This window comes from Streptomyces sp. NPDC058579 (genome assembly GCF_042718575.1).
Taxonomy (GTDB): Bacteria; Actinomycetota; Actinomycetes; order Streptomycetales; family Streptomycetaceae; genus Streptomyces.
Window position 1 is genome coordinate 57672 of sequence record NZ_JBHXPI010000007.1, and the last position, 56992, is coordinate 114663.

Below are 56992 nucleotides of genomic sequence, written 5' to 3' on the forward strand. Positions count from 1 at the left end.
CGGGGGAAGCCGGTGGCCGCTCTCCCAGCTGACGGCGGCCGAGAGCTTGCTGACGGCGGACACCCCGCCGGCGTACCGGGCGTGGAAGGCGCGCCAGGACGGCAGGCTGTACTGGACGGACTCGGCGAGGAACGCGTCGTAGGCCGGGTCGGAGCGGTCGCACTGCCAGAGCGTCAGGTCGACCAGCCAGAGCGGGACCTGGGCGGCGGCCGGGCCGAGGTAGGCGCGCCCGTCGATCTCGACCTCCTCGAAGTACGGCCGCAGGGTCAGCGCGAAGTACTCCGGGCTGACGTGGGCGACGGTGAAGTCGATGGCGTCGACGATCGACTGGACGTGGTGGGCGGTGCGGTCGAGCGCGACCGCGAAGCCGGGGTCGTACGGTTCGAGCGTCGCGAGCCGCGCGCTGCTGTCGAGGGCGGCGACGAGGCCCGGGAACGCCATGCGGACGGCGTCCTGGAGCCGGGCCTCCATGGCGTCGCCGGTGTACATGCGCTGGCGCGGGCCGAGCGGGTTCCACGTCGTGTAGTGGTGGACGGTGTCGCGCGGCACCATGTCCGTGCGCCGGCCCAGGAGTTCGAGGATGGGGAGAACCTCGGGCACGGCGGCCACGGGCTGTACGCCGTGGCGTTTCAGCGAGCCGAGCAGGAGGCCGAGGTCGCGCATGGCCGCGAGCGCGTCGATCACGCTCCACTCCGCGGCCAGTTCGCGGTCCGGGACGAGGGCCCGCAGGGCTACGGTCAGCGCGGCCGCGTCGCCGCGCTCGTTCATCCCCGGCACCGCCGCCAGCAGTGCGTCGGCGCCGAGCGGGTCGGCGGCGCGTATGTCGGCTATGCGGTAACGCGGGTCGCCGCGTTCCTCCAGCCGTGGCGCGACAAGGTCGTACAGGGCCAACGGAATGCCCCCTCCGGTTCGGGGCTCGTTCGCCTCCGGGCGCCTCGCGCGGACGTCGTCGGTCGCTCGCGCGCGGGCCCCTCGTTCCTCGGGACCTGCGCGCGGTCTTCCGGTGCGACACCCACGACGCCCTTCGGCTCACTCGCCGGGTCTACGTGGTCACCGTGCTCACCGTGGTTCGGTCACGCGTCCCGGGCGTGGCGGCGCCGGGGTCGGCGTGGGCAGGCGCAAGCGTAGGGAGATCACCGCGGCGACGGCGGCGAAGGCCCCGCCGACGAGCAGAGCGGCCCGGAAGCCGTCGGTCTGGGCGGCCGCGGTGGCCGATTCGGTACGGGTGGTGGCGACGGCCACCAGGACGGCGAGGCCCAGCACGGAACCGAACTGCTGGGCGGTGTTGACGAGTCCGGAGGCGAGTCCGGTCTCTTCGGGGGCCGCGTCGGCGGTGGCCGCCACGTTGGTGGTGACCATGACCAGCGGCAGGGCCGCGCCGAGGAGCAGGCTGGGCGCGAGGACGGTGGTGAGGAACGTGCCGTCGGAGCGGAGCGCCAGGGCGAGCCACACCGTCCCGGCACTGAGCAGCACGAATCCGAGGGTCATGGTCCGGGTCAGCCCGAGCCGGAAGATGATCCGGCCGGCCTGCGGGGCGACCGCGACGACGACCAGGGAGAGCGGCAGCAGACCGAGGCCGCCGCCGAGGGGCGCGTACCCGAGGACGCTCTGCAGATAGAGGCTCACCAGGAAGAACATCGGGAACAGCGTCATCTGGGCGAGGGCGCTGAGGACGTTGGCGAGCCGGAGCGCGGGGCGGGCGAGGACGGCGGGCGGCACGAGGGGCCGGCGGGTCCGGGTCTCGACGACGGCGAACACGGCGAGGAGCAGCAGCCCTGCGCCGCCCGAGCCGAGGGTCTGCGCGGAGACCCAGCCCTGCCCGGCGGCGCCGACGAGGGCGTACGCGACGAGGGCGAGCCCCGCGGTGACGGTGAGGGCGCCGGCGAGGTCGAAGCGGTCGCCGTCCTCGGGCGGTGTCGTACGCCCGTCCAGGAGCCGCAGCACGAGGGCGCCGAGGAGCAGTGCGGCGAGGACGTTGAGCCAGAGGGTGGAGCGCCAGCCGAGGAGGTCGGTGAGGACGCCGCCGAGCACGGTGCCCAGGACACCGCCCAGGCCACCCATCGCGGCGAAGGCGGCGAGCGCCTTGTGCCGCGCGGGCCCGTCGGGGAAGAGGACGAGCAGCAGGGCGAAGGCGGCGGCCGCGGCGAACGCGGCCCCGACGCCCTGCGCGGCCCGGGCGGCGACCAGGACACCCGCGTGCGGCGCGAGGCCGCCGAGCGCCGAGGCGGCGGCGAGCAGCCCCAGCCCGGCGAGGAACACGCTGCGGTGGCCCAGCAGATCGGCGGCGCGGCCGCCGAGCAGCAACAGGCCGCCGAAGGCGATCAGATACGCGTTGGCCACCCAGGACAGATCGGCGGACCCCGCCCCGAGGTCCTCCCCTATCGAGGGCAGCGCGACGTTGACGATCGCGGTGTCGAGGATCAGCAGGAGCTGGGTGGCGGCGAGCAGCGGGAGGGCGCCGCGGGGGACGCGGTCCGCCTTCACGCTGCGGCCCCCACGGAAAGGCAGTACGAGACGGCCGGGCGCCGATGCCAGCCGGGATCCGGCTCACCTCGCGCGGGCATGCGAGTCGCGGACATCCGACACGCCGTCACTTCTTCGTGCCCAGGTCGTACCCGTCCAGGCAGGTGCGCGCCAGGCTCTCGCAGGCATCGGCGGCGCCCGCCCAGGTCTGCATCGTCAGATAGACGTACGGGGCGCCCTGGTAGAAGCGCTCGTACTGCTCGTGGCGGCCCGCGAACTCCGAACCGAGCGCGTCCCAGGCCAGCTTGAGCAGCTTGAGCCGGTCCTCGGCCGGGTCGCCGGGCGTACGGACGTACCGCTGGATCAGCGGACCGAGCTCGGGATGGAGCAGCTCGCGCCCGCTGGCCGGGGTCTGCAGGAGGGCGCCACCGGCGAGCAGCTTGATGTCGGCCACGGCCCGCGGATAGATCTCCCCGGCCATGATGCGCTGCGCGAAGGAGATCTCCTGCCCGGGCCGCACCCCACCGCGCCCGCCGGCGACCGGCTCCCAGGACGCCTCCGCGCCGAGGACGAACGCCTTGGCCTGGGCGACCATGCCGAGAAGGCGTCCGATGGCCTGGGTGACCTGCGGGACCTTGTCCGTGCCGTTCGAGCGGGCGAGGAGGATGGCGAGACCGGTGAGGAACTCCAGCTTGGTCCAGAAGCGGGTCGAGGACTGGTGCGTGAAGTTCAGATAGGCGGGCGTCGCCCACCAGATGGCACCGGTGGCGGCCACGTCCCGGTAGGTCAGCACGCGCTCCCAAGGCACGAACACGTCCTCGCAGACGAGTAACGCGTCGTTCTCGTCGTACCGCGAGGAGAGCGGCGCGTCGAAGACGGACCGGGCGTTGCCTTCGTACGAGGTACGGGAGACGAGCTTGAGACCGGGAGTGTCGACCGCCACGGAGAAGGTCACGGCCCGGTCGACGGCCTCGGCCGGAAGCGGCTCGATGGTCCCCACCAGGATCTCGTCGGCGAAGACGGCCCCGGTGCCGATGGTCTTGGCCCCCCGCACGACGATCCCGCCGTCACGCTCGCCCACGACCCGCACGCCCTCGCAGGCGGGATCGGTGATGGTGAAGGCGCCGTACAACCCGCCCTCGGCGAGCCGCCGATGGTAGGCGAGCGCGTTCTCGGAGCCGTCGAAGCCGTCGGTGGTGAACACCTCGGACGCGGCGGCGAACCCGGCGGCACCGGAGGCCATGTAGTCGGGGGTCCGCCCGAGGAACCCGTAACTCGCCTCCGCCCACACCTTGTACGCCGACCGACGGGCGACCAGGTCCTCATAGGAACGGGGTATCGCGTACGCCCGGTGCACCCCGCCCGAGACGAGCGCCGGGCTGTGCGCCGAGTCGTGGGCGAGGTCGAAGAGCCCGGCGAAGGAGGCCGCGGTGGCCCGGAAGGCGGGGTGCGCGGTGACGTCCTTGATCTGCTCCCCGTCGAGCCAGACCTCGCGCCCGTCACGCAGCGCCTCCAGATACTCCTGCCCGGACCTCGTCACGGTGGTATCGCCTCTCCTCGTACGTCACGGCTGACTGCCGGTCCCGAGCCTTCATGGCCGGTACGCACAAGGCAATGAACGTCCGTCCAGCTGTCCTTAAGAACCGGCCAGCCTCCGTGCGTTCACGCGGCATTTGTACGGATCAGGCGGCGTGGCACATGCCCGCTCGGTACTCCCCCGGTGTCATCCCGAACCATTTCCTGAACGCCAAGTGGAATCCGACCGCGCTCTGGTAGCCGACCCGGGAGGGGACGGCGGACTGTGGGAGGGAGGTCTCGGAGAGCAGGCGGGCGGCCTCCTGCATGCGGCGGGAGGTGAGGTGGCGGGCCGGGGACTCGCCGACGAGTTCGCGGAAGGCGGCCGTGAACGCCGAGCGGGACATGCCGACCTCGCGGGCGAGCGAGTCGATGGTCCACGGCTGGGCGAACCGGGTCGCGATCATCACCACCGCCTGACTGATCCCGGGATGCCGGAGCAGCGGCAGCGAGGTCGGGTTGTCGGCGAGCTCGCGTAACAGCGGGCGGAGCGCGAGGACGAGGGCCATCTCGAAGGCGCGCAGGGTGATGAGCCGGTCCCCGGGCCCGACCGGGCGGTCCGGGGCGGCGAGCAGCCGCAGGGTGTCGCGGAGCAGCGGCTCGCGGTCGACCTGGGCGCCGTCGAGGACGAGCGCCCAGGGCAGCGAGGTGTAGAGCCCGCTCGCCGCGCTGGCGTCGTAGTGGAGACCGGCGCACAGCAGCCGGCTCACCGGGCCGGTGCCGTCGATGCGGATCTCGCCCGAGGTGCCCGGCTTGCGTTCGGGCAGGACGGCTCTGAGCGGCACGCCCTGCCGGTCGGGCCGGTCGGAGAGCCGGTGGGCGCTGCCGGTGGGGAAGACGATCAGGTCGCCCGCGTTCAGCTCCAGTGGCGGGTGGCCGTCGCCGGTGATCCAGCAGCCGCCCTCGACGATGTAGTGGAGCACGGCACAGCTCTGCTCGGCGTCCCCCTCGATGGCCCAGGGTGCGCGGACGTGCCAGCGGCTGTCGAAGACGCCGGTGAGCCGCAGCGGTTTGAGCAGTTCGCTCAGGAGGTCCTCGGCCTCGTCTTCCTCACGCCGGTCGTCACGGTCGGTTGCCACGGTGTCCATGGACGATCCTTCAACTTCCGCCCCGGTTTGTTAATTGAACGGTGTGAGCCGCCGCCGCCAGCCTGAGAGAGACGTCACGGCAGCCGCCACCCCACCCTACCGAAGGGCCTCCACGACACATGTCCAGTCAGATACCGATGCGGGTAGCGGTCGTCGGCGCGACCGGATTCCAGGGCGGCGCGATCGCGCGTCTGCTCGTCGAGCGGCACCACCGGGTGCGGACGCTCACCCGGCGCCCCTCGGGCGACCGGCCGCCGCTGCCCGGCGCCCTGTTCGTGGCGGGCAACCTGGCCAGACCCGCCGACGTGCGGCGGCTCTTCGAGGGGACGACGCACGGGGTGGTGACGCTGCCGCTGGTGTACGAGCCCGAGCGGATCCGCGCCTACGCGCGGAACGTGGCCTTCGCGGCCCTCGCGGCCGGAACCGTACGCCTGGTCCTCAACGCCAACACCCGGGTCCCGCAGGGCCCGACCTCGGTGGCCGCGTTCGAGACCCGGCGGATCGCCGAGGAGGAGCTGCGCAGCAGCGGCGTCCCGCTGGTCGTCGTACGGCCGCCGGTCTATCTGGACAACCTGTTCTCGCCGTGGAACGGGCCGGCCCTGGTGAACGAGGGCGTCCTCGCCTACCCGCTGCCCGCGTCCACGCCGACGGCCTGGCTCTCGCACCGGGACCTGGCGGAGGCGGTGCACGCGGCGCTGACCGGCGAGGGCCTGGAGGGCCGTACGTTCGACATCGGCGGGGCCCGGTCGCTGACGGGCGACGAGCTGGCGGCCGCGTTCAGCCGCGGCCTCGGCCGCGCGGTGCGGTACACGCAGCTGGCGCCGGAGGTGTTCGAGCGCGGGCTCGGCCAGCTGCTCGGCCCGGAGACGGCGGCGGGCGTCGCGGGGATCTACCACTACATGGCGACGGGCGCCGACCCGCTGCTGCTCGCGGCCGACGACGGGGTCTCGGCGGACGTGCTCGGGGTGCGGGCTGCCCCCGTGGAGGAGTGGGTGACCCGCCAGCCGTGGCAGGTGTGGTCCGGCGACGCGGAGGAGCAGTCGCCCTCGGCCCAGGGCTGACCTTCCGCCGCAAGAAGAGAACCGGCCTCGTCCCCTTCAGGGACGGGGCCGGTTTCCCGTGTCGGGGCGCTTGCCCGCGCGACTACGCCCGAGTAGTTAACAAAGCGCCGGATTGCCCACCCGAAGTGGGTGGAAGGCTCCCCCGGTACAACCCCGTGTCACCCGTGCACGAACCCTCGCACGAAGCACCGCACGAACCCCCGAACCATCCCCGTACGTACACCCCGTGTCACCCCGTACAAACCCCCGTACGTACACCCCGTAGACCCGCCATCCGAGTGAACGCGGACAGGAGCGGCCATGCCCGCAACCCGCCAGCCGTCGACGGAGCTACAAAGAGCGCACCACCACCCGCACCCCCGTACCCCCTCAGGTGATGCTGTGAATCCGCTCATGGGACGCATTCCCGTTCTCGACGTCCGCCCCCTGGTCGACTGCGGCCGACGGCCCGCGAAGGCGGTGGCCGGGGAGACCTTCGAGGTCACCGCCACCGTCTTCCGCGAGGGCCACGACGCCGTCGCCGCCAATGTCGTACTACGCGGCCCCTCCGGCCGTCCCGGCCCCTGGATCCCGATGCGTGAACTGGCCCCCGGCACCGACCGGTGGGGCGCCGAGGTCACCCCGGACACCGAGGGCCTGTGGACGTACACGGTCGAGGCGTGGAGCGATCCGCTGGCGACCTGGCGACACACGGCGAAGATCAAGATCCCGGCCGGGATCGACTCCGAGCTGGTCCTCGCCGAGGGCGCGGAGCTGCACGAGCGGGCCGCGAAGGGCGTCCCGAAGAAGGGCGGCGGCCGGGAGGCCGTCCTCGCGGCCGCCGACGCGCTGCGCGACGGGACCCGGACCGCCGCCGCCCGGCTCGCCGCCGCGCTCGCCCCGCAGGTCACCGAGGCGCTGACGCGGCACCCGCTGCGCGAACTGGTCAGCACCTCGCCCGCGTTGCCGCTCCGCGTCGAGCGCGAGCGGGCGCTGTACGGCTCCTGGTACGAGTTCTTCCCGCGCTCGGAGGGCGTGAAGAAGGTGCGGGGCAGGACGGTCGCCGGGACGTTCCGTACCGCCGCCGAGCGGCTGCCGGCGATCGCCGCGATGGGCTTCGACGTCGTCTACCTCCCGCCGATCCACCCCATCGGCACCACGCACCGCAAGGGCCCCAACAACGCGCTCGCGGCGAGCCCGAGCGACGTCGGCGTGCCGTGGGCGATCGGCTCCCCGGAGGGCGGGCACGACGCCGTACACCCCGATCTGGGCACGATCGAGGATTTCGACGCCTTCGTGGCGCGCGCCCGCGAACTGCGCCTGGAGATCGCGCTCGACTTCGCGCTCCAGTGCTCGCCCGACCACCCGTGGGTGGAGAAGCACCCGGAGTGGTTCCACCACCGCGCGGACGGCTCGATCGCGTACGCGGAGAACCCGCCGAAGAAGTACCAGGACATCTATCCCGTCGCGTTCGACCAGGACATGGACGGGATCGTCGCCGAGACCGTGCGGGTGCTGCGGCACTGGATGGACCACGGCGTACGGATCTTCCGCGTCGACAACCCGCACACCAAGCCGGTGGTGTTCTGGGAGCGGGTGATCGGCGAGATCAACGGCGCCGACCCGGACGTGATCTTCCTGGCGGAGGCGTTCACCCGGCCCGCGATGATGCGCACGCTCGGCGTGGTCGGCTTCCAGCAGTCGTACACGTACTTCACCTGGCGCAACACCAAGGCCGAGCTGACGGAGTACGCGACCGAGCTGTCCGGAGACGCGGCGGCCTACATGCGGCCGAACTTCTTCGTGAACACCCCGGACATCCTGCACGCCTACCTCCAGGAGGGCGGCCGGCCGGCCTTCGAGGTGCGGGCGGTGCTCGCCGCGACCCTCTCGCCGACCTGGGGCATGTACGCCGGCTTCGAGCTGTGCGAGGGCACCGCGCTGCGCACCGGCAGCGAGGAGTACCTGGACTCGGAGAAGTACCAACTCCGGCCCCGCGACTGGGAGTCGGCGGAGCGCGCGGGCGCCTCGATCGCGCCCCTGATCACCACGCTCAACCGGGTCAGGCGTCGCCACCCGGCCCTGCGCCGGCTGCGGAACGTGCACTTCCACACGACCGACAACGACGCGGTGATCGCGTACAGCAAGCGCTCGGGGTCGAACACCGTTCTGGTGGTCGCCAACCTCGATCCGCACCACACCCAGGAGGCCACGGTCTCGTTGGACATGCCGGAACTCGGCCTCGAATGGCACGAGACCGTACCGGTGCGCGACGAGCTCACCGGAGAGACCTATCACTGGGGCAGGGCCAACTATGTGCGCCTCGAGCCGGGCGTCACGCCCGCGCACGTCTTCGCTCTGCGACCGTCCCCGTCGACCGGAGGGTCACCCACACCATGACAGTCAACGAGCCCGTCCCTGACACCTTCGAGGACACGCCCGCCAAGGACCGTGACCCGGACTGGTTCAAGAGGGCCGTCTTCTACGAAGTGCTCGTGCGCTCCTTCCAGGACAGCAACGGGGACGGCGTAGGCGACCTCAAGGGCATCACCTCCCGCCTGGACTACCTGCAGTGGCTGGGCGTCGACTGCCTCTGGCTGCCGCCGTTCTTCAAGTCCCCGCTGCGGGACGGCGGCTACGACGTCGCCGACTACACGTCCGTGCTCCCGGAGTTCGGCGATCTCGCCGACTTCGTGGAGTTCGTCGACGCGGCGCACCAGCGCGGCATGCGCGTGATCATCGACTTCGTCATGAACCACACGAGCGACGCGCATCCGTGGTTCCAGGAGTCCCGCGCCCATCCCGACGGGCCGTACGGCGACTACTACGTCTGGGCCGACGACGACAAGCAGTTCCAGGACGCCCGGATCATCTTCGTCGACACGGAGACCTCGAACTGGACCTTCGACCCGGTGCGCAAGCAGTACTACTGGCACCGGTTCTTCTCGCACCAGCCGGACCTCAACTACGAGAACCCGGCGGTGCAGGAGGAGATCCTCTCGTCCCTGAAGTTCTGGCTGGACCTCGGGATCGACGGCTTCCGGCTCGACGCGGTGCCGTACCTGTACCAGGAGGAGGGCACCAACTGCGAGAACCTCCCGGCCACGCACCACTTCCTGAAGCGGGTCCGCAAGGAGATCGACGACCACTACCCGGACACGGTGCTGCTCGCCGAGGCGAACCAGTGGCCGGAGGACGTGGTCGACTACTTCGGCGACTTCGCCTCGGGCGGCGACGAGTGCCACATGGCGTTCCACTTCCCGGTGATGCCGCGCATCTTCATGGCGGTACGGCGGGAGTCGCGCACCCCGGTCTCGGAGATCCTGGCGAAGACCCCGGCGATCCCGGACGGCTGCCAGTGGGGCATCTTCCTGCGCAACCACGACGAGCTGACGCTCGAGATGGTCACGGACGAAGAGCGCGACTACATGTACGCGGAGTACGCCAAGGATCCCCGGATGCGCGCGAACATCGGCATCCGGCGGCGCCTCGCCCCGCTCCTGGACAACGACCGCAAGCAGATGGAGCTGTTCACCGCGCTGCTCTTCTCGCTGCCGGGTTCGCCGGTGCTGTACTACGGCGACGAGATCGGGATGGGCGACAACATCTGGCTCGGCGACCGGGACGGGGTGCGGACCCCGATGCAGTGGACACCGGACCGGAACGCGGGCTTCTCGTCCTGCGATCCGGGCCGGCTGACGCTGCCGGCCATCATGGACCCGGTCCACGGCTTCCAGGTGACCAACGTGGAGTCGGGGATGGCCTCGCCGTCCTCGCTGCTGCACTGGACGAAGCGGATGATCGAGATCCGTAAGCAGAACGTGGCCTTCGGGCTCGGCTCGTACACGGAACTGCCGTCCTCCAACCCGGCGGTGCTCGCCTTCCTCCGGGAGTCCGGCGACGACCTGGTGCTCTGCGTGAACAACTTCTCGCGGTTCGCGCAGCCGACGGAGCTGGACCTGCGGCAGTTCGACGGGATGAGTCCGGTGGAGCTGATCGGCCAGGTGCGGTTCCCGGCGATCGGGCAGTGGCCGTACCTGCTGACCCTGGCCGGTCACGGCTTCTACTGGTTCCGCCTGAAGAAGAGCCGGTTGGCGACTTCCTGACGCCTCGTCAGCCAACTGCCCGGGGTGGAGCGGGTTTCCCCCGCGCCACCCTGGGCACTGTGTCCCACACACAGTCGATTCAGGTCCATACGGGCCTTCTTGTCGGGCCCATACGGATCTTCCCCATCCGACACGTCCCGCACATCCGGACAGCCGATGCCGCCATCCGGGACACTCTGCGCATTTGAACTCGATTCACGTGAACTCGAATCTGCGCCCCCCGGGGAAAGGACGCGATGCCATGCCGGAGACCGCATCCACCACCCGGGCCCCGGCCGCCCTCCTTCCGTCACTCGCTCCCCTGCTCCATGAATGGCTGCCCCGGCAGCGCTGGTTCGCGGGCAAGGGCCGCCGGGTCACCGGATTCACCCTGGAGGCGGCCACGGAGCTGCTGCCGCTGGACGGCACGGGACCCGGGCTGCTGCACCTGCTTGTCCGGGTGGAACAACCAGGCCGCCCGACGGGCACACCGGCGGACTGCTACCAGATCCTCCTGGGCGTCCGCACCCAACTGCCACCGCGCCTCGCCCCCGCCCTGATCGGGCGGATCCGGCAAGGCCCGCTGGCCGGCCGGGCGGTCTACGAAGGGCTGCGGGACCCGCGGCTCGCCGGACTGCTCTACGAACGGCTGCGCACCCCGGGCCGGATCGGCCCGCTGACGTTCCAGGGCACGACCGAACTGCCCGCGTCCCTGGCGCCGAGGGTCCTGGACACCGAGCAGTCCAACTCCTCGCTCGTGTACGGAGATACGTACATCCTGAAGATCTTCCGCCGGGTCAGCCCCGGGGTGAACCCGGACCTGGAGCTGCCGCTCGCGCTCGCCCGCGCGGGGTGCGCGCGGGTACCTGCGCCGGTGGCCTGGTTCGAGTCGGGCGCGAGCACGCTCGGCGTCCTCCAGCCGTACCTCCGGGACTCGCGCGACGGCTGGCGCCTCGCCCTCGACGCCCTGGCGGACGGCCGCGAGTTCACCACCGAGGCGCACGCGCTGGGGAGGGCGACGGCGGAGGTGCACCTGTCGCTGGCGACGGCCCTTCCCACGGAGGCGCTGCTCCGCACCCAGACGGAACACCTGGCCGCCGAGATGGACCAGCGTCTGCACGCGGCCGCGCAGGCGGTGCCGGCGCTGCTGCCGTACGTACCGGGGCTCCGGTCGGTCTTCGCGGCGGCGGGCGAGGGCTCCGGGCACCTCCAGCGGATCCACGGAGACCTCCACCTGGGCCAGACGCTCCGGGCGGCGGACGGCGGCTGGTCGGTGATCGACTTCGAGGGCGAGCCGGCGAAGCCGCTCGCCGAGCGCTGCCGCCCGCAGCCAGCGGTCCGTGACGTGGCGGGGATGCTCCGCTCCTTCGACTACGCGGCGCGCACGCACCGCCCCTGGTCGCCCGAGTGGGCGGCCCGCTGCCGGGCGGCGTACTGCACGGGCTACGCCGAGACCTCGGGTACGGACCCCCGCGAGGACCCGGCACTGCTGCGCGCCTACGAGACGGACAAGGCGGTCTACGAGGTCCTCTACGAAGCCCGCAACCGCCCGGACTGGCTCCCGGTCCCGATGGCAGCGATCGAACGCTTGGCGGGCGGGGAGTGAACGGCGTACCCCCTCGCCACGCCGTTGTGGGCAGTCGTTCCGCAGGGCGGTGGGGGTCCCCCCAGGGCGAAGCCCGAGGGGGAGGGTGGGCACAACGGAACGGCGCCCTTGCGGGCGCCTCCGCCCCGTGCACCCGCCCACCCCGAGTGCCGGCACCGCGCAAGGGCCCCGCAGCACAGGGGCCCATGAGCGGAACGCACCCGCAGGGCCGCGCAGAGCCCGTTCGGCGGAGTGTCCTGTGCGGGATCCGCGCCGTTGCGGTTGCGTGGGAACCGGCGCGAATTTGCTCAGCCCCACACCTACCGACCCCCTTGCAGGAGGCATCCCCGTGACCGCCCGATCCGCTCGCAAGACGGCAGCGCCCCAGGCCAAGACGCCCGCCCCCCGGGCCGCCCAGGAGGCGGTACGGAAGGCGCCGCCGCTCGACCCCGGGGACCGGGCGAGGCTGCTCGCCGGAGAGCACCACGATCCACACGCCCACCTCGGCGCGCACGCCGTCCGCGGCGGCGTCGCGATCCGGGTCCTGCGCCCGTACGCCCGTGAGGTCGCCGTCCTCGCCAAGGGCAAGCGCCTCCCCCTGCACGACGACGGCGACGGCTTCTTCTCCGGGCTGCTGCCCCTGCTGCGCAAGATCCCGCCGTACGAGCTCCGGGTCCGCTACGACGGCGACGAGCAGCCCGTGGACGACCCGTACCGCTTCCTGCCCGCCCTCGGCGAGCTCGACCTCCACCTCATCGGCGAGGGCCGGCACGAGGAGCTGTGGAAGGCGCTCGGCGCCCGCCCGATGGTCCACCAGGGCGTCACCGGCACCCGGTTCACGGTCTGGGCCCCCAACGCCCGGGGCGTCCGCGTCACCGGCGACTTCACGCACTGGGACGGCACGGCGCTGCCGATGCGCTCCCTCGGCGCCACCGGCGTCTGGGAGCTGTTCGTGCCCGGCATCGGCGAGGGCGCCACGTACAAGTTCGACATCACCCGGCCCGACGGCTCCCACACGCTGCGCGCCGACCCGATGGCCCGCCGCGCCGAGTGCCCGCCGAACACCGCGTCCGTCGTCACGGACTCGTACCACGAGTGGGACGACGCGCACTGGATGGCGAGCCGCGGCGCCCGCCCGCACCACGAGGCCCCGCTCTCCGTCTACGAGCTGCATCTCCCGTCCTGGCGCCCGGGCCTGACGTACCGCCAGCTCGCCGAACAGCTCCCCGCCTACGTGCGCGATCTCGGCTTCACGCACGTGGAGTTCATGGCCGTCGCCGAGCACCCCTTCAGCGGCTCCTGGGGCTACCAGGTCACCGGCTACTTCGCGCCGACCTCCCGCCTCGGCACCCCCGACGACTTCAAGTACCTCGTCGACGCCCTGCACCGGGCCGGGATCGGGGTCCTGATGGACTGGGTGCCCGCGCACTTCCCGCGCGACGACTGGGCGCTCGCGGAGTTCGACGGCCGGCCGCTGTACGAGCACGAGGACCCGCGCCGCTCGGCCCACCCCGACTGGGGCACGCTGGAGTTCGACTACGGCCGCAAGGAGGTGCGGAACTTCCTCGTCGCCAACGCGGTGTACTGGTGCGAGGAGTTCCACATCGACGGCCTGCGCGTGGACGCCGTCGCCTCGATGCTCTACCTCGACTACTCGCGCGAGCACGGCGAGTGGCTGCCGAACGAGTTCGGCGGCCGGGAGAACCTGGACGCGGTCGCCTTCCTCCAGGAGATGAACGCGACGGTCTACCGCCGCTGCCCCGGCGTCGTCACCTTCGCCGAGGAGTCGACGGCATGGGACGGCGTGACACGGGCGACCGACCAGGTCGGCCCCGGCGGCTTCGGCGGGCTCGGCTTCGGCATGAAGTGGAACATGGGCTGGATGCACGACTCCCTCGGCTACGTCTCGAAGGAGCCGGTGCACCGCAAGTACCACCACAACGAGATGACGTTCTCGATGGTGTACGCGTACAGCGAGAACTACATCCTGCCGATCTCGCACGACGAGGTCGTGCACGGCAAGCAGGCGCTGGTCTCGAAGATGCCCGGCGACTGGTGGCAGCAGCGCGCCAACCACCGCGCGTACCTCGGCTTCATGTGGTCCCACCCGGGCAAGCAACTCCTCTTCATGGGGCAGGAGTTCGCCCAGGGGGCGGAGTGGTCCGCCGAGCACGGTCCCGAGTGGTGGCTGATGGACGACACATACCACTCGGCCGGTGACCACCGGGGCGTACGGGACCTGGTCCGCGACCTGAACACGGTGTACGGAGCGACCCCGGCGCTCTGGGAGCGGGACACCGCCCCCGAGGGCTTCCAGTGGGTGGTGGGCGACGCGGCCGAGGACAACGTCTTCGCCTTCCTCCGCTACGACGCCGAGGGCGCGCCGCTGCTCGCGGTCTGCAACTTCTCGCCCGTCGTACGGCACGACTTCCGCCTCGGCGTCCCGGACGCGTTCGCGGCCTGGGCGGAGGTCCTGAACACGGACGACGCGCGGTACGGCGGCGGTGGCGTGGCGAACACCGACCCGGTGAAGACCGAGTCGGTGCCCTCCCACGGCCGTGCGGCGAGCGTACGGATGACCCTGCCGCCGCTGGCGACGCTCTGGCTCAGGCCTGCGTGACGCCTGGTCGGGCCTGGCGCCCGGGCCCGGGTGACGCTCAGGCCTGACGCTCAGGACTGGCTGATGATCCCCAGCCCCTGAGTCGCCCGGGTCAGCGCCACGTACAGGTCGTTGACGCCGTGCGTGGCGCCGGCCCGGATGCCGTCCGGGTCGACGACCAGGACCGTGTCGAACTCCAGGCCCTTGGCCTGCCGCGGGTCGAGGACGACCACCGGCCTGGTCAGGTCCGGGGCCGGCCCGTGGGATGCCTCCGGGAGCGCGGCGGTGAGCGCCGGGTGGAGGTCCGCCGGGGCGATCACGGCGAGGCGGCCCTCGTCGCGCGCCTCGGCGGCGACCGCGTCGGCGGCCTCCTTCACCGGGTCCTCGACGACGCGCCGCCAGGGCTCGACGCCCGTGGAGCGGACCGAGCGGGGCGGCTCGAAGCCCGGGTCGGCCTCGCGCCGGACGTCGGCGGCGACGGCCATGATCTCGGCGGGGGTGCGGTAGTTGACCCCGAGCCGTACGAGTTCCCAGCGGTCCTGCACGTACGGCGCGAGGATCTCCTCCCAGGAGCCGACGCCCGCGGCGTCACCGGTCTGCGCCGGGTCGCCGACGAGGGTCATGGAGCGGGTCGGGCTGCGGCGCATCAGGAGCCGCCAGGTCATCGCGGACAGCTCCTGCGCCTCGTCGACGATGATGTGGCCGAAGGCCCAGGTGCGGTCGGCGGCGGCGCGTTCGGCGGCGCTGCGGTGGTCGGCCTCCTCGTGCCGCTCGGCGAACCGCTCGGCGTCGATGATGTCGTGCGCCGACAGGACCTCGGCGGCGTCCTTGTCCAGCTCCTCCTTGTCCTCGAACTCGTAGGTCCGCGAGGCGTACGAGACGTCGAGGACGCCCTGCGCGTACTGGATCCGCTTGTCCCGCTCGGCCTCCTCGGCGGCGCGGGCGGCGGAGTCGTCCACGCCGAGGAGCTCGGCGGCCTCGTCGAGGAGCGGAACGTCGGAGGGTGTCCAGGGGCCTTCCTCCCGACGGATCGCGTCCGCGTCCTCGTCGCTGTCGAGGTGGGTCGGTTCGGCGAGGTAGTCGGCGAGGAAGCCCTCGGGGGTGAGGTCGGGCCAGAGGGTCTCGATGGCGGCGTGGACCTCGGGGTTGGCGGCGATGCCCTTGGCGAGGAGGGCGATGTCGTCGGGGCCGAGGAAGTTGGGGCCGCCGTAGGGGTCGGCGCCGATGCGGTCGGCGAGCTGGGCGGCGAGGGCGTCGAGGATGTTGAAGACGAAGTAGGGCCGGGCGAGGTTGTGCGGGAGGGCGGTCTCGCGGGCCTTGTGGCGGGCCTCCAGGGCCATGTCCCAGTCGATGACGAGGTCGCCGTCGTCGTGCCGGACGATCAGCGGCGCGCCGCGCTCGGGGACCTGCTGCCGGTCCCGTACCGCCGCGGCGAGCACGTCGGCCATCGTGGCGGCGCCCTTGACGGCGGCGGCGCGCGGGGTGTCCGTACCGGTGGCGCGGACGCCGGGGAACAGTTCGGCGGGGGTGGCGAGCAGGACGCCGGTCTCGCCGAGGGAGGGCAGGACGTTGCCGATGTAGCCGAGGAAGGCGGGGTTGGGGCCGACGATGAGGACGGCGCGCTTGGCGAGCTGCTCGCGGTGGGCGTAGAGGAGGTACGCGGCGCGGTGCAGGGCCACGGCGGTCTTGCCGGTGCCGGGGCCGCCCTCGACGACGAGGACGCCGCGGTGCGGGGAGCGGATGATGCGGTCCTGCTCGGCCTGGATGGTCTGCACGATGTCGTGCATGCGCCCGGTGCGGGCGGCGTCGAGCGCGGCGAGGAGGACCTCGTCGGCGTCCCGGTTCTCGTGCCCGGTGCGGGTCGCGTCGCCGAGGTCGAGGACCTCGTCGTGGAGGGCGGTCACCTCGCGGCCGTGGGTGGTGATGTGCCGGCGGCGGCTGAGGCCCATCGGTTCGTACCCGGTGGCGAGGTAGAAGGGCCGCGCGACCTCGGCGCGCCAGTCGACGACGAGGGGCGTGCGGTTCGGGTCGTCCTCGCGGATGCCGATCCGACCGATGTGGTGGTCGCGCCCGTCCCGGAAGACGAGCCGCCCGAAGCAGAGCCCGGTCTCCCCCGCGTCGAGCGCGGCGAGCACCCCGGTCTGCTCGGCCACCAGCACGTCCCGCTCCAGTCGCCCCTGGTTGCCGACCCAGGGCGCCTTGAGCGCGGTGCCGACGGCGGCCTCGGCGCGGTCCCTCAGATCGTCGAGTCGTGCGTAGAGCTGTGCGATGAATTGCTGCTCTTTCCGAAATTCCTCGGTTGACAATTCGACTCCCGGCGCGATACAGTGCTTTTAGTGAACTTCTCCGTGTTTTTGCTGTTCATGAACACGGAACTTCAAAATATACGCGATGCATAACCCCGGCTGTCAATTCTAGTCGGGGTATTTTTGTGCGCCATGGGGAGAGAAGCGCATTCGGGCGGGACGTACATTCCGAAACCCCCGTGCGCCGGCGGACCGGCTCGGCACGACCACCGCAGACTCGGCCGCGAGCTGGAGCCGTTCGGCACGCGTGCGGTCATCTACCGCTTCCGCGCCCACAGCTACCGCGAACTCCCGCTGCGCATGGCCGAGCTCGGCCCCATGTACCGCTCCGAACTCTCCGGCGTCCTGGGCGGATTGACCCGCGTCCGGGCCATCCAGCTCAACGACGCGCACATCTTCTGCACCCTGGACCAGGTCCGGGAGGAGGCCGCCGGCGCGCTGGAGCTGATCCGGAGGGTGTACGAGGCGATGGGCATCGAGCCGGCGCGGTACCGGCTCTCGCTGCCCGGGCCCGGCGGCAAGTACATGGACGCGCCCGAGCTGTGGCGCCGCTCCGTCGCCCTCCTGTCGGAGGTGCTCGACGCCTCCGGGCTGCCGTACGAGTCCGCCGAGGGCGAGGCCGCGTTCCACGGCCCGAAGATCGACGTGCAGGTCGCGGAGGGCGCTGGGCGGGAGTCGACCCTGTCGACCGTACAGATCGACTTCCACCAGCCGGAACGCTTCGACCTGAGCTACATCGGCGCCGACAGCGCCAAGCACCGGCCGGTCCTGGTCCACCGCAGCGTCGTCGGCAGCGACAAGCGGGCCGTCGCCCACCTGCTCGAAGCGCACCGCGGCGCGTTCCCCGGCTGGCTGGCCCCCGTCCAGCTCGTGGCCCTCCCGATCGCGGAGTCCGAACGCCCCGCCGCCGAAGCCCTGGCCGCCCACTGCGTCGAACGCGGCCTCCGCGACGGCCGCCGCCTGGCCCCACTGGCGACCGAGGAGGCGGTGCGCCGGATCGAGGACATCGTGGGGTCGTACGGCACCGCGCTGTGGGACGCCCTCTAGCCGGTCGCCGAACTCCGGGCCGGAGGCAGTACGTCCTCCAGGTCCTTCAGGATGAGGCGCTTCGGGCGGGCGCCGACCATTGACTTCACCGGTTCGCCGGCGCGGAAGAGCATCAACGTCGGTGTGGCCATGACGCCGTAGCGGATCGTCGTCTGCGGGTTGTGGTCGACGTTGATCTGGACGATCTTCAGGCGGTCCCGTTCCTCCTCCGCGATCGCTTCGAGCACCGGGGTCAGTTGGCGGCACGGGGGGCACCAGTCGGCCGTGAATTTGACCAGGACCGGCAGGTCGGCGTGCGCGCCTAGGACCTCGGTGTCGAAGTCCGTGTCGCTCACGTCCGTCACGTGTGTCATTGCGTCAGCCTCCGAGTTCGCATGTGGGTTCCGGGCCGCCCGGCAGTTCCGCCTCGGCCCGCAGCAACTGCGTCGCGACCTGCGCGCGTACCGCCTGGAGCTGGTCCACGAGGGCGTCCAGCTCCGCCAGCTTGCGGCGGTAGACGTCGAGCGAGGCGGGACACGCGTCCCCCGCCGGGTGGCCGGCCCGCAGGCACTCCACGAACGGCCTCGTCTCCTCCAGTTCGAACCCGAAGTCCTGCAGGGTCCTGATCTGCCGGAGGAGGCGCAGGTCGTCCTCGTCGTACGTGCGGTAGCCGTTCTCCGTGCGCCGGGCGGCCAGGAGGCCACGGGACTCGTAGTAGCGCAGAGTCCGCGTGGTCGTTCCCGCCCGCTCGGCCAGCTCGCCGATTCGCATGGGCTCGAACGTACGCCTTGACGTCGGCGTCAAGGCAAGGGCGACGGCTCCGAAGGGACCGTCAGGCTCGGCCGGTCTTTCGCCAGTCGCTCGCCAGGACCGCCCAGCCCTGCGTGTCGTAGCGGACGCCTTCGTACGGCCACGACTCGCGCTCCACGCCCTCCAGGACCATGGACAGCCGCTCGGCCACCGCCGCGCTGCGCGCGTTGTCGGCCCGGCAGTGCCAGGCGGCGCGGTGCAGGCCCCGGGTGAGGAAGGCCCAGTCGAGCAGGGCGGCGCACGCGGGCGTGACGAGGCCGTGGCCCTCGGCCGCCGGCTCCAGCCAGCAGCCGACCTCGCACGCGCCCGATGCCGCGTCGAAGGACGTGAACATCACGCCGCCGACGAGCGTGCCGTCGAGCCAGATGCCGTAGAGGCGGGCGCCGTCCGCGGCCTGCCGCTCGGCGTAGCGGAGCAGGGTCGCCCGGGCCCCGTCGAGGCTGTCGGTGACGAAGGACTGCCCGACCCACGGCCGGATGTGCTCGCGCGCCCGGTCCATGTGGGCGGCGAACTCCTCGGCGTGCCATGTCTCCAGTGGGCACAGGAGGGCGTTGTCCCGGAGGGAGAGGGAGAACATGGCGGCGACCCCATTCACATAACAAGCGTTACGACTATGTACAGTAGCAGCATGCCACGCGCCAAGGGGGACCACGAGGCCCGCCGACTCGAAGTCTCGGAGGCGGTTTGGCGCGTGCTCGCCACCCGTGGGTTCGGCGGGCTGACCCTGCGGGCCGTCGCCACCGAGCTCGGCGCGACGACCGGCCTGCTCACCCACTACTTCCCCACCAAGAACGACCTGCTTGAGCACGCCCTCGACCTGCTCGAACAGCGCACCGACAGCCGCGCCCGGCGCACCTCGGGGACGGGCCTCGCGGCGGTACGGAACGCCCTGCTCGACATCCTGCCGCTGACCCCCGAGGCCACCGACTCCAACCGGATCTGGGTCTCCTCCTGGGACACCGCCCTCGCCGACCCGGCCCTGCGCGCCGACTACGCCGGGAAGTACGCCCGCAGCCGCGACCGGCTCCGGGACGCCGTCGCCACGGCACAGGAGCTCGGCGAGCTGCCGCCCGGCGACCCGGCCCGCGTCGCCGCCGGCGCCCTGTCCTTCGCCCTCGGCCTGGTCGTCCAGGCTCTGCTCGACCCGCCGGCCTTCCCGCCCGACCGCCAGGTCGAGCTGCTCGACGACTACGTGGCCGCGCTCGCTCCCTGACCGGCCGGTGGCAGCAGGGGTTTCCGCTCGACCGGCGACGACAGGACGATCGAGGTCGTCGTGCGACCCAGGGCTGAGGTCTGTTCCAGGATCTCTTCGAGGTGGATGGTGTCGGTGACGGCGACCTTGAGGATCCAGCAGTCCTCGCCGACCACGTGGTGGACCTCGACGATCTCCGGACGGGCGGTCAGCTCCAGCGTCCTGGGGTGTTTGAGGGTGTAGCCGCCGTGCGGGTTCACCCGGATGAAGGCCTGGATGCCGTAGCCGAGCCGGGCCGGGGAGACATGGGCGCCGTAGCCGGTGATCGCCCCGCACGCCTCCAGCCTCCGCACCCGTTCGGTGACGGCCGCCGGGCTCAGCCGGACGCGGCGGCCCAGCTCGCTGAGCTTGATCCGGCCGTCCTCCTGGACGAGCTCCAGGATCTGCCGGTCGATGGGGTCGAAGGCCCCTACCGAGGTTTCGTTGGCGGCGGGACGCAGATGCCGTGGTTCCTTCGGCGCGGCGGCCGGGACTCCCATGTTTCCCCCTTCAGCAGACGAGCGCCCAACGTAACACTTGTCCTATGAACATTCTGATCATCGGTGGGAACCGCTATTTCGGAAAGCGGCTGACGACCCGTCTGCTGGATTCCGGGCATTCCGTCAGCATTCTCAATCGGGGGTCTTCCGGCGCCGTGGAGGGGGTCGTTCATATCGTCGCCGACCGGAATGACGAAGACGCTCTGGAAAGCGCGCTCGGCGAGCGGACCTTCGATGTCGTCGTCGACCAGGTCTGCTACACCCCGCGCCAGGCCGCCATCGCCCGGCGGGTTTTCGGGCCGCGCACACGGCGCTATGTGATGACGTCGACGGTCGAGGTGTACGAGTACGAGGACTCCACCGCGCCCGTACGGGAGGAGGCCGTCGACCCGCGTACCGTCACCGTCGATCCCGGCCTCCCCTGGGAGGACCCGGAGTTCCTCGACGCGCACTACGGAGAGGGGAAGCGGCAGGCGGAGGCGGTCTTCGCGGCCGAGCCCCCGTTCCCGTACACGGCGGTCCGGGTCGCCCATGTGCTCGGCGGCGCGGACGACTTCACGGGGCGGGTCGGCCACTACGCGGACCGGATCCGGGCGGGCGAGCCGATCGCCGTACCGGCGGTGAACCACCCGGCCACCTATGTGTATGTCGAGGAGATCGCCGAATTTCTGGCGTGGGTCGCAGAAGCCGAATTCACCGGGGTCGTCAACGCTCATTCCCACGGTGCGCTCACCACCGCCGAGATCTGTGCGGAGATCGAGCGGCAGGTGGGCGGGCGTACCGTTTTCCGGGAGGTCGAGGTCGGCGAGGTGTCGCCGTTCTCCTTCGCCCGCTCGTACGCCATGGACAACTCCCGCGCGGCCGCTCTCGGATTCTCCTTCCGGAATTCCTCGGAGTGGCTCGGCCGGGCGCTCTCCGAGACGCTGGGGGCGCGCTGATGCGGTACCGCATGCTCGGAGACGTACGGGTCGGGGCGATCGGACTCGGCGCCATGCCGCTCTCCATCGAGGGGCGCCCGGACGAGGCCCGCGCCCTGGCCACCGTCCACGCGGCGCTCGACGCGGGTGTGACGCTGCTCGACACGGCGGACTCCTACCACCCGCCCGGGGGCGAGCCGGGCGCCGGCGAGCTGCTGGTGGCGCGGGCGCTGGCCACGTACGGGGGTCGTGGCCGGACCGAGGGCGTCCTGGTGGCGACGAAGGGCGGGCGGGGGCGGACCGCCGACGGCGGCTGGACCGTGGACGGGCGGCCGGAGCACCTGCGGCGGGCGGCCGAGGCGTCGGCGCGGCGGCTCGGCGTCGAGGCGATCGGGCTCTACCAGCTCCACAAGCCGGATCCGGCCGTGCCGTACGCGGAATCGCTGGGCGCGATACGGGAGTTGCTGGACGCGGGCACCATCTGGCTGGCCGGGATCTCGAACGTGGACGTGGAACAGATCCGGCTCGCGCGGGAGATGCTCGGCGAGCGGCTCGTCTCCGTGCAGAACCGGTACTCCCCCGCCGTGCGGACCTCCGAGGCCGAGCTGCGGCTCTGCGCGGAGCTGGGGCTCGCGTTCCTGCCGTGGAGCCCGCTGGGCGGGATCTCGCGGAGTTCGCTCGACGGGGCGTCGGATCTGGCGGAGGACCCGGAGTTCGGGGGGTTCCACCGGGTGGCGCGGGCGCGCGGGGTGAGCCCGCAGCGGGTGGCGCTCGCGTGGCTGCTCGCGCGGTCGGAGACGGTCCTGCCGATCCCGGGGGCGAGCAGGCCGGAGACCGTACGGGATTCGGCTGCGGCGGGCGAACTGGTGCTGGATGCACGGGAGTTGGCGGAGCTGGACGTCCAGTAGACGTTCGGTGGGCGTTCGGCGGGGCTTCAGCGGTTGGAGACACCGCACCCATTGACGGGTGCGGTGTCTCCAACTACAAAAGCTTGCTGAGAGCGCTCTCAGGCGCTCGTCCCCCCAGCGGAGGTGTTCTCCCTTGAGCTCCCTGAGCCGCGTCAGACGCACCCCACTCCTCGCCTCGCTCCTCGCCGCCGCCCTCGCCGCGGGCGCCCTCATCGGCCTCGGCGGCGCCGGTACCGCCAGCGGCGCCGTCCCCCCGGCGCCCGGCTGGTCGCTCCAGTGGAGCGACGACTTCAACGGCCCCGACCGCGCCCTCCCGAACGGCGCCGAGTGGCAGATAGACACCGGTCACGGCTATCCGGGCGGCCCCGGCAACTGGGGCACCGGAGAGATCCAGAACTACACGTCGAGCCCCGACAACGTGCGCCTCGACGGCACCGGGAACCTCCGCATCACTCCGCTCAAGGACGGCGCGGGCAACTGGACCTCGGCCCGCGTCGAGACGAAGCGCGCCGACTTCAAGGCCCCCGCGGGCGGCACCCTGCGCATCGAGGGCCGGATTCAGATGCCGAACGTGACCGGCGCCGAGGCCGCCGGCTACTGGCCCGCCTTCTGGGCGCTCGGCGCGCCCTACCGGGGCAACTACTGGAACTGGCCCGCCATCGGCGAGTTCGACATCATGGAGAACGTCAACGGCATCAACTCCGTCTGGGGCGTGCTGCACTGCGGCGTGAACCCGGGCGGCCCGTGCGGCGAGACCACCGGCATCGGCGCGAGCCGCGTCTGCCCGGGCGCGAGCTGCCAGTCGGCCTTCCACACGTACCGCTTCGAGTGGGACCGCTCGACCTCCCCCAACGAGCTGCGCTGGTACGTGGACGACCAGCTCTTCCACAGCGTCAACGAGACCCGCGTCGGCGCACAGGCCTGGGCCGACATGACCAGCCACGCGGGCTACTTCCTGCTGCTCAACGTGGCGATGGGCGGCGCCTTCCCGGACGCCCTGGGCGGCCCGACCCCGACCGCCGCGACGGTCTCGGGACGGCCGATGCTCGTCGACTACGTGGCCGTGTGGACGAAGGGCGGCGGTACGACTCCGCCGACCACCCCGCCGACCACCCCGCCGCCCTCGGGCTCCTCGCAGCTGTACCTGCGGACCGGCGCGGGCGCGGGTGACGCCCAGGCGTCCGCCTCGACGGTGACCCTCGCCTCGGCGGGCGGCGCCAACCACGACGGCACCCCGGCCAACCCGCAGGTCTTCACCTCGGGCCCGATCACGCGGACGTACAACGGCGGCGCGACACAGTTCGACGTCTTCGTCGACGCCGGCTCGGTCGTCGCCAATGGGCAACAGGTGCGGGTGAGTTACGACCGTACGGGCGACGGGAGCTGGGAGCGCGTGGAGACGTACGGGTACTTCGCGACCGATCCGGTACCGGGGTACGAGCACTACACGCAGGCGAGCGGCCTGAAGTCGGCGACCGGCAGCCACGGGAACCTGACGAACGGACGGGTCCGCGTCGAGGTGTGGAACGCGATCGGCAACGGCCCGAGCACCGTCGGCGTGGGCAACCAGTCGGTGGTCCGGATCCCGTTCTCCTGACGGGAGCACGAAGAGGCGCCCCCGGCCGCGTGTGCGGCCGGGGGCGCCCCGTACCCCGATGCCCGGATCCGGCTCAAGGCCCGGGAGCCGGGGCGGTCTTCGGATCCGATGTCTTGGATCCAATATCCATGATCCTGGATCCAATGCGCCGTATCCAAGGCTCTGGATGCGAGATATTGGATCCGGGATCCGGGATTCGGCCCTGCGGGATTGGATCCGAAATATTGGATCCAAGATGTCGGATCCGCGATCATGGATCCATGATATTGGATCCGATATCCGATATCCAATGTCCGATCTTGCTCAGACCGTCGCGCGGGTCTTCTGGTCCGGTACCGGCGTGTCCTCGTCCGGCTCGGACGACGCCGGGCCGTGATCGTCGACCAGGGTCTTCTCGTCGAAGGGAACCCGCCCGGCGAGGACCTCCGTGACCCGCTCCTTGTCGATCTCCTTGGTCCACGTGCCGACGAGGACGGTGGCGACGGCGTTGCCCGCGAAGTTCGTGAGGGCGCGGGCCTCGCTCATGAAGCGGTCGATGCCGACGATCAGGCCGACGCCGTCGACCAGTTCGGGGCGGTGGGACTGGAGGCCGCCCGCGAGGGTCGCCAGGCCGGCGCCGGTGACACCGGCCGCGCCCTTCGACGCGATGATCATGAAGACGAGGAGCGAGATCTGCTCGGCGACCGAGAGCGGGTTGCCCATGGCCTCGGCGACGAAGAGGGAGGCCATCGTCAGGTAGATCGCGGTGCCGTCGAGGTTGAAGGAGTAGCCGGTGGGGACGGTGATGCCGACGACGGGCTTGCTGACGCCCAGGTGCTCCATCTTCGCGATGAGCCGGGGCAGCGCGGACTCGGAGGACGAGGTGGAGAGGATCAGCAGGAACTCGCGGCCCAGGTACTTCAGGAGCGTGAGGATGTTGACGCCGGCGACGATCCGCAGCAGCGCGCCCAGGACCACGAAGACGAACAGGGCGCAGGTCACGTAGAAGCCGATCATGATGACCGCGAGCGACTTCAGCGCGTCGATGCCGGTCGCGCCGACGACCGCCGCCATGGCGCCGAACGCGCCGATCGGGGCGACCCACATGATCATGGCGAGGATCCGGAAGACGAGCCGCTGGATGTGCCCGATCCCGCGCAGCACGGGCTCCCCTGCCCGCCCCATGGCCTGCAGCGCGAAGCCCGCGAGGAGGGCGACGAGCAGGGTCTGCAGCACCTCGCCCTCGGTGAAGGCGGAGACCAGCGTGTGCGGGATGATCCCGAGCAGGAAGTCCGCCGTGGACTCGCTCGTCCCGTCGGCCTGCTTGGCGCCCGCCTCGGCCAGCTCCTTGGTGAGGTGGAGGCTGGAGCCGGGCTCCAGGATGTTGCCGACGAGCAGACCGATCGCGAGGGCGACGGTCGACATGACGAGGAAGTACCCGAGCGCGAGCCCGCCGACGGCACCGACCTTCGCGGCCTTGCGGACCGAGCCGACGCCGAGGACGATCGTACAGAAGATGATCGGGGAGATCATCATCTTGATCAGGTTCACGAAGCCGGTGCCGAGGGGCTTGAGTTCGACGGCGAAGTCCGGCGCCACGAAGCCGACCGTGACGCCCAGGAGCACGGCTCCGATGACGGCGATGTACAGATAATGGGTGCGGTCCCGCTGTGCGGCCACGGGGTCCTCCTCGTGCTGATGGGGGTGTCCACGTCCCGGTGGATCCCCGCGACTATCCATCAGCCTGTGACCCGGGTCACGCTTGCGTTCGTTTCGTTCATGGCCGAACTGTCACACTGGCCCGCATGCGCATACCCCTCCCCCGGCCGCGCAGCCTCGCCGGCCAGCTCTTCGCGATGCAGGTCGTGCTGGTGGCGGCGATCGTGGCCGGTTGCGCGGTCTTCGCGTACGTCACCGATCGCGGCCAGGCCGAGGAGACCGCGCGCCGCCAGTCCACCGCGACCGCGACGGCCGTCGCCGCCTCCCCCACCGTGCCGCAGGCGCTGCGCTCCCCGAACCCCACCGCCGTGCTCCAGCCGTACGCCGAGACGGTACGGAAGCGGACCGGCGTCGCCTTCGTGGTGATCATGTCCCCGGACGGCACGCGCTGGTCGCACCCGGAGGCGGGCGAGATCGGGCGCGCGTACCTGGGCCACATCGAGCCGGCGCTCCAGGGGCGGACCTTCTCCGAGACGCACATGGGGGTGCTCGGGCGTTCGGTGCGGACGATCACGCCGGTGTACGAGGACGGCCAGGTCGTCGCCCTCGTCAGTTCGGGCATCACCATCGAGAAGATCAGCGAGCAGGTACGCGAGCAGGTCACGGCCCTGCTGGGGATGGCGGGGGCGGCCCTTGCCATCGGCGGAGCCGGTACGTACGTGATCAACGCGCGGCTGCGACGGCACACGCACGGGATGAACACGACCGAGCTGAGCCGGATGCACGACTACCACGAGGCGGCGCTGCACGCGGTGAGCGAGGGCCTTGTGATGCTGGACGGGCAGCGCCGGATCGCGCTCATCAACGACGGCGCGCGGGAGCTGCTCGGTCTGGACGCGGAGGTCGTGGGCCGGTCGGCGGCCGATCTCGGCCTTCCGGTCTCGCTCACAAGTGCGCTGCTCGCCTCGGAGCCGCGGGTGGACGAACTCCACCTGACGGCGGAGCGGGTGCTCGTGGTCAACACCCGGCCGGTGGTCGGCGGGGAGCGCCGGGGTACGGTCGCGACGCTCCGGGACCGTACCGAACTCCAGGCGCTGTCCGGCGAGTTGACCTCGGAGCGGGGGTTCACCCAGGCGCTCCGCTCACAGGCACACGAGGCCGCGAACCGGCTGCACACGGTCGTCTCGCTGATCGAGCTCGGCCGGGTGGAGGAGGCGGTCGGCTTCGCGACGGCGGAACTGCAGCTGGCCCAGGCGCTCACCGACCGGGTCGTGGACGCGGTCGGCGAACCGGTGCTCGCGGCGCTGCTCCTCGGCAAGGCGGCGCAGGCCAACGAGCGGGGCGTGGAGCTGACGCTCACCGAGGACAGCCGCATCGACGACGGCCTCCTGCCGCCGGAGATCCCCCCGCGGGACCTGGTGACGATCCTCGGCAACCTGATCGACAACGCGGTGGAGGCGACGAGCGGCACCCCGCACGCGCGGGTCGCGGTCACCGCCCGGACATGCGACGGCGAGCTCCTCCTGCGGGTCCGCGACAGCGGGCCCGGGATCGAGGAGGGCGACCGGGACGCGGTCTTCGACCGGGGCTGGTCCACCCACGGCCCCGCCCGGGGCCTCGGCCTGGCCCTGGTCCGCCAGGCGGCCACCCGCACCTCGGGCACGGTGACCCTGACGGACACCCCGGAGGGCGGCGCGGAGTTCACCGTACGCCTGCCCCTGACACCGACCACGGACGCCGGTGCCGCCGGTGCCGGTGCCGCCGCCCGGCCGCCGGCACCCCGCACCGAGACCGAGCCGCAGCCCCAGCCCCAGCCCGAACCCGAGCCGCAGTCCAGGGAAACCGACCCGGAGGTGTCCGCGTGAGCACGAGCAGGCAGGACGGCGGCCAGGGCAGCCACGGCATCCGGGTGCTCGTCGTCGAGGACGACCCGGTCGCCGCCGACGCGCACGCGCTGTACGCGGGGCGGGTCGCCGGGTTCACCGTCGTCGGGGTGGCGCACTCCCGGGCCGCCGCCGTGCGGGTCCTCGACCGGACGCCGGTCGACCTCATCCTGCTCGACCTGTACCTTCCCGACGGGCACGGCCTCCAGCTGCTCCGCGCGCTGCGCGCGGGCGGGCACTCGGCCGACGTCATCGCGGTGACCTCGGCCCGGGACCTCGCGATCGTGCGCGAGGGCGTGTCCCTAGGGGTCGTCCAGTACGTGCTGAAGCCGTTCACGTTCGCGACCCTGCGGGACCGGCTCTCCCGGTACGCCGAGTTCCGCGCCGCGGCGGGCGAGGCGTCCGGCCAGGACGACGTGGACCGCGCGCTCGGCGCGCTGCGCGCCCCGCAGCCGGTCTCGCTCCCCAAGGGGCTGAGCGCGCCGACCCTGGAGGCCGTCACCCGTACGCTGCGGGACGCCGCCGACGGTCTGACCGCGGCCGAGGCCGCCGCGGCGGTCGGCATCTCCCGGATCACCGCGCGCCGCTATCTGGAACACCTGGTCACGGACGGGCGGGCGGCGCGGGCGCCGCAGTATGGTCAGATCGGCCGGCCGGAGCTCCAGTACCGCTGGATCTCGACGATCGTCCGCTGACCGGACTCCGCCCACCGCTCACCGAACCGGTGGGTGATCACTACGGATGGTTACCACCGGGTTCCCACGTTTCTACGACATTCGGGCTTGGGCGAACGCACCGTAGCCACTGGTCACGTTACGCACCTAGGTTGACGGCGTGCACCACACCCCTCCCCCTCCTCCCCCTCCGTTCAACGCGCTCGCCGCGCGCCGCCTCCGTGAGGGTCTCGGCATGGCCCCGGGACATGTCGCCTACGGGCTGCGCGCGCAGTACGGTCTCGCCGTCGTCCCCGAGACGGTCATCGCCTGGGAACGCGGGCGCCTCGCCCCCTCCTCCCAGGAACTCACCGCCCTCGCGGGCGTCCTCTGGTGCGCCCCCGGCGAGCTGATCGCCGACGCCACCACCCTGCGCGAGCACCGGATGGCCCGCGGTCTCGCGGCCGACGAACTCGCCCGGCGGGTGGGCCTCGACGGCCCCGGCTACCTCAGGATGGAGGAGTCCGGCCGCTGGCGCGGCAACGAACGCCAGACCGCCGCCCTCGCCGAGAGCCTCGGCCTCGGGCCCCGCGAACTGGTGCAGGTCACCGGCCGGGGCGACGAGCTGGCAGTGCTGCTGCGGGACGCGGCGACGACGCGCTGGCAGGCGTACGTCCGGCCGGTGGTGAAGCTGCTGCCGCTGCCCAAGCGCGTCCTGGAGGCCGCGCTCCAGCACCTGCACACCGACTACCACGCCAAGATGGTGGCCACCAGCAGCTGGGGTGCCTCGGGCGGCAGCGGCGACGCGGGCCGCGAGTACCTGGACGGCATCGTGGAGCACTTCTGGGACGCCGTCGGACCCTGACCCTAGGGTGGTCGCGTGAAACGACACATACCCTTCGAGCATCTCCACAACGTCCGTGATCTGGGCGGCTATCGGACCGTCGACGGCGGCACCGTCCGCTGGCAGGTCCTCTACCGTGCCGACTCCCTCGCCAAGCTGCGCGGCCCCGACCTGGGCCGCTTCCGCGCGCTGGGTGTGGAGACCGTGATCGACCTGCGCTACCCGTGGGAGATCGAGGCCAAGGGCCGGCTGCCGGAGACCCCGGAGACCGACGGCATCGCCTGGCACAACCTGAGCATCGAGCACCGCCCGTACGACCAGGCGGAGATCGACCCCGACCTCGACCCGTGGCGCTACCTCGCCGACCGGTTCGCCGAGGTCGCGGCCGACGGCGCCGCCGAGCTGCGCGAGGCCCTGGAGGTCGTCGCGGCGGCGGACGGTCCGCTCGTCTTCCACTGCGCCTCGGGGAAGGACCGTACGGGTCTGCTCGCCGCGCTGCTGCTCGGGCTGCTCGACGTCTCCGACGAGCAGATCCTCGACGACTTCGCCCTCACCGAGCTCGCCACCGCGCGCCTGGTCGCCGACTGGCACGCCGCCCACCCGGGGCGCGAGCTGCGCTGGCCGGGCTACGGCCGCGCGCCGGCGGAGATCATGCGGCTCGTCCTCGCGGACCTGCGCGCCACGTACGGATCGGTGTACGGGTACGTCACCGGGCACGTCGGTCTCGACCCTGCCGTGGTCGAGGCGCTGCGCGCCCGGCTCGTGGAGCCGGCGCCGGCACCCCTACGGGCTCCCTAGCGGCGGTCGAAGCTGAAGAGCTGGCCTGCGGCGTCCGCGCGGCAGGACGCCTGCGCCAGCTTCGCCCACTCGGCGGCCCGGTCTCCGACGACGGTCACGCAGGAGTCCGGGGTCGCCGAGCGCACGGGGACGATGCGGTAGCCGGTGACCGGGCTGCCGAAGGGGTCCAGGCGGAACGTTTCGACCCGGCTCGTGTCCCCGCACTCGGAGTCCTCGAACGCGGCGTCCGCGACCTTGCCGCCGGACGGGATGCCGGAGCAGCCGGGGCCGTAGTCCGGGTGGTCGGAAACGATTCGCCACTCCCCCGAGCCGAGCTCCTTGAGGGAGTAGAGAGGGACGTCGGCGCCCTCGCACGCGCGCTGGTGGATCTGGCCGCTGCGTCCGCCGCGCCGCTCGTTCAGGCAGAGGTCCGAGCCGATCACCCGGATCCGCACGTCCCCGGCGGCAGGCGCGGTGACGGTCATCGGCCGGTCGCCGCCTCCGCCGTGCCCGTCGCTCCCGCCGTGCCCGTCGCTCCCACCGCTCCCGTCCCCGACGAGAGCGCCGACCACGCTGACGGAGGCGAGGACGAGCCCGGCGACGGCGACGAGGGCGACGAGCGTGCGCCGGAGGCGGGACTGCGGGTCGGGAGGCTGTTCCTCGGCCCCCGGCTCGATTCCGGGTTCGGGATCCGGATCTGGATCGGGTTCCGTCATCTGCGGCCACGAGGCGCCCGCGCCTTCCGCACCACCGTCGGAACCCGCGTACACCCCCCGTACCGCCAGCTCCTTGCGGACGGTCTGCCAGCTCTCCAGGTCCCCCGGCTCCACCCCGCAGGCGCGTACGAAGGTGGTCAGCAGCTCCTCGCGGGGGACGGTCGAGCGGGCGAGCATGTTCGCCACCGTCGAGCGGGGCAGGACCTCGCCGAGCGCCTCCGCGTGAGCCGAAAGGTCGCGGTAGGTCAGGCCCGACCAGTCCTTGAGCCGCTGCAGCAGCGCGATGAACGAGGCGGCGTCGGTGGCCTCGCGCGGGTCGGGTGCGCCGCCCCCGCCGACCGGTCCGCCGGGCGTTCCCTCGGTCATGCGCGCTCCCCGCCCCTCCCCCGGGACAGGGTTGGGACATGTCCGGGACAGCCCCAAGCCTTGTTGATCCGGCTGTTCAACTCAAGAGTGGAAATCGGCAATTCCGGTCAGGGGCCGGAATCGTCACGGGGGAAGCACGGGGGAACGGAAAAGGCCCCGATCGTCCACGGGGGGACGATCGGGGCCCACACACATTCAGGACTTCTTCGGGACCTACGTCCCGGACGACCGGGTCAGAAGACCGACTCGGCCTCGGACATCCGGGCCTCCGGCACGGTCTTCAGCTGCGTCACGGCCTCGGCCAGCGGCACCATCACGACGTCCGTGCCCCGCAGCGCCGTCATCCGGCCGAACTCGCCCTGGTGCGCGGCCTCCACCGCGTGCCAGCCGAAGCGGGTCGCGAGCACCCGGTCGTACGCGGTCGGCGTTCCGCCGCGCTGGACGTGACCGAGGATGACCGGCCGGGCCTCCTTGCCGAGGCGCCGCTCCAGCTCGACCGCGAGCCGGTTGCCGATGCCCTGGAAGCGCTCGTGGCCGAACTGGTCGATCTCGCCCTTCTGGTACTCCATGGAGCCCTCGGCGGGGTGCGCGCCCTCGGCGACGCAGATGACCGCGAACTTCTTGCCGCGCGCGAACCGCTCCTCGACCATCTTGACCAGGTCGTCGACCTCGAAGGGCCGCTCGGGCAGGCAGATGCCGTGGGCGCCGCCGGCCATGCCGGACTCCAGGGCGATCCAGCCTGCGTGCCGGCCCATCACCTCGACGACCATCACGCGCTGGTGGGACTCGGCGGTGGTCTTGAGGCGGTCTATGGCCTCCGTCGCGACGCCCACGGCGGTGTCGAAGCCGAAGGTGCGGTCGGTGGAGGAGATGTCGTTGTCGATGGTCTTCGGTACGCCGACGACGGGCATCCCGGCGTCGGAGAGCATCCGGGCGGCGGTCAGGGTGCCCTCGCCGCCGATCGGGATGAGGACGTCGATGCCGTACTTCTTCGCCAACTCCGGGGCGGACTCGGCGGCTTCGGCCAGGCGGTTGCGCTCCAGGCGGGCGGAGCCGAGGATGGTGCCGCCGCGGGCGAGGATGCCGCTGACCGCGTTGAGGTCGAGCGGGCGGACATGTCCGTCGAGGAGACCCTTGAACCCGTCCTCGAAGCCGATGACTTCGTCGTCGTGGCCGGTGAGCGCCCGGTGCACGACCGACCGGATCACTGCGTTCAGGCCGGGGCAGTCGCCGCCTGCGGTGAGAACTCCGATGCGCATCGTGCTGTGTCTCCTGCTCGGTAGCGGTACATGTGAGCTCTGTCGATTCTCCCACGCCCGGCGTGGCGCCCGCGCTCCCGGCTACTCCGCGCGCCGGTGTTCTGGGGCCTTTCGTCCCCCTTTTCCAGGCCGTTCGTCCGGCCTGCGTCCTAACCACCCCCAGAGGTATTGTCAAGGGGGTATCGCCACCCTATCGGGGTTTTTTGAACACACTCGGTTGACAAGACCGGGCGGACAGGACTGGACAGGAGCCACGGCGTGACGCGCAGCGTGTACGTGACCGGGATCGACCGCGGAGACGGCCGGCAGGTGGTCGAGCTGGGAGTCATGGAACTCCTGACCCGCCAGGTGGACCGGGTGGGGGTGTTCCGGCCCCTGGTCCACGACGGACCCGACCGTCTGTTCGATCTCCTGCGGGCGCGCTACCGCCTCTCCCAGGACGCCTCGACGGTCTACGGCATGGACTACCACGAGGCCTCGGCGCTCCAGGCCGAGCGGGGCACCGACGAGCTGGTCTCCCGGCTCGTCGACCGCTTCCTCGCGGTCGCCCGCGACTACGAGGTCGTCCTCGTCCTCGGTACGGACTTCGCCGCCACCCAGCTCCCCGACGAGCTGGCCCTCAACGCGCGCCTGGCCAACGAGTTCGGCGCCTCGGTGATACCGGTGGTCGGCGGCAAGAACCAGACCGCCGAGTCCGTGCGCGCCGAGGCCCGCAACGCCTTCCGGGCGTACGACGGGCTCGGCTGCGACGTCCTCGCGATGGTCGTCAACCGAGCGGCGGGCGAGGACCGGGCGGCCATCGCCGAGCGGCTCACCGCCCGGGTCCCCGTGCCCTGCTACGTGCTCCCCGACGAGCCGGCGCTCGCGGCCCCCACGGTCGCCCAGATCACCCACCACCTGGGTGCCTCGGTCGTCCTGGGCGACGACGCGGGCCTGGCGCGCGACGCGCTCGACTTCGTCTTCGGCGGCGCCATGCTGCCGAACTTCCTGAACGCGCTGACCCCGGGCTGTCTCGTGGTCACCCCCGGGGACCGCGCCGACCTGGTCGTGGGTGCGCTCGCGGCGCACTCGGCCGGCACCCCGCCGATCGCCGGAGTCCTGCTCACCCTGAACGAGCGGCCCAGCGAGGAGATCCTGACCCTGGCGGCCCGCCTCGCGCCCGGCACTCCGGTTATCTCCGTACCCGGCAACAGCTTCCCGACTGCCGCCGAACTCTTCTCCCTTGAAGGGAAGTTGAACGCGGCCACGCCCCGCAAGGCGGAGACGGCGCTCGGTCTCTTCGAGCGGCACGTGGACACCGCCGATCTGCTGAAGCGGATCTCGCTGGCCCGCAGCGGCCGGGTCACGCCGATGATGTTCGAGCACGAACTCCTGGAGCAGGCCCGCGCCGAGCGCCGCCGCGTGGTCCTCCCCGAGGGCACCGAGGAGCGGGTGCTGCGCGCCGCCGACGTGCTGCTGCGCCGCGACGTCTGCGACCTGACGCTGCTCGGTGACGTCGAGGTCATCCGCAAGAAGGCCGCGGACCTCGGCATCGACCTGTCCTCGCCGGCCACCCAGCTGATCGACCCGCAGACCTCCGAGCTGCGCGACGGCTTCGCCACGAAGTACGCCGAGCTGCGCGCCCACAAGGGCGTGACGGTGGAGCTGGCGTACGACGTCGTCTCGGACGTCAACTACTTCGGCACGCTCATGGTCCAGGAGGGGCTCGCCGACGGCATGGTCTCCGGCTCGGTGCACTCCACGGCCGCGACGATCCGCCCCGCCTTCGAGATCATCAAGACCAAGCCGGACGCCTCGATCGTCTCGTCCGTCTTCTTCATGTGCCTCGCCGACAAGGTGCTCGTGTACGGCGACTGCGCCGTGAACCCGGACCCGGACGCGGTGCAGCTCGCGGACATCGCCGTGCAGTCGGCGGCCACCGCGGCCCGCTTCGGCGTCGAGCCGCGGATCGCGATGCTCTCGTACTCCACCGGCACCTCGGGCTCGGGCGCGGACGTCGACAAGGTCCGCGAGGCGACGAAGCTGGTACGGGAGTCCCACCCGGAGCTGCGGATCGAGGGGCCCATCCAGTACGACGCGGCCGTCGAGCCGTCCGTCGCCGCGACCAAGCTGCCGGGGTCCGAGGTGGCAGGACAGGCGACCGTGCTGATCTTCCCGGACCTCAACACCGGCAACAACACCTACAAGGCCGTGCAGCGCTCGGCGGGCGCCGTGGCGGTCGGCCCGGTCCTGCAGGGTCTGCGCAAGCCGGTGAACGACCTCTCGCGCGGCGCGCTCGTCAGCGACATCGTCAACACGGTCGCCATCACGGCGATCCAGTCCCAGGTCCCCCAGGAGCCCACGGCATGACCTCCCCCACCTCCCCCACCCCCACGCGCGTCCTCGTCCTCAACTCCGGCTCGTCGTCGGTGAAGTACCAGCTCCTCGACATGAGCGACAGCTCCCGCCTCGCCCTCGGCCTGGTCGAGCGGATCGGCGAGGAGACCTCTCGGCTCGTCCACACGCCGCTGCAGGGCGGCGGGGGCGAGAAGCGGGAGCGGACCGGGCCGATCCCCGACCACGCGGCGGCCCTGAAGGCGGTGGCCGAGGAGCTGGCGGCGGACGGCCTCGGCCTCGACTCCCCCGAACTGGCCGCGATCGGCCACCGGGTGGTCCACGGCGGGCTGCGGTTCTCCGCGCCGACCGTGATCGACGAGGAGGTGCTCGCCGAGATCGAGCGGCTGGTGCCGGTCGCGCCGCTGCACAACCCGGCGAACCTCACCGGCATCCGTACGGCGATGGCGCTCCGCCCGGACCTGCCGCAGGTCGCGGTCTTCGACACCGCGTTCCACACGACGATGCCGGAGTCGGCGGCCCGGTACGCGATCGACGTCGAGACGGCGGACAAGCACCGCATCCGGCGGTACGGCTTCCACGGCACCTCGCACGCCTATGTGTCGCGCGAGACGGCGAAGCTGCTCGGCAAGGAGCCGGAGGAGGTGAACGTGATCGTGCTGCACCTGGGCAACGGGGCCTCCGCCTCGGCCGTCAGGGGCGGGCGGTGCGTGGACACCTCGATGGGCCTCACCCCGCTGGAGGGCCTGGTCATGGGCACCCGCTCGGGCGACGTCGACCCGGCGGTCACCTTCCACCTGAAGCGGGTGGCGGGGATGTCGGCGGACGAGATCGACACGCTGCTCAACAAGAAGTCCGGGCTCGTCGGGCTCTGCGGCGACAACGACATGCGGGAGATCCGGCGCCGGATCGACGAGGGCGACGAGCGGGCGGCGCTCGCCTTCGACATCTACATCCACCGGCTGAAGAAGTACATCGGGGCGTACTACGCGGTGCTCGGCCGGGTGGACGCGGTCGCGTTCACGGCGGGTGTCGGCGAGAACGCGGCCCCGGTGCGGGAAGCTGCGATCGCGGGCCTGGAGGAGCTGGGCCTGGCGGTGGACGCCGACCTCAACGCCGTACGGTCCGACGAGGCCCGGATCATCTCGCCGGCGTACGCGCGGGTGGCGGTCGCCGTGGTGCCGACGGACGAGGAGCTGGAGATCGCGCGCCAGAGCTACGAACTGGTGGCCCCATAACGGCTCGATAGGCGGGCTTCGGAAGTGAACGCCTGAGCGACCCCGCGCCCATTTGTACTTTCCACCAGACGGAATATTCCGCAGTGAAACAAACCGATAGGATCCGCCTCATGCGCCGTTCCAAAATCGTCTGCACGCTGGGCCCCGCCGTCGACTCGTACGAGCAGCTGAAAGCGCTCATCGAGGCCGGTATGAACGTGGCCCGATTCAACATGAGCCACGGGACCCAGGCAGAGCACCAGGAGCGGTACGACCGTCTCCGCAGGGCGGTGGCGGACACCGGCCGCGCCGTGGGCGTGCTCGCCGACCTCCAGGGCCCCAAGATCCGTCTGGAGACCTTCGCCGAGGGGCCCGTCGAGCTGGTGCGCGGTGACGAGTTCACCATCACCACCGACGACGTCCCGGGTGACAAGTCCATCTGCGGCACCACGTACAAGGGCCTGCCGGGTGACGTCTCCAAGGGCGACCAGGTCCTGATCAACGACGGCAACGTCGAGCTGCGGGTCGTCGAGGTCGAGGGCCCGCGGGTGAAGACCGTGGTCATCGAGGGCGGTGTCATCTCCGACCACAAGGGCATCAACCTGCCCGGCGCGGCGGTCAACGTCCCGGCCCTGTCCGAGAAGGACGTCGAGGACCTGCGGTTCGCCCTCCGGATGGGCTGCGACATGGTCGCCCTCTCCTTCGTCCGCAACGCCGACGACGTCAAGGACGTCCACAAGGTGATGGACGAGGAGGGCCGCCGGGTCCCGGTCATCGCCAAGGTGGAGAAGCCGCAGGCGGTCGAGAACATGGTGGACGTCGTCGCCGCGTTCGACGCCGTCATGGTGGCCCGTGGCGACCTCGCGGTGGAGTACCCGCTGGAGAAGGTCCCGATGGTGCAGAAGCGCCTCGTGGAGATGTGCCGCCGCAACGCCAAGCCCGTCATCGTCGCCACCCAGATGATGGAGTCGATGATCACCAACTCCCGCCCCACGCGCGCCGAGGCCTCCGACGTGGCCAACGCGATCCTGGACGGCGCGGACGCGGTCATGCTGTCGGCGGAGTCCTCCGTGGGCGCCTACCCGATCGAGACCGTCAAGACGATGTCGAAGATCGTCGTGGCGGCCGAGGAGGAGCTGCTCGCCAAGGGCCTGCAGCCGCTCGTACCCGGCAAGAAGCCGCGTACGCAGGGCGGTTCGGTGGCCCGCGCGGCCTGCGAGATCGCGGACTTCCTGGGCGGCAAGGCGCTCATCGCCTTCACCCAGTCCGGCGACACCGCGCGCCGCCTGTCCCGCTACCGGACGATCCAGCCGATCCTGGCCTTCACCACGGACGAGTCGACCCGCAACCAGCTCACCCTGAGCTGGGGCGTGGAGTCCTTCCTCGTCCCGTTCGTGGAGACCACGGACGCGATGGTCGACATCGTCGACGCGGAGCTCCTGAAGCTCCAGCGGTACGGCGCCGGCGACACCATGGTCATCACGGCCGGCTCGCCCCCCGGCGTCCCGGGCACCACGAACATGGTCCGGGTGCACCACCTGGGCGGCGGCAAGGCCTGACACCGCCGTGCCCCCGCGGCACACGGCATGACGAGGGCCCCCGTCCGGATCGGACGGGGGCCTTCGTCATGTGCGGCTCCCGGAAAGGTCTCTTGAGGAGAGCGGTCAGCTCGGCTCGACCGTGTTGCGCAGGCCGGGGACCTTGAGGGTGCCGCCGAACTGGCCCGCCTGGAGGACCTCCACGTTCGTGAAGAACGCGAACGGGACGTCGAGCGGCGGCGGGGTCTTCGGGTTGAAGGTGATCGGGATCAGGCCGAAGAGGTTGCCCTTCAGCTGCTCCGTGTACATGGTCACCGTGCCGTTGCGGATGGTCGAGGTCGAGCCCCGGTCCGAGCGGACGTGGCCCGTGAGACCCGGCGAGTGCACCGTGAGCTGGTGCAGGTCCTTGATGTCGACCTCGCTCGCGGTGAACTTCAGCGCCTTCTTGATCTTGCCGCTGCCGGTCTTGACCTCGACGATGCCGTGGTACTTCAGCCCCTTGAGCGTGAGCAGGGTGCTGTCCAGCTTCCACGGCTCGTCCGGCAGGAGCGGGATCCCCGGCTCCAGTTCGGCCGCCGCGAGCGCCTCGGGGTCGGGCTCCGGGCACGGGAAGCGCGGCTTGGCGCCGTCGGGTATCGCCTCGTCCTTCTTGGCGTCGAGGCCCTTGGCGTCCTCCGGCAGCTCCTCCACCTTCAGGCCTGCCTTGTCGGCGGCCTTCTCGATGGCGGCCTTGGTCTTGTCGACCGGGCCGTCGGCGGAGTCGGCCTCGTCCGCCTTGCCCGCCTCGGGCTCGGTGGTCGAAGGCTTGGCCGGGGGCGTCGTCGACGGCTTCTCGGGCGCGGGCTTCGCCGGCTTGGTGGCCGTGGCGGAGGGCGTCGGGGTAGCCGTCGGCGTGGTGTTCGGCCCGTCGAAGAAGTCCTTGATCTTGTCACCGACGCCCAGCGGGTCGAGCGGGTTGACGCTCTTCGTCGCCGTCGGAGTGGGCGTCGGGGCCGGGGACTTCTCCTGGGTGGCCCGCTGCTCGGTCGTGGCCGTCGCCGAGGGAGTGGCGGTCGGCTTCGGCGACTCGCTCCCCTCGGTGGTCTCCGGCTTCGGCGACTCGGTGGCACCCGTGCTCGCGCTCGCGCTGGCCGTGGGCTTGGGCGTCTCGGCGGGCTTCGTCGTCTCCTCGGTCACCGGCTCGTCGGAGCGGGTGACGCACGGTCCGGGCGCGAAGGGGATGTCCTTCTCGTCGGCGACGGCGAGCCTGGGCGCCATGCCCATGCCCATCAGGACCGCGGTCGGCATGGCGGCAAGTGCCATGGCCTTGCCCGCGGGTCCCTGGATCTTGTTCAGCAGCGACTTGCGCGGAGCCGCGTGCCGCGGACCCCTGCGAGCCAGAGTGGCGCCGTCCGCAGCCGTCGCCGACTGCGCCGACTGTGTTTCGTCACCCCGCACTGTTCCTCCCGCCGTTGGCGTCGATCGTCGTTTCGGTCGCCTGCGCACCGGGACCCGCCTGCGGGTCCGGCTCCTCACCGGCGCGCTGCTCCGGGACCGGGGCCTTGCCGAAGTCGACCGTTCCGGTCGGCTCCGTCGCCTCGGTGCCGTGCTGCTGACCGTCGTACTCGTGCTCGCCCGCCGCGGCCTCCGTACGCTCGTCGGCCGGCTCGGCCGACGCCCGCGCGGTCTCCTCCGCCGGCTTGCCCGGGGCCCACGCCACGGAGAGCCCGCCGCCGACGAGGGCGAGCAGGAAGCCCATGAAGAAGCCACCGAGGTTGGAGACCGGGATGGAGACGAGTGCCAGGACGATCGCCGCGACGCCCGCGAACACCCGGACGATGGGCTGGAACCACATCGTCAGACCGAGCGTCACCAGTAGGACGCCGATGATGAGGGCTCCGGCGCCGCCCGTGGTGGCCATCGCGATCGTCATGTTGCCGAGTCGCAGGTCGGCGTACGGGAAGTAGGCGATCGGTACGCCACCGATCATGGTGAACAGTCCGGCCCAGAAGGGTCGGCTGCCCCGCCAGTCGCGGAAGCGGCGCACGCTCTGGTTCGGGACTCCGCGGGAAGCAGTGGACTCGGCGCTCATGGAAAACAGCTCCCTGGAAGCGGTGTTGCGTGGAGAAGTGAATACATCGAGCAGGTGTGAAAGGCGCGAAGGCGAGAAGGCGGCACTGGGGCCGGGAACGGGCGGGGCCGTACGGAACGGATCGACGGCCCACGCCCGCCTGACGTCACTGCCTGATGCGCACCGAGTGACTACTCGGTGAAGCACTCCTTGGTGCCCTTGTGCAGCTTCAGGCTCAGGTTGCTGAGCCGGAAGGTTCCGGCGGTGGTCGCCCACGCCTTCTGCTCCACGTTGGTCAGCGTCGCCGTCTCGGCGCGCTGCGAGAAGCCGTACGGGTTGGCCTTCGTACCCGGCTGGATACCCGGCTTGCCCTCGGACTTCGGGAGCGAACCCGCGGCCACACCGATGTCGATGTTGCCGAACTCGGCGTCGGCCTTCAGCGAGGAGACATCCAGGTAGATGTCCTTCGCGTAGACCGGCTTGTTCTTCTCCGTACCGGCGCGCAGCTCCAGCGAGACGTTGCCGATGAACGGCACGTCCGGCGTCACCACGGACTGGCACATGTTGGTGATCCAGGCCTCGGAGAAGCCCGAGACACCGACGGGCTCCGCGAACGGCTTGCCGTGCAGGTCCTTACCGGACGCCACGCTGCCGTACTGGACGAAGTCCTTGCCGACAAGGCTGTCGGCCTTCACCTTGAACTCCTGGCCGGAGATGCTGAAGGACGCGGCGAGCGCGCCCTGAGCCAGGCCGACACCGATCGCGGCCGTCGCGGCCACACTCGGCACCATGACGACGGCGAACCGCTTCCATCTGGTCCCGCCACGAACCTGGGACTTCATGAGAATCCTCCTTCTCGGACGTACATCTCCGGATGGGCCCAGGGCCCGTCCTGGGATGGGAGAAGTGCTACGTCCTCGGGAAGAAGCGCCGAACACCGGGCGCAAGGAGCGTCCGACTTCACCGGCGATCACCCCCGAGCGACAACCACTGGCCACGCCTTGCGCGCAACCTCTTGGACAGGCCCTGCCCGTGAAAGCAGGAACCCCCCTGTCCGCTCGGTGGGGACCCTCCGCCGCGGACCCGGATGGTTGCCGGGGTGGTGCGGTATCGGACCGAGCGTCGCCGATCGTGGTCCATTCCGGGCGCCCGCACAAGGGGGTTCGTTACTCGCTAGTAACGGACGGATAACCGCGCCACGACAGCGCGATGCCGCGTGGCCACACAGGGTGCAGCCCGCGGCATCGACAAAGCGGTAGGAGTATGAGGAAACCCGGACACAATCGCGGGTTCGATTTACTGCAAGTAACAGCGGCCGCGATTACCAAGTTTTGGTAAAGCGCGGCCGCGTCATGTCGCTGTGTCGCCAAATCGGCGCCCTCCCGCAGGGGAGGGAAAGGGTCAGAACAGCACCCGCGCGAGGGCCTGGCGGGCCGCCGTGACCCGGGGATCCTCCGGCCCGATCACCTCGAAGAGCTCCAGGAGCCGAAGCCGCGCCGCGTCCCGCTCCTCACCGGCCGTGCGCCGCACGGCGTCCACGAGCCGGCTGAAGGCGTCCTCTACGTGACCGCCCACGAGATCGAGGTCGGCGGCGGCGATCTGCGCGGCGGAGTCGGCCGGGTTGTCGGCCGCGTTCTTCCGCACCTGCTGCGGGTCCATGTCCTGCACCCGGGCGAGCAGCTCCGCCTGGGCCAGACCCAGCTTCGCCTCCGGGTGGCCGGGGTCGTCGGCCAGCACGTTCTTGTACGCCTGCACGGCACCGGCCAGGTCACCGGCGTCGAGCGCCGACATGGCCGCTTCGAGCAGCGCGTCGTACGGTCCGGCCGGCACCGGGGCCGGGGCGGCGGCTTCGTCGGACTCGGCGTTCGGGTCGACGGCGATACCGGTGAGGCCGAAGCGCTCCTCGCCGACCTGGATCAGCTGGTCCAGGGTCTGGCGGATCTGGGCCTCGGGCGCCGCGCCTTGGAAGAGCGGCAGCGCCTGACCGGCGACCACCGCGAACACGGCCGGAATTCCCTGGATGCCGAACTGCTGCATCAGCATCTGGTTGGCGTCGACGTCGATCTTGGCCAGCAGGAAGCGGCCGTTGTACTCGACGGCGAGGCGCTCCAGGAGGGGGCTGAGCTGCTTGCACGGCTCGCACCACTCGGCCCAGAAGTCGATGACGACCGGAACCTCGGCCGAGCGCTGCAGGACGTCGAGCTCGAAGCCGGCCTCGTCGACATCGATCACCAGGGCAGAGGGGGCGACGGCTGCCGCGCCACCCTGCCGGGCGGTCTCGGCACGCGCCTGCTCCGCCTTCGCCTTGGCCTCACCGGCCGCCTTCACCGCGGCGAGGTCGACGACGCCGCTCATGGACATGTTTCTGGGCTGCATGAGTACATCCTCCCCCTTCCGCGCGCGTAACCGGTACGTCATGGCTGAACCGCGCACCACGGTGCACGGCTCTCGTTCTTTTCGCGTACTTTGCGCGCCGGGTCCCCACCCGGCGCAGGTGGTTGTCGCTCAGGCCGGTCTCAGCCTTTCGCTACGGGTCGTAGCGTAACTGTCCCGGTCGGCCGAGGGGAAGGGCTCCTCGGTGAACTGGCTCACATCACGGGCCTCTGGCGCAATACCTACCGGCGGGTATGGTCGATCTCCATGTGTAGCCGCACCAGCCCCCGAACCCGTACCGGACGCCCGCGCAGTGCCGAGGCCGATACGGCGATCCTCGACGCGACCCGAGCGGCGCTGGTCGAACTGGGCTGGTCCAAGCTGACGATGGGCGACGTGGCGAGCCGCGCGGGGGTCGCCAAGACCACCCTCTACCGGCGCTGGGCGAGCAAGAACGAGCTCGTCGTGGACGCCGTCGCCGTCCTCTTCGACGAACTCGAACTCCCCGACCTCGGCTCCCTCCAGGCCGACATCCAGAACGTGGTCCTCCAGTTCGCCGCGCTGCTCCAGCGCCCCGAGACCAAGACCGCGCTGATGGCGGTCGTGGCGGAGTCCACCCGGGACGAGCCGCTGCGCGAGCGCATCCGCATCTCCATCGTCGACCGGCAGAAGCGCCTCGTCCTCGAAGGCCGCCAGCGCGCGCAGGAGCGCGGCGAACTCCCCACCGACCGCGACCCCCGCTCGGTCGACAGCACCGACGACCTGATCTTCGACGTCATCGCCGGCGCGGTGGTCCACCGCGCCCTGGTGAGCGCGGAACCGGTCGACGAGGCCTGGGTCCAGCGCTTCACGGCCCTGCTGATCGGCGGCCTGGGCGCGGCGGCGGCCACTCCCTTGGGGTGACGGCCACCCCCTAGGGTGACGGGCGTGACGATCTCTCTGAACAGCGCCGTGTGCGCGCTCCTGGACGGCACCAACCCCGCGATCCTGGCCACCGTCCACCCCGACGGCTCCCCGCAGACCTCGGTGGTCTGGGTGGGCAGGGACGGCGACGACCTCCTGATCTCCTCCCAGGCGGGCCGCCGCAAGGTACGGAACATCGAGGCCGACCCCCGGGTCAGCCTGACCCTGTACGACAGCGAGGACCCGCAGCTGTACGCCGAGATACGGGGCACGGCCACGGTCACGGAGGACGCGGGCCGGGCGCTCGCGGTCGCGCTGGACGAGCACTACGAGGGCCCGGGCGCCGGCCAGGACTACCTCGAACTCCCGCCGGAGGTGGTGCGGGTGGTGATCCGCGTGACGCCGACGAAGGTGGTGGGCACGGCGACGGAGTAGCGCGTACGAGAAGGGCCGGCACGGAACTCCCGTACCGGCCCTTCTCTTTCTGCACGTACGACTAGAAGCCCGGGGGCTCCGTGTAGATGCCCCACTCCTCGCGGAGCACGTCGCAGATCTCGCCGAGGGTGGCCTCCGCGCGGACCGCGTCGAGCATCGGGACGATCATGTTCGAGCCGTCCCTGGCCGACGTCAGCATCGCGTCGAGCGCGGCGCGCACCCGGGCGTCGTCACGGCGGCCCTTGCGCTCGCCGAGGACCCGGACCTGCTCCCACTCGACCTCGTGGCTGACCCGCAGGATCTCCAGGTCGCCGGTGACCGAGCCGTGGTGGACGTTGACGCCGACGACCCGCTTGTCGCCCTTCTCCAGGGACTGCTGGTACTGGAAGGCGGACTCGGCGATCTCGCCGGTGAACCAGCCGTCCTCGATGCCGCGCAGGATGCCGGAGGTGATCGGGCCGATCGGGTGCTGACCGTCCGGGTGGGCCCGGCGGCCGCGCTCCTTGATCTGGTCGAAGATCTTCTCGGCCTCGGCCTCGATGCGGTCGGTGAGCTGCTCGATGAACCAGGAGCCGCCGAGCGGGTCGGCCACGTTGGCCACGCCCGTCTCCTCCATCAGCACCTGCTGCGTGCGCAGCGCGATCTCGGCGGCCTGCTCGCTGGGGAGCGCGAGGGTCTCGTCGAGGGCGTTGGTGTGCAGCGAGTTCGTACCGCCGAGGACGGCGGCGAGCGCCTCGACGGCGGTCCGTACGACGTTGTTGTACGGCTGCTGGGCGGTGAGCGAGACACCGGCGGTCTGGGTGTGGAAGCGGAGCCACTGGGCCTTGTCGGTCTTGGCGCCGTAGACCTCCTTCATCCAGCGCGCCCAGATCCGGCGGGCGGCGCGGAACTTGGCGATCTCCTCGAAGAAGTCGAGGTGCGCGTCGAAGAAGAAGGAGAGACCGGGGGCGAAGACGTCGACGTCCAGGCCCCGGGAGAGGCCGAGCTCCACGTAGCCGAAGCCGTCGGCGAGGGTGTACGCGAGCTCCTGCGCGGCCGTCGCTCCGGCCTCGCGGATGTGGTAGCCGGAGACGGAGAGCGGCTTGTAGGCGGGGATGCCCTGGGCGCAGTGCTCCATCAGGTCGCCGATGAGGCGCAGGTGCGGCTCGGGCTGGAAGAGCCACTCCTTCTGCGCGATGTACTCCTTGAAGATGTCGGTCTGGAGCGTCCCGTTGAGGGCGGCCGGGTCGACGCCCTGGCGCTCGGCGGCGACCAGGTACATGCAGAAGACGGGCACGGCGGGCCCGGAGATGGTCATCGAGGTGGTCACGTCGCCGAGCGGGATGTCCTTGAAGAGGACCTCCATGTCGGCGGCGGAGTCGATGGCGACACCGCAGTGGCCGACCTCTCCGAGTGCCTTCGGGTCGTCGGAGTCGCGGCCCATGAGGGTGGGCATGTCGAAGGCGACGCTCAGACCCCCTCCGCCGGCGGCCAGGATCATCTTGTACCGCTCGTTGGTCTGCTCGGCGTTGCCGAAGCCGGCGAACTGGCGGATGGTCCAGGTGCGGCCGCGGTAGCCGGTGGGGTGCAGGCCACGGGTGAAGGGGTACTCGCCGGGCCAGCCGATGCGCTCGAAGCCCTCGTAGGTGTCGCCGGGCCGGGGCCCGTAGACGGGCTCCACGGCGTCGCCGGAGAGCGTGGTGAAGTCGGCGTCGCGCTTGCGGGCCTTGTCGTAGCGGGCCTGCCAGCGTCGGCGGCCTTCCTCGATCGCGTCAGCGTCCATGCTTCGAATTTACTAGGACGTCCTAGTAAATGTCGATGGCAAACCCCCCGCACATCCGTGCGGGGGGTGCGATGCCGGGCTGGGTCAGGCCTTGACGGGCGCCGGCTGCGCGCCGCTGACCAGCGGGAGCGTCTCGCGGACGACCTTGCGCTCGACGAAGAACGCGGCGAAGGGAATCGTCCCGGACAGCAGCACCCACAGGAGCTTGCCGAACGGCCACTTCGCCTTGGAGCCGAGGTCGAAGGCGAAGATCAGGTAGATGATGTAGAGGACGCCGTGGGTCTGGGAGACCGCGAAGGTCACGTCCTCGCCCATCTCGAACCCGTACTTGAAGACCATGCACGTGCAGAGCACGAGCAGCATGACGGCGGTGATGTACGCCATGACGCGGTAACGGGTCAGCACGCTGGATTTCATGCCGTCGAGCGTAACGGCACGTTCCGGGCGATCTTCGGGCGGGTGGGAGGTCGCGGTCGGGGCGTTGTCAGGTCTTGCTCAGACCTCGTCGAAGTCCTCGGCGGAGACGCGCAGCGGGCGGAGCATCGCGAAGATCTCGCCGCACTCCTCGGCGTCGTAGGCCCCGAGCCCGAAGTCCATGGCCATCAGGTCGCGGGTGGCCGCCTCGACCACCTCGCGCCCCTTCTCGGTGATGGAGGCGAGGGTGCCGCGCCCGTCGTTGGGGTTGGGCCGCTTGTCGACGAGACCGGACCTCACCAGCCGGTCGACGGTGTTGGTGACCGAGGTCGGGTGGACCATCAGCCGCTCGCCGATCTTGGACATCGGCAGCTCACCGGCCTTGGAGAAGGTGAGCAGGACCAGGGCCTCGTAGCGCGCGAAGGTCAGTCCGTACGGCTTGACGACGGCGTCGACCTCCGCGAGGAGGATCTGCTGGGCGCGCATGATCGAGGTGATCGCGGCCATCGAGGGGACCGGCCCCCAGCGCTTCTGCCAGAGTTCGTCGGCGCGGGCGATGGGATCGAAGGGGAGACTGAGCGGCTTCGGCACGCGTCGACCTTACCCACTGGTCACATGCCGGTCAGCCCCGTCTCGCACTTCGGTCGCCCGCACGTCCGTCGCACGCACTTCGAGCACGACGGCGACGAGACAGAGCGTGCCGAGGACGCCGGTGGCGGCGACCACGAGGTGGACGGGGAGGAACTCGGCGGCGAGCCCGGCGCCGGCCATGCCGACGCCCTGGGCGGTCATCATCCCGGCGGTCATCAGGGTCATCGCCCTCCCGCGCCGGCCCTCGGGGACGGCGGCGACGAACCAGGCGTCGAGGCCCAGGGTGTACGCGCCGGTGGCACCGGCGATCGCGAGGGCGAGCCCGGCGAGGGCGGCGCCGGGCTGAACGAGATAGAGCAGATAGGGCAGGACCCCGAGAAGGACGAGCGGGTACACGAGCCGGGACCGGGTGGCGGGACCGAGCGCGGACCCGGCGAACAGCTCGCCCGCGATGGTGCCGACGGGCAGGGCGCACATCAGCAGCCCGAGCGCGGCGGTGGAGACACCGGCCTGGTCGGCGTAGGGGGCGGCGAGTGCCTCGGGGACGACGGCGAACAGGGGCGGGACCCAGAACATGAGCATGAGGGCGCGGATGCGCCGGTCGCGAAGGAGGGAGAGGTTTCCCCCCTCCTTCGCGGTCTCCCCGACCCCCCGGGCTGGCCGCTTGCGCGTCCCGAGCCTCAGCAGGAGGGCGGAGGCGAGGAAGGTGGCGGCGGTGATGGCGATCGCGCCGCGCGGCGCGACGACGGTGAGGAGCAGGCCGCCGACGGCGAAGCCGGTGAGCAGGGCGCTCTGGGAGACGATCCGCAGGAGGGAGCGGCCGAGGACGAAGAGGTCGCCCTCGCCGAGGATGTCGGCGAGGGTCGCCATCCGGGTCCCGTTGAAGACCGGTGCGACGGCGGCGACGACGCAGCGCAGGACCAGCAGCCCGGCGACGGGCGTGGCGGGCACGACCATGAGCGCGACGCACGCGGCGCAGACGAGATCGCAGACGACGAGGACCCGGCGGGGCGGGTAACGGTCGGCGACGCCGGCGAGGAGGGTGCCGCCGAGGAGGTACGGCAGGAAGCCGAGGGCGAAGGTGAGCGCGGAGAGGAGCGGGGAGCGGGTGAGCTCGTAGACGAGCACGGTGAGCGCGATCTCGCTGACGACGACCCCGAGCAGCGAGAGCAGGTGCGCACCGAACACGACCCGGAACTCGCGTACGGCGAAGACGGCCCGGTAGCCGGGGGTGGGGGTGGGCTGCGGCTGGGGATCCGCGACCCCGGCGCCCCCGCGCCCGGCGCCACGGCGGCCAACCGTCCGGCGGGAGCCGGGGCGCGGCAGGCTCTCGCCTCCGGGCGGGCGGGGCACCGAACCGGCCCCGGCTTCGGGCTGGCGCGGCCCGCCCTCGTCGCCTGGCGGGCGCGTAGCCGCACCGGCACCGGGTCGCAGGCCCGGCTGGTCGGCGCTAGCGGCTGGGCCGACGCCCGCGCGATCGGCCGGGCGGCCGGCCGGCTCGCCGGGCTCGGGCGGTCGTGTGGCGGACGGAGGTCCGGGACGGGGCCCGGAACGCGGCCCGCCCTCGTCGCCGGGCTGGCGCGTCGCCGAACCGGCCCCGGCCCCGGTAGCGGCTTCGGGCCGCAGGCCCGGCTCGTCGGGGCTCCTGCCCGGACCGGGCGGTCGCGTGGTGGGCGGGGGCCCGGACGTGGGCGCGGACGGGGATCCGGACCGGGATCCGGACGGGGGCTTCGGCATGGCGGCAGACTGCCGGTCTCGCCCTCCCCCGGCCTAGACTTTCGGCTCCAGCCGAATCTTCATCATCCGTGGAGCGAGCCCGACCCATGCCGTACCACCTCCACTTCGGCGACGCGGACCCTCTGCGGATCCGGTTCGCGCTCTCGCCGCTCTGGGAGACGCACTCCGCCGTGCGCGTGCTCGCGCGCCCCCGTCAGCAGGGCTACCACCTGCCGTGGCTGCGGCGGATCCGGGGCGCGGCGGAGGGGCTCGAACTCGGGCCGCTGCACCTGCTGATGCCCCAGCGCGGGCACAGCCCCGACTTCCTCTACCCGCCGCCACTGGGCCCCGCCGCCTCCTTCGAGGAGGAGATCGCGGCCGTACGGGAGACCGACCCGGCCCTCGCCCGGGCCGACTTCGCGCGGGCGCTCGCCGAGAGCCCGGGCGCCGCCGCGAGCGACGAGGGGCGGCGGATGCTGGCCGATCCGGCGGGCGCCGTCGAGCGGCTCGCGGACCTGCTCCAGGCGGCCTGGGAGGCCCTGGTCGCGCCGGACTGGCCCCGGCTGCGGGCGCTCCTGGAGGCGGACGTGGCGTACCACTCGCGCAGGCTCGCGGAGGGCGGGCTCGAACGCCTCCTCGGCGAACTCCACCCCGGTTTCGACTGGACGTCGGACACCGCCACGCTCACCGTGGCGTACCGGGGCGAACACATCCGCGCCCTCGACGGCCAGGGCCTCGTCCTGGTGCCCTCCGTCTTCACCTGGCCCGACGTGGTGAGCGGCTTCGACCCGCCCTGGCAGCCGACAGTGGCGTACCCCGCGCGCGGGATCGGCGGCCTGTGGACCGAGTCCCCCGGCGACCGGACCCCCGAGGCGCTCGCCCGGCTGCTCGGACGGGCTCGCGCGGACGTACTGTGCGCGCTGGACGAACCGGCCGGCACGACGGCGCTCGCGCACCGCCTGGGCCTGGCCCCGTCCTCTGTCTCGGCGCACCTGTCGGTCCTTCGGGACGCGGGCCTGCTGACGTCCCGCCGCTATGGCCACCAGGTCCTGTACGAACGCACGCCGATCGGGATGGCCCTGACGGGGTCTCCGGTGTCGCACCCATCCACCGACTGACCGAGATGTAACGATGAGCCGGTGTTGTCCCGCACCCGCCCCAGCTCCCACTCCCGCCCCCGCTCCCGCCACACCGCACTCACCGCCCTGGCCACCACCCTGCTCCTGACCAGCCTGACCGGCTGCGGCGCCGGACCCGCCCAGACCCCCGTCGGCCCGCCGTCAACGCACGCCGAGTCCGTCGCCCCGACCGGCGGCTCCCCGTTCTGGGTGGACCCGGACAGCGACGCGGCCCGGCAGGTGCGGCAGTACGAGGAGGAGGGCCGCGCCGAGGACGCGCGGCTGCTCAAGCGGATCGCGGAACGGCCGGTCGCGGAGTGGCCGGCGGGTGACGATCCCGTACCGGACATCACCAAGGCGGTGCGCGGGGCCGCCGCCGACAAGCGGACCGTGGTGTTCGTCGCGTACAACATCCCGCACCGGGACTGCGGGATGTACTCGGCGGGCGGCTCGCACGACGGCCGGGCGTACCGCACCTGGGTCGACTCCTTCGCCTCCGCGATCGGGGACGCGCCCGCGGTCGTCGTCCTGGAGCCGGACGCGGTGCCGCACGTCGTGGACGGCTGCACGCCCGTCCAGTACCACCACGAGCGCTACGAGTTGCTCTCCGAGGCGATCGACCGGCTGAAGCGGCAGCCGAACACCCGGGTCTACCTGGACGCGGGCAACCCGGCCTGGATCGACGAGCCGGGCAAGCTGGTGGAACCCCTGCGCCGCGCCGGGATCGACCGGGCCGACGGCTTCTCCCTCAACGTCTCCAACTTCCAGACCAACGACACCGTGAAGGGCTTCGGCGCCAAGCTCTCCGGCCTGCTCGGCGGAACGCACTTCACCGTCGACACCAGCCGCAACGGCGACGGCCCCCTCCCGGGCGACCGGGAGCAGGCCTGGTGCAATCCACCGGGCCGCTCCCTCGGCGTCCCCCCGACCGACCGCACGGGCGACGAACTCGTCGACGCCTACCTCTGGATCAAACGCCCCGGCGACTCCGACGGCCCCTGCCGCGGCGGCCCGGCGGCCGGCACCTGGTGGCCCGACTACGCCCTGGGCCTGGCCCGCCGCGCGAAGGCCTGACCGGCTGAGGGCCCGAGCTAGACTCGCCGGCCATGGACGAAGGTGTGCGGGGCAGCTTCGAGGTGGACGGGCGCAGACTCTCCTACCTCGATTTCGGCGGGCCGGGCCCGGTTCTGATCACCCTGCACGGGCATTTCAGCGAGGGCGCGGACTTCGCTCCGCTGGCCGAGCGACTGGGCTCCTCATGGCGTGTGATCGCGCTCGACCAGCGGGGGCACGGCGAGTCCGACCGGGCCACCGACTACGAGCGCGGCGGCTACGTCGACGACGTCACGGCCCTCCTCGACCACCTCGGCCTTGCGGACGTCGCCCTGCTCGGTCACTCCCTGGGCGGCGCGAACGCCTACCAGTTCGCCGCCCGCCATCCCGACCGCGTCACCGCGCTCGTCGTCGAGGACGTCGGAGCGGTCTGCGACATCGACCTGACCTTCACGAAGAAACTGCCCGCCCACGCCGCGACCCGAGCCGGACTCGTCGAGGCCCTGGGCGCGGCGGCGCCGTACCTGGAGCGGACCTTCAGGGAGCGACCGGACGGCTGGGGCTTCTCCTTCGACACGGCCGACACGCTCCGGTCCCAGCAAGCACTCTCCGCCGACCACTGGCACGACTGGCTGAGCGTGCGATGCCCGACCCTGCTGATCCGAGGCACGCACAGCGACGAACTGTCGTCCGCCCACGCCCGCGACATGGCGGCGAAGCGCTCGATCCGCCTCGTCGAACTACCCGCCGGCCACGTAGTCCACCACGACCAGCCCGACGCCTTCGCCGAATCCGTCCAGCAGTTCCTGGCCTCGGAAGGTGGCGCGCAGGCCTGACCCTCACCCCACCTGGATCCACTTCGCCTCCGACGAGACGCCGTCCCCGTCCGTGACGAAGAGCATGTACCAGCCGGGTGGGACCAGGGTGCGGTCGGCGGGGACCTCCAGCGTGAGCGCGTCCTTTGTCTTTTTCAGGGGCAGTTCCACCGAGCGCTGTTCGACGTCCGTGGTGTGGGTGACCGCGCTCGGGCGCATCAGGCGGGCCTTCGTGATGCGGGAGGCGTCCTTCGTGTGGATCGTCACTCGGCCGTTCTCCTCCAGTTTCTGGGGGGCCTCGCCCAGGATCGGGCGGCTGGTGCCGGCGCGGTGGAGGGAGGGTGGGGTGAAGATCTCGATGCGCTGTTCGAAGCTGCCGAGCTTGGTGTTGGCCTGGTTGCCGTAGAGCGGGTCGGAGCCGAAGGTGGCGACGCGGCCGTCGGGGAGCAGCAGCGCCTCGGAGTGGTAGTTGCGGCCGACCGTCGGTTCGGCGGCGGCCGAGAAGGCGTTGGCGCGGGGGTCGTAGAACTGCGCCTTCAGGATGTCGCTGCCGCCGGAGCCCCGGTACCGCTCCGAGCCGCCGGTGGTGAAGACGGTGTCGTCGGGCATGAGGACGCTGCTGAGGTAGCGGGTGCCCTGGGGGAGGGACGGTCCGTCCGTGAAGGACGGTGTCTGCTTCGAGAGGTCGATGATCGACGTTCGGGCCGTGGACTTCGGGGATTCGCCGACCCCGCCGCCGCCGAGGACCATGACCTTCTGGGCCTGGACCGGCGGCAGCATCAGGGAGGCGGAGGTCTCCAGTTGGTCGGGGTCGGTCAGACCGTCCAGCTTGGTGAAGGTGTTCGTCCGCAGGTCCCACAGGCCCGGCTCGCGGCCCTTCTCGGCGGGGCCGTAGCCCGCGTTGGAGCCGGTGTACAGCAGATTGCCGCCCTTGGTGAGGAAGAGCGCCGGGTAGGTGGGGAAGTAGCGGAAGGGGCCCTTGGTCCACTTCTTGGTCTTGGGGTCGTAGATCTCGTTGTCGCCGGGGACGACGTCGCCGACGTCGTTGAGCCCGGAGACCGCGAGGACCTTGCCGTCCTGGAGGGTGACGAGCGTCGGGTACCAGCGGGCGTCCTTCATCGGGGCGACCGGGATGTACTTCTCCGCCTTCGGGTCGAACTCGTAGGCGCCCCTGATGCCCTGGAAGTCCTGCTTCTCGGTGGTGAGCCGCTGCGCGAGGCCGTAGACGTTGTCGGCGTCCTCGCCCTTGAGGCCGACGATCTCGTACTGCGCGGCCTGCGTGGTGAGCGCCTGCGCGCCCTCCTTCCTCGCCTCCACGAAGACCCGCGCCTCGGCGGCGGTGATCTTGGTCGTCCAGGGCTTCATCTGGCCGCTGCTGAAGTACGCGATCTCGAAGTCGCGCTTGGCCTTGGGGACCGTGACGTCGAACTTCGACACGTACTCGACCCCGGACGGGGAGCGGAAGACCGTGCCCTTCTTGAGCGTGACCGCCTTGTCGGGGCTCTCGTTCTTGACCCGCATCCCGCCGCCGGCCCGCTTGACCTCGCCTTCGAGGATCTCGTAGCGGGCGGTGCCGCCGGCCACCAGGAGGCGGCCGTCGGCGAGCTGGGTGTGGCCGGAGCAGAAGAAGTCCTCGGGGGTGGGGATCTTCTTGAAGGTGTTCTTCTTCGGGTCCCAGAGGATGGTGTCGAAGGTGCCCGAGTCGAAGTTCTTCTGGTCGTTGCCCGAGCCGGCGATGAGCAGCACCTTGCCGGTGTGCAGCAGCGCCGCGTGGATGGCGTTGACGCTGTGTCCGGCGGGGACGGAGACAGGCGCCCAGGAGCCGAACCTCTTCTTGTAGCCGGGCTGGGCGATCTTGTACGCGTGGTACTTCTCACCGACGAACGAGACCGCGGCCGGCGCGTTCAGGGCCGCGAGGACCACGACGGCGCCGCCGCCGAACAGCGTCTTCCTGAATTTCTTCGACGACCGGTGGGCCATGGCTCAGTTCCCTCCGGTCGTCGTGGGCGCGGGCGCGGTGGCCGCGGGCGGGTGCGGGGCGGCGGCGGCGCGGACCTCGACGGCCTCGTGCGCGGGGGTGAGGCGGCGGGCCCGGGTACGGGCACGGGCGCGGTCCCGCACCCGCCGGCTGCGCCGGTCGCGCAGGACGGTCCAGGCCCAGACGGCCACCGGGGCGAGGGAGATGATCAGGGCGAGCACGGCCCAGGTGCGCATGGCCGCGTGGGTGTGCCCGAAGTGGACGGAGGCGAGCAGCGAGGCGATCAGGACCGCCGCCCAGTACAGGTGGACCCGGAAGGTCAGGATCCGGTCGGGGCTGGCCTCGCCGCCCTTGGGGGTGACGACGAAACGGCCCCGGGTGCGCAGCACCGCCGAGCCGAGCGACTTGAGGTAGATCGGCGCGGAGAGCGCGGACATCGCCATGCCGGCCAGGCCGCCGGAGCCCTCGGGCTCGTGGGGCGAGACGTTGTGGCGCCGGTTCCAGAGGTAGAGGCCGATCTGCAGGGCGACCGCGTCGCTCCAGATCATCAGCCAGACCGAGGTGGAGACCTGGGTCCCGGACGCGCCGAGACAGAGGAAGAGGACGCAGCTAAGGATGCCGAGGAACCAGTTGATCGCCGTCATCGGGTAGTAGACGAGCATGAGCGTGTAGTTGAGGAAGCGGCCCGGCGGGACCCGGAAGGGGGTCTTCCAGTACTGCTTGATCAGCGTCTCGTACGTGCCACGGGACCAGCGCAGCTGCTGGGTGAAGAAGTCGGTCCAGGAGGCCGGGCCCTCGCCGACGGCGAGCACGTCGGGGGTGTAGACGGAGCGCCAGAAGTGGCCGGTGCCCGGGTTCTTCCTCCGGTGCAGCTCGAAGCCGGTGGCCATGTCCTCGGTGACGGAGTCGTAGAGACCGCCGACCTGCTTGACGGCGGAGATCCGTACGACGTTGTTGGTGCCGACGAACATGGGCGCGCGGTAGCGGTTGCCGGCCCGCTGGATCAGCGCGTGGAAGAGGAACTGCTGGGACTCGGCGGCCTTGGTGACGGGCGAGGTGTAGTTGCCGTAGACCTGCGGTCCGACGACGAAGGCGATGTCCGGGTCGCGGAAGAAGCCGAGCATCCGCTCCAGGAAGTTGGGGAGCGGTACGTGGTCGGTGTCGACGGAGGCGAAGAAGTCGTACGCGTCTCCGTGCATCGCGAGCCAGGCGTTGTAGTTGCCGTGCTTGGTGCGGGCCTTGTGGGCGCCCTTCCTGCGGTTCCACTCGGGTATCCCGGCCCGGGTGAAGTGCCTGACGCCCAGTTCGGCGCAGAGCGCCCTGGCGCGTTCGTCGTCGCCCTCGTCCAGGAGCCAGACGTCGAGCGTGCCCTCGTGCCGGAGGCGTACGGCCCCTTCGAGGGTGCGGCGGACCATGGCGAGCGGTTCCTTGCCGGGGACGTACGTGGTGAGGAAGGCGACCCGGGTGCCCTTCTCCGGGTACACGGGTATGGGGTCGCGCGCGACCATCGTGGCGTGCGCGATCGAGGTGACGTTCACGAGCATGAAGAAGCAGATGAGCCCGATCGACACGAGCATCACGGCGTCGAACCTGACGAGCCATCGGTCGCCGCCCTCCCGGACGGTCCAGTGGCTGGGCCAGACGAGGTAGACGAGCAGCAGCGCCGAGAGGACCGGCGCGAGGCTCATGAGAAGGACGGCGCGTATTCGGTGCGGCTCCTTCGAGAGCAGGCTCCGGTACTGCACCGTGTAGGCCGCCGTGCCCGGCTCCGCGAGCGGACCGGCGAGTCGGCTGTAGGTCTCGTAGTCGTAGCCTCTCGGCCGCACGGTGCCTCCAGCTGCCGTCGGACAGGTCGATACCCCCACAAAAGGGGAGAAGCATCGGCGTGTCGACTGGAGTACTCCGAGCGGGTTGTTCTCGACGCGCGTACGGGTGAGCCCCCGACCCAAAGGGGTCGGGGGCTCTTCCGTGCGGTAGTGCAGGCCGACGGCCGCTCAGCCGTTCAAGTGACGCTCGACGGTCGCGACTTTGGTCGTCAGTCCGTCGGTGACGCCGGGCCGGATGTCGGCCTTCAGCACGACCGACACCCGGGGAGCGCGCGCCTCGACGGCGGCGACGGCGCGCTTGACGACGTCCATGACCTCGTCCCACTCCCCCTCGATGGAGGTGAACATCGCGTCGGTACGGTTCGGCAGCCCCGACTCCCGTACGACCCGGACCGCGTCGGCCACGTACTCGCCGACCTCCTCACCGACCCCGAGCGGGGTGACCGAGAACGCGACGATCACGCGGCGTTCACCGTGCCGTCGCGGCGGGCGCGGGAGGCGATGACGGCGTCCGCGGCCTCGCGCTTGAGCTTGCGCTCGGCGAAGAAGCCGCCGAGGGGCAGGACGGAGAGCACGAAGTAGAGGGCGGCGGTCTTGAACTGCCACTTGGTGCGGTTCCAGGCGTCCAGCCAGAACAGCACGTACAGGATGAAGAGGATGCCGTGGATCGCGCCCATCACGGGCACGGCGTTGAACTCCGTGGTCCGCTTGAGCACCGAGCAGACCAGCAGCAGCAGGAAGGAGACGGCCTCCGGAGCGGAGACGAGTCGGAGGCGGTGGAGGGAGGAGGCGGTCTTGATGTCCACGGAGGGGGTCACCTTCGTTCGATCTTGTGTACGCGATCTTGTGAACGGATGCACAAGGGTGGGCGGGCTCCATTGTGCACGCCGACTTTGCTGACTCTTTATCCGGGGGGCCCGTAATCTCCCTTCGTGGCTACGTTCCGACTCCAAGGCAGCAAAGTGCTCGCCGTCTCCATGACCGGTGACGGCGTCAAGGCGAAAAACGGCTCCATGGTCGCCTACGACGGCCAGATGGCCTTCAAGAAGATGTCCGGCGGCGGTGAGGGCCTGCGCGGCATGGTCACCCGCAGGCTGACCGGCGAACAGATGGAGGTGATGGAGGTGAAGGGCCAGGGGACCTGCTGGTTCGCCGACCGCGCCTCCGAGATCAACCTCGTCTCCCTGCACGGCGACAAGCTCTACGTCGAGGCGAGCAACCTGCTCTGCACGGACGCGGGGCTGCGCACCGGCACGAGCTTCACCGGCATGCGCGGCGGCGCGACCGGCAACGGTCTCTTCACCACCACGATCGAGGGCACGGGCCAGGCGGCGATCATGTCCGACGGCCCGGCGGTGGTGCTGCGCGTGACCCCGCAGTACCCGCTCTCCGTCGACCCCGGCGCGTACGTCGCCCACCAGGGCAACCTCCAGCAGAGCTTCCAGTCCGGTGTGACGTTCCGCACGATCCTCGGCGAGGGCGGCGGCGAGGCGTTCCAGATCCGTTTCGAGGGCGACGGGCTCGTGTACGTCCAGCCGAGCGAGCGGAACACGATCGGGGGCGAACTGTGAGCGACGCACGCGCGGCCACTCGCCCGCAGACGACGACGATGGCCGCACCTCTGCGCCGCGCGGGCGGAGAAGCGAACGATCGAGGTGCAGCCTGATGCCGTTCCGCGAGATCAATTCGAGGGTGGTCGAGGCCCAGCTGATCCCCGGGCAGCGCATGTTCAGCCAACGCGGCGCGATGCTGGCCTACCGCGGCGACGTCACTTTCACGCCGAACATCGCCGGCGGCCAGGGCGGCGTGATGTCGATGCTCGGCCGCCGGGTGGCCGGCGAGGCGACGCCGCTGATGACCGTCGAGGGCAACGGCACGGTGATGTTCGGGCACGGCGGCCACCACATCCAGGTGATCCAGCTGACCGGCGACACCCTGTACGTGGAGGCCGACCGGCTCCTCGCCTTCGACGGCACCCTGCAGCAGGGCACGATGTTCATGGGCTCCCAGGGCGGGGTCATGGGCATGGTGCGCGGCCAGGTGACCGGCCAGGGGCTCTTCACCACCACGCTCAAGGGCCACGGCGCGGTCGCCGTGATGGCGCACGGCGGCGTGATCGAGCTGCCGATCACCCCGGGGCGCGCGGTCCACGTGGACCCGCAGGCGTACGTCGCGCACCACGGCGACGTACGGAACAAGCTCTCGACCGCGCTCGGCTGGCGCGACATGGTCGGGCGCGGCTCGGGCGAGGCGTTCCAGCTGGAGCTGAGCGGCAGTGGTGCGGTGTACGTGCAGGCCTCGGAGGAGAAGCTGTGACCGGTCCCGTCGTGCTCGACCCGCACTCGCTCCCGTCCGACGACAACGTCAATCCGTACACCTTCTGCGTGGAGCTCAAGGGCTCCCAGTGGTTCCTGCAGAAGGGGAAGATGATCGCCTACTACGGGCGGATCGACTTCAACGGCATCGGCCACGGGCGCCTGGACCGGCTGGTCCGTACGTCCTTCCACTCGCCGCTGCACGCGAGCGACTGGGTGGTGGCGGAGGGCAGCGGCAAGATGCTGCTGGCCGACCGGGCCTTCGACGTGAACTCGTTCGACCTGGACGAGGGCAATCTGACGATCCGCTCGGGGAACCTGCTGGCGTACCAGCCGACGCTGGCGCTGAAGCAGTCGATCGTGCCGGGGTTCGTGACGCTGATCGGCACGGGCAAGTTCGTGGCGGCGTCGAACGGCCCGGTGGTCTTCATGGAGCCGCCGATGCGGGTGGACCCGCAGGCGCTGGTCGGCTGGGCGGACTGCCCGTCCCCGTGCCACCACTACGACCACGGCTACATGACGGGCGTGATGGGCGGCGTCCGGGCGCTGACGGGGATCGGCGGCACCTCGGGCGAGGAGCATCAGTTCGAGTTCGTCGGAGCGGGTACGGTACTGCTCCAGTCGAGCGAGCTGCTGATGGCCGAACGGGCGATCGGCGAGGTGGGCGGGCAGCCCGGTGTCCCGGGCG

The 56992-nt window shown here is 71.3% G+C and carries 49 protein-coding genes (2 of these 49 only partly in view); 25 read left to right on the forward strand and 24 right to left on the reverse strand.

Annotation, left to right across the window (positions count from 1 at the left end; genetic code table 11):
* From ACFWRO_RS11980 to ACFWRO_RS11995, 4 genes are all read right to left on the reverse strand, one after another.
* On the reverse strand, window positions 1-891 hold the 5' portion of the coding sequence (locus ACFWRO_RS11980) for a monodechloroaminopyrrolnitrin synthase PrnB family protein (protein WP_384508055.1). It extends 270 nt beyond the left edge of the window; 891 of the gene's 1161 nt are visible here — the first part of the coding sequence; it begins with the start codon at window positions 889-891; its stop codon lies off the left edge, out of view.
* 168 nt (window positions 892-1059) lie between these two features.
* Window positions 1060-2484, reverse strand: a complete 1425-nt coding sequence (locus ACFWRO_RS11985; RefSeq protein ID WP_384508058.1) for an MFS transporter — start codon at window positions 2482-2484, stop codon at window positions 1060-1062.
* Window positions 2485-2590: 106 nt separating this feature from the next.
* Window positions 2591-4003, reverse strand: a complete 1413-nt coding sequence (locus ACFWRO_RS11990) for a 4-hydroxyphenylacetate 3-hydroxylase family protein (protein WP_384508060.1) — start codon at window positions 4001-4003, stop codon at window positions 2591-2593.
* A gap of 142 nt (window positions 4004-4145) precedes the next feature.
* Window positions 4146-5126, reverse strand: coding sequence for an AraC family transcriptional regulator (locus ACFWRO_RS11995; RefSeq protein WP_384508063.1), 981 nt, complete (start codon window positions 5124-5126; stop codon window positions 4146-4148).
* A gap of 119 nt (window positions 5127-5245) precedes the next feature.
* Here ACFWRO_RS11995 and ACFWRO_RS12000 point away from each other — a divergent pair, with 119 nt between their 5' ends.
* The 5 genes from ACFWRO_RS12000 (at window position 5246) to glgB (ending at window position 14456) form a co-directional block, all read left to right on the forward strand.
* Window positions 5246-6187: an SDR family oxidoreductase gene (locus ACFWRO_RS12000; protein WP_384508066.1), complete on the forward strand. Its 942-nt coding sequence runs from the start codon at window positions 5246-5248 to the stop codon at window positions 6185-6187.
* A 393-nt stretch (window positions 6188-6580) separates the two neighbouring features.
* Window positions 6581-8566: an alpha-1,4-glucan--maltose-1-phosphate maltosyltransferase gene (locus tag ACFWRO_RS12005; protein WP_384508069.1), complete on the forward strand. Its 1986-nt coding sequence runs from the start codon at window positions 6581-6583 to the stop codon at window positions 8564-8566.
* Complete coding sequence (gene treS / locus ACFWRO_RS12010; RefSeq protein ID WP_384508072.1) at window positions 8563-10272, forward strand: maltose alpha-D-glucosyltransferase; 1710 nt, start codon at window positions 8563-8565, stop codon at window positions 10270-10272. Before ACFWRO_RS12005 ends, treS begins: the two co-directional genes overlap by 4 nt.
* 241 nt (window positions 10273-10513) lie before the next feature.
* Window positions 10514-11857 (forward strand): maltokinase, encoded by a 1344-nt coding sequence (locus ACFWRO_RS12015; protein ID WP_384508075.1) that lies wholly within the window; start codon window positions 10514-10516, stop codon window positions 11855-11857.
* Window positions 11858-12185: 328 nt separating this feature from the next.
* On the forward strand, window positions 12186-14456 hold the full coding sequence (glgB, locus tag ACFWRO_RS12020) for a 1,4-alpha-glucan branching enzyme (protein WP_384508078.1): 2271 nt from the start codon (window positions 12186-12188) through the stop codon (window positions 14454-14456).
* A gap of 50 nt (window positions 14457-14506) precedes the next feature.
* Here glgB and ACFWRO_RS12025 read toward each other — a convergent pair whose 3' ends face one another.
* Window positions 14507-16741 carry a HelD family protein gene (locus ACFWRO_RS12025; protein WP_384508081.1) on the reverse strand — a complete coding sequence of 745 codons (2235 nt, stop codon included), beginning with the start codon at window positions 16739-16741 and terminating at the stop codon, window positions 14507-14509.
* 132 nt (window positions 16742-16873) lie between these two features.
* Here ACFWRO_RS12025 and ACFWRO_RS12030 point away from each other — a divergent pair, with 132 nt between their 5' ends.
* Window positions 16874-17788 (forward strand): aminoacyl--tRNA ligase-related protein, encoded by a 915-nt coding sequence (locus tag ACFWRO_RS12030; protein ID WP_384508084.1) that lies wholly within the window; start codon window positions 16874-16876, stop codon window positions 17786-17788.
* Here ACFWRO_RS12030 and ACFWRO_RS12035 read toward each other — a convergent pair.
* The 3 genes from ACFWRO_RS12035 to ACFWRO_RS12045 form a co-directional block, all read right to left on the reverse strand.
* Window positions 17785-18141: a thioredoxin family protein gene (locus ACFWRO_RS12035; protein ID WP_384508087.1), complete on the reverse strand. Its 357-nt coding sequence runs from the start codon at window positions 18139-18141 to the stop codon at window positions 17785-17787. The two genes, ACFWRO_RS12030 and ACFWRO_RS12035, sit on opposite strands and share 4 nt — an antisense overlap.
* Before the next feature lie 4 nt (window positions 18142-18145).
* Entirely contained in the window at window positions 18146-18538 is a 393-nt protein-coding gene (locus tag ACFWRO_RS12040) for a MerR family transcriptional regulator (protein ID WP_384508090.1), read from the reverse strand.
* 61 nt (window positions 18539-18599) lie between these two features.
* Window positions 18600-19154 (reverse strand): GNAT family N-acetyltransferase, encoded by a 555-nt coding sequence (locus tag ACFWRO_RS12045; RefSeq protein WP_384508093.1) that lies wholly within the window; start codon window positions 19152-19154, stop codon window positions 18600-18602.
* Between the two features lie 51 nt (window positions 19155-19205).
* On the opposite strand from ACFWRO_RS12045, the gene ACFWRO_RS12050 reads away from it, so the two are divergent.
* Entirely contained in the window at window positions 19206-19790 is a 585-nt protein-coding gene (locus tag ACFWRO_RS12050; protein WP_384508096.1) for a TetR/AcrR family transcriptional regulator, read from the forward strand.
* On the opposite strand, the gene ACFWRO_RS12055 is transcribed toward ACFWRO_RS12050, so the two are convergent.
* Entirely contained in the window at window positions 19766-20308 is a 543-nt protein-coding gene (locus ACFWRO_RS12055; protein WP_384508099.1) for an Lrp/AsnC family transcriptional regulator, read from the reverse strand. The genes ACFWRO_RS12050 and ACFWRO_RS12055 overlap by 25 nt on opposite strands.
* Before the next feature lie 44 nt (window positions 20309-20352).
* Between ACFWRO_RS12055 and ACFWRO_RS12060 the strand changes: the two genes are divergently transcribed.
* From ACFWRO_RS12060 to ACFWRO_RS12070, 3 genes are all read left to right on the forward strand, one after another.
* Entirely contained in the window at window positions 20353-21246 is an 894-nt protein-coding gene (locus ACFWRO_RS12060; RefSeq protein ID WP_384508102.1) for an NAD-dependent epimerase/dehydratase family protein, read from the forward strand.
* The gene (locus ACFWRO_RS12065; protein ID WP_384508105.1) at window positions 21246-22133 is read left to right on the forward strand and encodes an aldo/keto reductase; all 888 of its coding nucleotides are present in this window, start codon (window positions 21246-21248) and stop codon (window positions 22131-22133) included. Before ACFWRO_RS12060 ends, ACFWRO_RS12065 begins: the two co-directional genes overlap by 1 nt.
* A 133-nt stretch (window positions 22134-22266) precedes the next feature.
* Window positions 22267-23730: a glycoside hydrolase family 16 protein gene (locus ACFWRO_RS12070; protein WP_384508108.1), complete on the forward strand. Its 1464-nt coding sequence runs from the start codon at window positions 22267-22269 to the stop codon at window positions 23728-23730.
* A 303-nt stretch (window positions 23731-24033) separates the two neighbouring features.
* Here the strand turns inward: ACFWRO_RS12070 and ACFWRO_RS12075 are convergent, their stop codons facing one another.
* On the reverse strand, window positions 24034-25449 hold the full coding sequence (locus ACFWRO_RS12075; RefSeq protein ID WP_384508111.1) for a cation:dicarboxylate symporter family transporter: 1416 nt from the start codon (window positions 25447-25449) through the stop codon (window positions 24034-24036).
* Between the two features lie 65 nt (window positions 25450-25514).
* Here ACFWRO_RS12075 and ACFWRO_RS12080 point away from each other — a divergent pair, with 65 nt between their 5' ends.
* The 4 genes from ACFWRO_RS12080 to ACFWRO_RS12095 all read left to right on the forward strand — a co-directional run bounded on the left by ACFWRO_RS12080 (window position 25515) and on the right by ACFWRO_RS12095 (window position 29546).
* Window positions 25515-27233 carry an ATP-binding protein gene (locus tag ACFWRO_RS12080; protein ID WP_384508114.1) on the forward strand — a complete coding sequence of 573 codons (1719 nt, stop codon included), beginning with the start codon at window positions 25515-25517 and terminating at the stop codon, window positions 27231-27233.
* On the forward strand, window positions 27230-27946 hold the full coding sequence (locus ACFWRO_RS12085) for a response regulator (protein WP_384508117.1): 717 nt from the start codon (window positions 27230-27232) through the stop codon (window positions 27944-27946). Before ACFWRO_RS12080 ends, ACFWRO_RS12085 begins: the two co-directional genes overlap by 4 nt.
* Window positions 27947-28160: 214 nt before the next feature.
* Window positions 28161-28769 (forward strand): helix-turn-helix domain-containing protein, encoded by a 609-nt coding sequence (locus ACFWRO_RS12090; RefSeq protein WP_384508120.1) that lies wholly within the window; start codon window positions 28161-28163, stop codon window positions 28767-28769.
* A gap of 15 nt (window positions 28770-28784) precedes the next feature.
* Window positions 28785-29546, forward strand: a complete 762-nt coding sequence (locus ACFWRO_RS12095; protein ID WP_384508122.1) for a tyrosine-protein phosphatase — start codon at window positions 28785-28787, stop codon at window positions 29544-29546.
* On the opposite strand, the gene ACFWRO_RS12100 is transcribed toward ACFWRO_RS12095, so the two are convergent.
* Window positions 29543-30607 carry a helix-turn-helix domain-containing protein gene (locus ACFWRO_RS12100; protein WP_384508125.1) on the reverse strand — a complete coding sequence of 355 codons (1065 nt, stop codon included), beginning with the start codon at window positions 30605-30607 and terminating at the stop codon, window positions 29543-29545. The two genes, ACFWRO_RS12095 and ACFWRO_RS12100, sit on opposite strands and share 4 nt — an antisense overlap.
* A gap of 233 nt (window positions 30608-30840) precedes the next feature.
* The gene (locus ACFWRO_RS12105) at window positions 30841-31866 is read right to left on the reverse strand and encodes an ATP-dependent 6-phosphofructokinase (RefSeq protein WP_384508128.1); all 1026 of its coding nucleotides are present in this window, start codon (window positions 31864-31866) and stop codon (window positions 30841-30843) included.
* Window positions 31867-32124: 258 nt separating this feature from the next.
* Here ACFWRO_RS12105 and pta point away from each other — a divergent pair, with 258 nt between their 5' ends.
* The 3 genes from pta (at window position 32125) to pyk (ending at window position 36976) form a co-directional block, all read left to right on the forward strand.
* Window positions 32125-34215, forward strand: a complete 2091-nt coding sequence (gene pta / locus ACFWRO_RS12110; RefSeq protein WP_384508131.1) for a phosphate acetyltransferase — start codon at window positions 32125-32127, stop codon at window positions 34213-34215.
* Window positions 34212-35438 carry an acetate kinase gene (locus tag ACFWRO_RS12115; RefSeq protein WP_384508134.1) on the forward strand — a complete coding sequence of 409 codons (1227 nt, stop codon included), beginning with the start codon at window positions 34212-34214 and terminating at the stop codon, window positions 35436-35438. Before pta ends, ACFWRO_RS12115 begins: the two co-directional genes overlap by 4 nt.
* Before the next feature lie 110 nt (window positions 35439-35548).
* The gene (gene pyk / locus ACFWRO_RS12120; RefSeq protein ID WP_384508137.1) at window positions 35549-36976 is read left to right on the forward strand and encodes a pyruvate kinase; all 1428 of its coding nucleotides are present in this window, start codon (window positions 35549-35551) and stop codon (window positions 36974-36976) included.
* Window positions 36977-37081: 105 nt separating this feature from the next.
* Here the strand turns inward: pyk and ACFWRO_RS12125 are convergent, their stop codons facing one another.
* From ACFWRO_RS12125 to ACFWRO_RS12140, 4 genes are all read right to left on the reverse strand, one after another.
* A complete protein-coding gene (locus ACFWRO_RS12125) occupies window positions 37082-38392 on the reverse strand; it encodes a hypothetical protein (protein WP_384508140.1) in 1311 nt (436 codons plus the stop codon).
* Window positions 38382-39026, reverse strand: coding sequence for a DUF6114 domain-containing protein (locus ACFWRO_RS12130; protein ID WP_384508143.1), 645 nt, complete (start codon window positions 39024-39026; stop codon window positions 38382-38384). Before ACFWRO_RS12130 ends, ACFWRO_RS12125 begins: the two co-directional genes overlap by 11 nt.
* A gap of 170 nt (window positions 39027-39196) precedes the next feature.
* Window positions 39197-39847, reverse strand: a complete 651-nt coding sequence (locus tag ACFWRO_RS12135; protein ID WP_384508146.1) for a DUF6230 family protein — start codon at window positions 39845-39847, stop codon at window positions 39197-39199.
* Between the two features lie 559 nt (window positions 39848-40406).
* A complete protein-coding gene (locus ACFWRO_RS12140; RefSeq protein WP_384508149.1) occupies window positions 40407-41381 on the reverse strand; it encodes a tetratricopeptide repeat protein in 975 nt (324 codons plus the stop codon).
* A 264-nt stretch (window positions 41382-41645) separates the two neighbouring features.
* On the opposite strand from ACFWRO_RS12140, the gene ACFWRO_RS12145 reads away from it, so the two are divergent.
* Complete coding sequence (locus ACFWRO_RS12145; RefSeq protein ID WP_384508152.1) at window positions 41646-42281, forward strand: TetR/AcrR family transcriptional regulator; 636 nt, start codon at window positions 41646-41648, stop codon at window positions 42279-42281.
* A 24-nt stretch (window positions 42282-42305) separates the two neighbouring features.
* Window positions 42306-42716 (forward strand): PPOX class F420-dependent oxidoreductase, encoded by a 411-nt coding sequence (locus ACFWRO_RS12150; protein ID WP_384508155.1) that lies wholly within the window; start codon window positions 42306-42308, stop codon window positions 42714-42716.
* Between the two features lie 61 nt (window positions 42717-42777).
* On the opposite strand, the gene ACFWRO_RS12155 is transcribed toward ACFWRO_RS12150, so the two are convergent.
* The 4 genes from ACFWRO_RS12155 to ACFWRO_RS12170 all read right to left on the reverse strand — a co-directional run bounded on the left by ACFWRO_RS12155 (window position 42778) and on the right by ACFWRO_RS12170 (window position 46836).
* Entirely contained in the window at window positions 42778-44478 is a 1701-nt protein-coding gene (locus ACFWRO_RS12155) for a methylmalonyl-CoA mutase (RefSeq protein ID WP_384508158.1), read from the reverse strand.
* An 84-nt stretch (window positions 44479-44562) separates the two neighbouring features.
* The gene (locus tag ACFWRO_RS12160; protein ID WP_384508161.1) at window positions 44563-44895 is read right to left on the reverse strand and encodes a DUF3817 domain-containing protein; all 333 of its coding nucleotides are present in this window, start codon (window positions 44893-44895) and stop codon (window positions 44563-44565) included.
* A 78-nt stretch (window positions 44896-44973) separates the two neighbouring features.
* On the reverse strand, window positions 44974-45483 hold the full coding sequence (locus ACFWRO_RS12165; RefSeq protein WP_384508164.1) for a MarR family winged helix-turn-helix transcriptional regulator: 510 nt from the start codon (window positions 45481-45483) through the stop codon (window positions 44974-44976).
* A 9-nt stretch (window positions 45484-45492) separates the two neighbouring features.
* On the reverse strand, window positions 45493-46836 hold the full coding sequence (locus ACFWRO_RS12170) for an MFS transporter (protein WP_384508167.1): 1344 nt from the start codon (window positions 46834-46836) through the stop codon (window positions 45493-45495).
* A 470-nt stretch (window positions 46837-47306) separates the two neighbouring features.
* On the opposite strand from ACFWRO_RS12170, the gene ACFWRO_RS12175 reads away from it, so the two are divergent.
* From ACFWRO_RS12175 to ACFWRO_RS12185, 3 genes are read left to right on the forward strand one after another with little or no spacing between them, the layout of a single operon-like run.
* Window positions 47307-48317: a DUF5937 family protein gene (locus tag ACFWRO_RS12175; RefSeq protein WP_384508170.1), complete on the forward strand. Its 1011-nt coding sequence runs from the start codon at window positions 47307-47309 to the stop codon at window positions 48315-48317.
* A 21-nt stretch (window positions 48318-48338) separates the two neighbouring features.
* Window positions 48339-49391 carry a glycoside hydrolase family 6 protein gene (locus ACFWRO_RS12180; protein WP_384508173.1) on the forward strand — a complete coding sequence of 351 codons (1053 nt, stop codon included), beginning with the start codon at window positions 48339-48341 and terminating at the stop codon, window positions 49389-49391.
* 32 nt (window positions 49392-49423) lie between these two features.
* Window positions 49424-50206, forward strand: coding sequence for an alpha/beta fold hydrolase (locus ACFWRO_RS12185; protein ID WP_384508175.1), 783 nt, complete (start codon window positions 49424-49426; stop codon window positions 50204-50206).
* A 3-nt stretch (window positions 50207-50209) separates the two neighbouring features.
* On the opposite strand, the gene ACFWRO_RS12190 is transcribed toward ACFWRO_RS12185, so the two are convergent.
* The 4 genes from ACFWRO_RS12190 to ACFWRO_RS12205 form a co-directional block, all read right to left on the reverse strand.
* A complete protein-coding gene (locus ACFWRO_RS12190; RefSeq protein ID WP_384508178.1) occupies window positions 50210-52165 on the reverse strand; it encodes a galactose oxidase-like domain-containing protein in 1956 nt (651 codons plus the stop codon).
* 3 nt (window positions 52166-52168) lie between these two features.
* Window positions 52169-53989 (reverse strand): glycosyltransferase family 2 protein, encoded by a 1821-nt coding sequence (locus tag ACFWRO_RS12195; RefSeq protein ID WP_384508181.1) that lies wholly within the window; start codon window positions 53987-53989, stop codon window positions 52169-52171.
* Between the two features lie 168 nt (window positions 53990-54157).
* Entirely contained in the window at window positions 54158-54451 is a 294-nt protein-coding gene (locus ACFWRO_RS12200; RefSeq protein WP_384508184.1) for an MTH1187 family thiamine-binding protein, read from the reverse strand.
* A complete protein-coding gene (locus ACFWRO_RS12205; RefSeq protein ID WP_384508187.1) occupies window positions 54448-54795 on the reverse strand; it encodes a DUF3817 domain-containing protein in 348 nt (115 codons plus the stop codon). The genes ACFWRO_RS12200 and ACFWRO_RS12205 overlap by 4 nt, the downstream gene beginning before the upstream one ends.
* 126 nt (window positions 54796-54921) lie before the next feature.
* On the opposite strand from ACFWRO_RS12205, the gene ACFWRO_RS12210 reads away from it, so the two are divergent.
* The 3 genes from ACFWRO_RS12210 to ACFWRO_RS12220 all read left to right on the forward strand — a co-directional run.
* On the forward strand, window positions 54922-55560 hold the full coding sequence (locus tag ACFWRO_RS12210) for an AIM24 family protein (protein ID WP_384508190.1): 639 nt from the start codon (window positions 54922-54924) through the stop codon (window positions 55558-55560).
* 94 nt (window positions 55561-55654) lie between these two features.
* Window positions 55655-56305, forward strand: coding sequence for an AIM24 family protein (locus ACFWRO_RS12215; RefSeq protein WP_384508193.1), 651 nt, complete (start codon window positions 55655-55657; stop codon window positions 56303-56305).
* On the forward strand, window positions 56302-56992 hold the 5' portion of the coding sequence (locus tag ACFWRO_RS12220; protein ID WP_384508196.1) for an AIM24 family protein. It continues 98 nt past the right edge of the window; only the first 691 of its 789 coding nucleotides appear in the window; the start codon lies at window positions 56302-56304; the stop codon falls past the right edge of the window. The genes ACFWRO_RS12215 and ACFWRO_RS12220 overlap by 4 nt, the downstream gene beginning before the upstream one ends.

What these genes read in the sequence shown, in the direction of transcription:
- ACFWRO_RS11995 (WP_384508063.1), bottom strand. Translation starts at nt 5,126, where the DNA reads ATGGACACCGTGGCAACCGACCGTGACGACCGGCGTGAGGAAGACGAG.
- ACFWRO_RS12000 (WP_384508066.1), top strand. Translation starts at nt 5,246, where the DNA reads ATGTCCAGTCAGATACCGATGCGGGTAGCGGTCGTCGGCGCGACCGGA.
- ACFWRO_RS12005 (WP_384508069.1), top strand. Translation starts at nt 6,581, where the DNA reads ATGGGACGCATTCCCGTTCTCGACGTCCGCCCCCTGGTCGACTGCGGC.
- treS (WP_384508072.1), top strand. Translation starts at nt 8,563, where the DNA reads ATGACAGTCAACGAGCCCGTCCCTGACACCTTCGAGGACACGCCCGCC.
- ACFWRO_RS12015 (WP_384508075.1), top strand. Translation starts at nt 10,514, where the DNA reads ATGCCGGAGACCGCATCCACCACCCGGGCCCCGGCCGCCCTCCTTCCG.
- ACFWRO_RS12030 (WP_384508084.1), top strand. Translation starts at nt 16,874, where the DNA reads ATGGGGAGAGAAGCGCATTCGGGCGGGACGTACATTCCGAAACCCCCG.
- ACFWRO_RS12035 (WP_384508087.1), bottom strand. Translation starts at nt 18,141, where the DNA reads ATGACACACGTGACGGACGTGAGCGACACGGACTTCGACACCGAGGTC.
- ACFWRO_RS12040 (WP_384508090.1), bottom strand. Translation starts at nt 18,538, where the DNA reads ATGCGAATCGGCGAGCTGGCCGAGCGGGCGGGAACGACCACGCGGACT.
- ACFWRO_RS12045 (WP_384508093.1), bottom strand. Translation starts at nt 19,154, where the DNA reads ATGTTCTCCCTCTCCCTCCGGGACAACGCCCTCCTGTGCCCACTGGAG.
- ACFWRO_RS12050 (WP_384508096.1), top strand. Translation starts at nt 19,206, where the DNA reads ATGCCACGCGCCAAGGGGGACCACGAGGCCCGCCGACTCGAAGTCTCG.
- ACFWRO_RS12055 (WP_384508099.1), bottom strand. Translation starts at nt 20,308, where the DNA reads ATGGGAGTCCCGGCCGCCGCGCCGAAGGAACCACGGCATCTGCGTCCC.
- ACFWRO_RS12060 (WP_384508102.1), top strand. Translation starts at nt 20,353, where the DNA reads ATGAACATTCTGATCATCGGTGGGAACCGCTATTTCGGAAAGCGGCTG.
- ACFWRO_RS12065 (WP_384508105.1), top strand. Translation starts at nt 21,246, where the DNA reads ATGCGGTACCGCATGCTCGGAGACGTACGGGTCGGGGCGATCGGACTC.
- ACFWRO_RS12075 (WP_384508111.1), bottom strand. Translation starts at nt 25,449, where the DNA reads ATGGATAGTCGCGGGGATCCACCGGGACGTGGACACCCCCATCAGCAC.
- ACFWRO_RS12080 (WP_384508114.1), top strand. Translation starts at nt 25,515, where the DNA reads ATGCGCATACCCCTCCCCCGGCCGCGCAGCCTCGCCGGCCAGCTCTTC.
- ACFWRO_RS12090 (WP_384508120.1), top strand. Translation starts at nt 28,161, where the DNA reads ATGGCCCCGGGACATGTCGCCTACGGGCTGCGCGCGCAGTACGGTCTC.
- ACFWRO_RS12100 (WP_384508125.1), bottom strand. Translation starts at nt 30,607, where the DNA reads ATGACCGAGGGAACGCCCGGCGGACCGGTCGGCGGGGGCGGCGCACCC.
- ACFWRO_RS12105 (WP_384508128.1), bottom strand. Translation starts at nt 31,866, where the DNA reads ATGCGCATCGGAGTTCTCACCGCAGGCGGCGACTGCCCCGGCCTGAAC.
- ACFWRO_RS12115 (WP_384508134.1), top strand. Translation starts at nt 34,212, where the DNA reads ATGACCTCCCCCACCTCCCCCACCCCCACGCGCGTCCTCGTCCTCAAC.
- pyk (WP_384508137.1), top strand. Translation starts at nt 35,549, where the DNA reads ATGCGCCGTTCCAAAATCGTCTGCACGCTGGGCCCCGCCGTCGACTCG.
- ACFWRO_RS12130 (WP_384508143.1), bottom strand. Translation starts at nt 39,026, where the DNA reads ATGAGCGCCGAGTCCACTGCTTCCCGCGGAGTCCCGAACCAGAGCGTG.
- ACFWRO_RS12135 (WP_384508146.1), bottom strand. Translation starts at nt 39,847, where the DNA reads ATGAAGTCCCAGGTTCGTGGCGGGACCAGATGGAAGCGGTTCGCCGTC.
- ACFWRO_RS12140 (WP_384508149.1), bottom strand. Translation starts at nt 41,381, where the DNA reads ATGCAGCCCAGAAACATGTCCATGAGCGGCGTCGTCGACCTCGCCGCG.
- ACFWRO_RS12145 (WP_384508152.1), top strand. Translation starts at nt 41,646, where the DNA reads ATGTGTAGCCGCACCAGCCCCCGAACCCGTACCGGACGCCCGCGCAGT.
- ACFWRO_RS12155 (WP_384508158.1), bottom strand. Translation starts at nt 44,478, where the DNA reads ATGGACGCTGACGCGATCGAGGAAGGCCGCCGACGCTGGCAGGCCCGC.
- ACFWRO_RS12160 (WP_384508161.1), bottom strand. Translation starts at nt 44,895, where the DNA reads ATGAAATCCAGCGTGCTGACCCGTTACCGCGTCATGGCGTACATCACC.
- ACFWRO_RS12175 (WP_384508170.1), top strand. Translation starts at nt 47,307, where the DNA reads ATGCCGTACCACCTCCACTTCGGCGACGCGGACCCTCTGCGGATCCGG.
- ACFWRO_RS12185 (WP_384508175.1), top strand. Translation starts at nt 49,424, where the DNA reads ATGGACGAAGGTGTGCGGGGCAGCTTCGAGGTGGACGGGCGCAGACTC.
- ACFWRO_RS12190 (WP_384508178.1), bottom strand. Translation starts at nt 52,165, where the DNA reads ATGGCCCACCGGTCGTCGAAGAAATTCAGGAAGACGCTGTTCGGCGGC.
- ACFWRO_RS12215 (WP_384508193.1), top strand. Translation starts at nt 55,655, where the DNA reads ATGCCGTTCCGCGAGATCAATTCGAGGGTGGTCGAGGCCCAGCTGATC.